Here is a 57,671-nt window from a genome sequence, read left to right as displayed (position 1 = left end):
ATTACAAAAGGCAAGTAAATCAGATATACAAGGCATTTATCGTGATGGCTTAAAAGCATTAGGATTATGGAGCTTCCGTAGTTATCCATTAGAAGAACGTTGATAGGAAAGTCTCTCAGGTAATTAATTAGAAAGAAAGCCTCCTCAATAATAAAATAGGAGGCTTTTATTTATCTATACTCATTTAATTTTCATTGAATTGATAACAATTATCATTACTATTGCTTCTCACAATAGTTAATAATGAGAAATAAAGTGAGAATTCCTCTGATGATATGCGCATTGATGGCCTCTTTTCCCAGCTTTGCAAGTTGCTTAGCAGTAACTGAAAATAAAGAAATGACAGGTCATTTTGATAACAATAATACGTTGTGTTTTACCGCTTATTTAGAAAGCCAACGTTATGTTGAATTAAACGTAAAAGGGATACAAAACCTACGGTTAGAGACACAAGATGGCACTCATATTCGTAGTTTATTAAAGGATATTCCTGCTGATGGGCAACAGAAAGTACGCTTTTTATTACCCGAAACGACACATTATCAATTGGTTGCACAAGGCGAAGCCAAAAAACAGTGGCAATTCACGCTAATAACACAGCCTTATCAACCGTTAGATAAAGATGCAGGTATTGCACCAACTAGCCCTCGTTTACAAACACTCGCCAAACAACTTGATCAAAAAAATATTCAGGCATTTTGGCAACAAATACATCAGGAAGGAACTCCTCTGATTGAGCCTTATGATCATGATAAAAAGCGAGTCACTTTTCTATGGCAAGGTGCCAAAAAGAATGTTTATTTATTGGGATCACCCGATGGTAACCATGATCCGTTAACCCATTTAGCCAATAGCGATATTTGGTATCGCAGTTATATCGTGCCTAACGACACATTAATGCAATATAAATTAGCGCCTGATGTGCCTGTTATTGAAAATTCAGAGCCTTTTGAACAACGTCGTGCGATCTTAACCACGGCACAAGCCGATCCGTTTAATTCCCAAAATTCACCAAGTCAGTCTGAGGATATCTATAATCACTTTTCGTTATTGTCGTTAGACAGTAAACGTGAATGCCAATTGCCCGATATTCTTGATAGAACAATGAAAGGCAAGACCGAGATTGTTCGTTTTCACAGTGAAATCTTAAATAATGGTCGTGAAATTGCACTTTATCTGCCAGCCCAAAAAATGGAAATACCGCGGATCTTGGTGTTATTTGATGGTCAAACTTATCGTCGCCAATATGGTATTGATCGGTTTTTTGATAAACAGATCGAGGAAGGTAAATTGGCACCGATGATGATCCTATTTGTTGATAGTATTGATAGTGATCGCCGTAGTGTTGAATTACCGCCAAACCCTGATTTTTATCGTTTCTTGGCTGATGAATTATTTGTTTGGCTAGAAAAAGAGAAAGGTATTCACGTATCTGGGGAAGAAACGATAATATCAGGCTCAAGTTATGGTGGATTAGCATCTTCATGGGCCGCATTTAATCGCCCTGATCGTTTTGGTAAAGTGCTGAGTATGTCTGGCTCTTATTGGTGGGCACCTGAAAATGAAGAGCCAGAATGGCTTATTCGACAATTTGAGCAAGCAGATAAAAAGCCATTGCAGTTTTTCTTAGAAGCAGGGCTATTTGAAAGTCGTGGTGATAAAGGGGGGATTTTAAATAATAATCGCCATCTTAAGCAGGTTTTAGAGCAAAAAGGCTATCCTGTTAAATCACTCGAAATGGCCAGTGGGCATGATTATATTTCTTGGTGTGAAACCCTGTATTTGGGCGCAAAAGCATTAACCCAAGAGAATGACTAGTTTAAGATCTCGCCTTAACAATATGCTTTAATACAACAGAAGCTTATATACGCATTCGCGGTATAAGCTTTTTGTTTGTCATCAACTTGTCATAAAGCTGTCATCGAAATCGCTTTTACTCTTCATTTCTCTGTCATTTAACTGCCGTAAGCTTTTCCTGACTTAAAACATTAATCCTGTTTTTTTTATTTTAGAGTGCAAGGAAAAAGCTATGTCTCATCGTTACCAACGTTCTATTTTATCCGTTATTGTAACAACGCTATTAGCTGGTGCGAGTTTCTCTTCTTTTGCAGCTCCCGTTGCTGCGGATACAATTTTGGCACAAGATCGCGCAGCAAAAGGTAATATCACGGAATTTGGCGGTGCTCGCCGTATGACTCAAGATCAAACTGAGGCATTAAAAGCCGCTTTAAATAACAACCAGGCAAAAAATGTGATCCTCTTTATTGGTGATGGTATGGGGGATTCTGAAATCACTGTTGCACGTAACTACGCTGAAGGTGCTGGTGGTTTCTTTAAAGGCATTGATGCGTTACCGATAACGGGTCAATACACACACTATTCATTAGATAGAAAAACACAAAAACCTAACTATGTAACCGATTCGGCAGCCTCAGCAACGGCATGGGCTTCGGGTGTGAAAACCTATAATGGTGCATTAGGAATTGATGTGTTTGGTAAGGATCACCAAACTATTTTGGAATTAGCAAAAGCCAATGGAAAGGCAACAGGGAACGTAACAACGTCGGAAATTCAAGATGCGACACCTGCGGCATTGTTCTCGCATGTGACAGGACGTAAATGCTATGGCCCCGTTGAGACTTTAGAAAAATGCTCAACAAACGCATTAGAAAATGGTGGTAGAGGCTCTATCTCTGAGCAGCTTTTAGTGACTCGAGCAGACGTTACATTAGGGGGCGGAGCGAAAAGTTTTGCTCAAACTGCAGCTGCCGGTGAGTACAAAGGCAAAACGTTAGAACAGCAAGCGATTGAGCGTGGTTATCAAATAGTGAAGGATGCAAAATCACTGGATGCGATTACGCTGGCAAACCAAGATAAACCAGTATTAGGTTTGTTCCATGAGGGCAATATGGCCGTGGCATGGGAAGGCCCTAAAGCGACATATCATGGTAATTTGAACAATCCACCATTAGAGTGCAAACCTAACTCTAAACTCGATCCAAATGCGCCAACACTGGCACAAATGACCAAAAAAGCGATCGACTTACTGAAGACCAATGAAAATGGTTTCTTCTTACAGGTCGAAAGTGCCTCTATTGATAAGCAAGATCATAACGCTAATCCTTGTGGACAAATCGGTGAAACGGTTGCGCTAGATGAAGCCGTACAAATCGGTTTAGATTTCGCTAAGCAAAACGGTGATACGCTGATTATCGTGACTGCAGACCATGCTCACTCAAGCCAAATTATTGAAGCGGATGTGAAATCAAGCGGGTTAACACAAGCACTTATCACTAAAGATGGTGCGGTTATGGTGGTGAATTACGGTAACTCTGAAGAGGAATCTCAAGAGCATACTGGTGCGCAATTGCGTGTGGCTGCTTATGGCCCGCATGCAGCTAATGTGGTTGGATTAACTGACCAAACAGACTTGTTCTTCACGATGCGTGATGCAATGGGTCTGAAATAAATTTAAGCTGAATTTATAGTCTGTCTGAACTTGTAGTCGAATTGCCTTACTAAATTGTTGTATTTTCGCGCGACTTAGAGAGATACCCTCTGGTCGCGTTTTTTTATTAATAATTTAGTCTATTTAAAATAAAATGATAATAAATCAATAGGTTATTTACAGGCTGATTTTGAAAGTTACACATTCTCTGTTATAATTAACAGAACTTACAAACTAATCTATGTAATATTCTCAACTTCTCCATTGATTATTGCACTTAAGTTGCAATATCTTTTTGTCAAATAACACTCTACGTTATTTAAGGCATTACCCGTAAAAATTTTTCTCAGATAGATTATCTGCTCGTGGTCTTTCTCTTTTTTATGAGATTGAAGGAGAACAGAGTCAAACAAACAACGATAAAAATAAGGTTATTATTTCTATGCTGACACTGCTTCATTTACTCTCATCAGTCGCACTTCTTGTCTGGGGAACACATATTGTTCGTACAGGCATTATGCGCGTCTTTGGTTCTGATTTACGCCGAATTTTAGGTAAAAGTATTAATAAGAAATCCAATGCTTTCCTTGCGGGTGTTGGGGTAACGGCATTAGTCCAAAGCAGTAATGCGACGGCACTTTTGGTTATCTCTTTTGTGACGCAAGGGCTGATTTCGATTACACCGGCACTGGTTATTATGTTAGGTGCAGATGTGGGTACTGCACTGATGGCGCGAGTGCTAACCTTTGATCTCTCTTGGTTATCTCCACTACTTATTCTTGTCGGGGTGATCACTTTTCTAAGCCGTAAAAAAGAGCGGGTCGGGCAATTAGGGCGTGTAGGAATTGGTCTTGGTTTAATTATTTTAGCCTTACAGCTGATAGTCACTTCCGCAGAACCAATTACCCATGCCAGTGCGGTACAAGCTATCTTCACATCATTAAGTGGAGACACTGTTTTAGCTCTCTTAGTGGGCGCTTTGTTTGCTATGGTGAGTTATTCAAGTCTGGCTGCTGTGTTATTAACAGCGACATTAAGTGCAACTGGGCTAATGCCTTTATACATCAGTTTATGCATTGTGATTGGTTCTAATATTGGTAGTGGTTTGTTGGCGTTAATGAGTAGCCGAGGGCAGAATGTTGTTTCACGCCAAGTAGTACTAGGAAGTCTATTTTTTAAATTGATTGGTGCGCTATTGGTTTTACCTTGGATAACCATCATTGCAAATAAAATTCAGCAATATGGATTTTCACCGGCTGAAGTCGTTATCTATTTTCATGTTATTTATAATCTTGCACGCTGTGTAATGATGATCCCTTTTGTCGGCATAATGGCAAAATTATGTCAGCGACTGATCCCAGAATTGCCTGCTACAGGATCTGAAGTGGCACCTCGTTATTTGGATCAATCAGCTATTGATACACCTTCTTTAGCTATCGCTAATGCGGTTAGAGAATCCCTACGATTAGGTGATGTTGTCGAACAAATGTTGCAACGTTTTACTGCATTAATGGAAGGTGATCGTCAGCAAAAAAGGGAAATTAGCCAGTTAGAAGAAGAGGTCGAATTACTCCATAGCAGCATAAAATTGTATATGGCACAAATTCAACAGCATGATCTAGGAACTGAAGACTCTCGACGTTGGGCTGAAATTATTGATACAGCGATGAATTTACAGCAATCATCCGCTATCATAGCGCGTATGTCATCTGAAGTGGTGAGTAAAGGTCTAAATCATCACTTATTTTTATCGGAGGAAGGGCGTCGTGAATTACAGACACTCCTTGAGCGTCTGCAAAGTAATCTGAATCTGGCGATGTCGGTATTTGTTTCCGGCAACATGGAACATGCTCGTAAATTACGTCGAGCAAAACATCGTTTCCGTTTACTCAACCAGCGTTACTCGTTTGCTCATGTAGAACGTCTTCATTTGCATAATATGCAAAGTATTGAAACTAGTTCTCTGCATACCAGTTTGCTCGGTGATATGAAACGGTTGAATTCCTTATTCTGTGCCGTGGCTTACCACGCATTAGAACGAAGTGAAGCATCATCAGAACAGGTTAATCTTTAATAATGAAAAACAATATTCGTCAATTAACAAGGAATGAAATTCCACAAGTATGGGAAATTGATAGAACTGAGCTTATTGAAAAGCTGTATGTATTAAAAGAAGGAAAGTTACTTTTATCAGAGCAACGTTTTGATATGAAAGGTTGGCCAGAAGGTGAAGCAGAGCATTACACTCCTGTTTTACTCGAAAGTTTTGACCGAGGAGCACCTTTCTGGGGTGTTTTTAAACAAGGTCAATTGATTGCAGCTGCGAGTGTTGATCCGCAAAAACGTGGTCAAAATGGTACCTTACTGCAACTCTCTTTTTTACATGTTAGCCACCAGCAACGTGGGCAAGGTTTAGCACGAATATTATTTGATTATTGTGTGGAATATGCGAAGAAAAGAGGGGCGGATGGATTATATATATCATCAACACCTTCTGAAAATAGTGTGAATTTTTATCAGCATTTAGGGTGTCGTTTAGTTGATACTCCTGATCCTGAGCTTTATGAAAGAGAGCCTGAAGATATTCATTTAGTCTTTCATTTTATCAATCTAAATAACGCTTAGTTTCGTTTATTGACCACTATAACAACATAATAAAATTGAACGTCTTATCGTGAAAATGGTAAGACGTTTTTTATTTATTATTCTAAAAGATACACATAACCCTTTAAAAAATAAGGATATCAAATAAGTTTTTTTCTTTATATAAGTTGATTTGGTATAAGTGTTATATATAATAATGAAAATCATTATCATTAATGGTGTGTTATTATGGCTAAACCAACACGTATACCTCCAGTGACATCTTGGACATCTCGTATAAATTTATGGGAAATGTTGGCGGTTTCTTCTTTGCTAACAGTGATCACGCATTATATTGCAGGAACATCAGCCTTTACGCTGATTTTAGTGGTTTCAATGCTGTTATCCACCTTGATGCTGTTCCATAAAAAATTACAGATGTGGGTGATGATACCCGCAGGTGTTGTATTAACCTACAGTTTGATGACACTTTTAGTCGCATATTATGGATAGAGAATATTCGCTGAGTGATTGGAGGGGAGTTATCACAAGAAAAAAAGGTTATTGAGTGGTGCGAAGAGGGGGACTTGAACCCCCACGTCCGTAAGAACACTAACACCTGAAGCTAGCGCGTCTACCAATTCCGCCATCCTCGCAGTCTTACTCAATAATTTTACTCTGGATATTGTCTGTTTGGTGCGAAAAGGGGGACTTGAACCCCCACGTCCGTAAGGACACTAACACCTGAAGCTAGCGCGTCTACCAATTCCGCCACTCTCGCATTCAGACAGGAAGCGAATTTTATGCCTTTTATTTTTGGCGTCAATTATTTTTTATCAATAAATTATCTTGGTGATGAAAAATAAAACACCTTGAGTTATCACTTAAAATCAGCCCCAAAAATAAAGCCCTGTTTGAGATAACAGGGCTTGTGATTAGTCTTTCTTGGTTGCTTGGTAAACTTTAAATTTACCTGTTGATGCAAGTACTTCGTGAGAGCCAAATACGTGATCCAAAATATCTGGATAAGGGATAAATGAATTCGCTACAATGCGCAATTTACCGCCTCTTTTCAGATAATTTGGAGCAAGGCGAATAATATCTTCAGCAGCGGTATAGCTTGTGCCTAAACCATCATGGAAAGGCGGGTTTGAGATTATCCAATCATAAGTTTCTTCGACCGCTGAATAGACATTACTTGCAATTACTCGACCTTCTAATTCATTCACGTTTAAGGTGGCGATACTAGAAGAAATTGCCGCCGCATTCACATCACATAGTGTCAGTTTCAACATTGGGTTTTTCTTACCAAGTACAGTGGCGAGTACACCACAGCCACATGCCATATCCAGTAAATCGCCAACCATTGCATCATCAAAAGTTGAAAGTAATAAACGGCTACCCTCATCTAATGCGTTTTGGCTAAAGACACCCGGCAATGCCATTACAGTGAGATCATCATGGCGATAAGTTTGCCACCAGTTATTACGGTCAAACAGTGTTTGATATGTTTGAGTACCAAAAAATAAGCTACAACGGCGTGCTGAATCTATTTTTTTAAGTTTAGCGATACCGTTCATTAATTCAGTGGCACTTTTAACACCGCTACGGTTTTCACCGACGATAAAGATTTCAGTACCCACTTGTAAGTTAGAGCAAAGGCTACGCAGTTGGAAAGTGGCTTCGTTTTTATTTTTAGGCCAAAAGTAGATCAAGGTATTGCAATATTTCACAAAGGACTGATCTGCAACTAAACCAAAGAGTGCGTTATCACCCATTGATTTTAGTAATGGTAGCCACTGGTGATATTGGTTGGTATATGCTCTGACACTTTTTGCCTGGATCTGTGCTGCGAAAGTATCTTGGAGATCACCTGCAATAAGTACATGCCTGTCTGCGAAATGATCTAGGTGACGAAGAATAACTTCGCTAGCAGGGGACAGTGAGGACATTATGATTATTACTCCTTAAAAAACATGAGACGCATGATATCAGATATAAAGAAACCGACGCTATTTATTGGCGTAGTTTATGCCCTCTGATACTATGTACCGTTGTTCTACACTTGATAGGTAAGCATAATGAGCCGTAAAGACAGAATGTTATCCCAACTTGGAATTCGTCAGTGGGTACTTCATAAGCCTGCTGTGTTAAAAGGCGAGCATTCTGTTCAATTTCCGGATACAACACGTTTACTTATCATTACTGATGATACCGTTGATCTAAATAACGGGCTTTTCTCTGATATTTTTAGCGCCATGGGGATAGATAAAAACGAAATCTATTGTATTACAACAGATGATGTGAGCATGCTCACAGAATCATTTGATCTTCCCTGCTGGTTATTAGGCACTGATCTCATACTTCCCTCTGAATATACTTCTCTGAGAAGCCCTTCATTACATCAGTTATATTTTGATGCTGATGCAAAACGCGATCTTTGGAAACAAATCTATCAATATGAAGACCATTTCACTCTTAAACCCTGCTGATTTACCTTTAGCATGGCAAATTGAAAAATTAAGTCATTCATTCCCTTGGAGTGAAGAAACATTTTATAGTAACCAAGGAAGTCATTATTTTAATCTGAAAATTTGCATTGATAATATTATTGTAGGTTTCGCAATTACGCAATTAATATTAGATGAGGCAACACTTTTTAATATCGCAATCCATCCTGATTATCAGGGGAAAGGTTACGGTAAAGAACTTTTATTAGAACTGATTGAAACGCTTGAGAAAAAAAATATTACTACCCTGTGGTTAGAGGTGCGGGAATCTAATGAAAAAGCGTTCAATCTCTATGAATCTATAGGATTTAATTTCGTTTCAAAACGCAAAAACTATTACCCAACAAAGACAGGCAATGAAGATGCGATTATCATGGCTTATCCTATTTCTTTCTAATTAAATCTTTATTTAAGTTAAATTTAAAACGCCTTCTATTAGGCGTTTTTTTATTTTATTTGAAGTGTGAAAATTTTATTTTTTATTAATTGTATTTAAAATTTATCTTTATTTTCACTTAATATAAATTTATCAAGTTAATTTCACTTTTGTCATTGTTTAATTTTAAAACGTTAGGTGATTATAACAGTGTTAAAAAGGTGAATGGCATTTAAAATAAGTAAATTGAGTATTTATTTTTGTTTTAAATAAAGTGATTAGTCTCTAAATATAGACAAAATTAAATCTAAATGAAGGTGTATTTATTTAGGAACTTATATTCAATCCCGATTTTAACCGAAAATAAATAGGCTAATTCAGGGCTTTATTAGTAACTCATAAAGTCAGTTTGTAGAAATTTTAGTAAAATAAGTATTTTGAGAGTATCAATGAAAACAGCGTTACCCTATAAAGCAATAGGCACGATTAATTTTTTCAAACACTAGGCATCACTCCCTCAAGCAGATAAAATAGTAACCATTGATTGTTTATACAGACAAGATAGGCGAAAATAAGCGCCAATTAAGATTAACTTACGGGTTGAATGTCTTTATAGTCACTTTAATTATTACTTATAGCGATATATCAGTGCCTTACATTCTCTCGTCTATCAACTAGAAGATCACCATTGATGTCTAATCCTATTTTTCAGCAAGAAGTTGCTCGTCGTAGAACTTTTGCCATAATTTCCCACCCTGATGCCGCCCAGCCTTTCAACGCTTAAAACCACCTTTCATTGCACACCACAATCACATCTCTACGTACTGAATTTAAAGGCTTTTTGTCTTTTTCTCGTTTCTTTGCTTTTCAATGATGTTCAAGCGTAACCTCGGAAAATGTGTACAAACTTGAGTACAAATCGCCATATTTACCGTTTTTAGCCAAATTCCATGACACAAACCTAGCTGTAGGCCTTGTTCCTACTGGGTTTTAGCCAAAACTTGCCTATATTTTTTATGCCAAAAATCGAGAAATGATGGTAAGACGTTCGCGATTATCTCTAATTGTTTGCCGGTTGAGTTGGTTACCGGTTGCTTTCTTGCTGTCCTAAAAGTTCATTTGTATGGGCCTGATCTTCTGAACAAATCATGCATCTTTCTGACCATCAACAAGTGATGAATCAGGCGATGATAGCTTTACATTGATTTTCAGGAGAATGCAGATGACAGCAGTAGCGCACCAAGTAACCCCTTTTCTAACGTCTTACGAAGTTATGGCTCGTTACCACATTAGCTATACGACGCTCTGGCGAAGAATAAAAGATGGCAGCTTGCCGCAACCTCGTATCAACCGAAATACACGAAACAAGCTGTGGCACATTGAAGACTTGGAGGAGTATGAGAAGAATTAGGAATAGATAGCGTAGCTTAGTTTTTCTGTTGGAGCTTGGACTAACGCTTTGAAACGCCGGCTTGTGCCAACAATATAGTTAATATGTACACCAACTTAGGCTAAGATAGCAGCATGGATTTTTTATTGATTGGATGGATAGGTAAGTGACGACTCCTCAAGAACGGACAACAGGTATTACAAATGCGTCGATAAAAAAACGTTTCGGCTCAATTCCCGCTTGGAAGATGTTGAGTGAATATATCTGGAACGGTTTGGATGCTGGTGCATCAGATATTGATGTCATTATTAACACCTGTGATCTCGGCGGGGTGGAGTCAATAGAGATCCATGATAATGGTGAAGGAATTGACTTTCATAACCTAGACCGAAATTTTGATAATTGGGATGACTCATCCAAAAAACAGGTTACCCAAAAAGGCAGTCAAGGCAGAGGGCGGTATTCATTTCATAAATATGCTGCAACAGCAACCTGGCTTACGAGAAGACAATCTGAGAATGCACGTATTACCATAGACTCGTCTCGTATTAAAACGTACAAAGTTGAGTTGATCGACGATAAAGAACAGCATAGTAGTATTCTTTCAAATGGAAGTGGGACATCAGTATTTCTTACGGGCATTACGAGTGAAAAATCTCAAAAAATCCCTAATATTGAAAATATCATGGAGGAGCTTTCAAATGAATTTGGTTGGAAGCTAATAGTTTTTTCTAACCTTAAAATATCAGTTAATAGAGTCCGAGTGACGCCTCCCCAACATAGGTTGTTTCAAGAGCTTATAGATGTTGATGGAAATATATTTAGTTCAAGTATCATTCAGTGGATAAAAAAACCATCTGGTGAAAAGTCATACAATTATTTTAGAGATTCAAAAGAACATCAGAAGTATAGAAATCTGACTGGTTTTAACTACAAAAACAATTTTTTCATAAGTGGATATATACAATCTGAGTGGTTCGATAATTTTCAAGATACCTCATCTCCAAATGCTGATCTCTTCATTAGTGAAAAGAGTGATGGGAATAAAGTTTTAGCTATGCTGCTAAAAGAACTGCGCAACAAAACAGCCGAGATTTATCAGGGGTTCCTTAGAGAAAGAGCTGTTCAGCTTGTCGATTCTTTCGAAGAAAAAGGATATTTTCCTGTTTACAATTGGGAGTCTGACGAAGATCGTTCCTTTAGAATTGCACATACGAAGAAATTAGTAACTAGTATCTGCGTTGCTGATCCAGCAGCTTTTAATGGGCTAAAGGCTAAGCAAACAAAAATTATAATCGGTTTGCTTGATAGGCTATCTACATCAAGTGAAAATGATAGTTTGATAGATATATTGGAAGGCGTTTTAGACTTAAATAAGGAGCAAATGGATGAATTTGCATCTCAAATAAGTAAATCTAAACTTGATTATATAATTAGCACGATTGGACACATTCATAAGCGAGATCTAGTCGTACAGAAAATGAAGTACCTTTTTAAAGAGCACGCTAAAGAAGTTCTAGAAACACCAGACTTACAAGGTATTATTGAGGCTAATACATGGTTGTTTGGCCCTCAGTACACAACTATAGGTGCCGAAGAGGATGACTTTTCTAATACAGCTAGAAATCTTCGGAATTCAGATATTGAAATATTGGATGGGGACGATATCAGTACCAGTGATCTTATTGAAGGCGCTACCATAGAGGGGGCAAAAGGCCAAGTAGATTTGTTTCTTGCACGCAAAATGGTCACAATTGATCATTCTACACAAGAAGAATTTATTAAATGTACGATCATTGAAATAAAAAGACCAAGTGTAGCATTGAATAAGAAACATTTAGCTCAAGCTGAACGTTATGCTGAGGTACTTGATAAGCATCCTGCCTTTAATGATGAGAGAATGAGATTTGATGTTGTTCTTGTTGGAACTAAAATCTCCCAGAATGATACTCAAATTACAAGGCGGTTGAAAGACCTTGCTGGTAAGGGCGGCGCGGGCCTTGTTTCCGGGGCGGATGAAAGAATTCGAGTATACGTTAAAAGTTGGTCTACAATTTTTAATGATTTCGAGGTGACTCATAGTGCTTTATTACAAAAGCTAAAAATAAAGAGAAGCGAGCTAGAGTATAAATCTAAGCAAACCCTTGTGGATGAATTGCAAATACCTCTCTCTGAGGCGTCGTGAGACTTATAATAATTATTCGATAAGTTGTTTTTTTGTAACTGGAAAAACAACTAATCTAAACCGAGCCAAATGCACTACTTGACTCGGTCATTTGTACTAGCTCAGTCTCTTCCTTAATTCAGCTACCCCTTATTGTCCGAAACGCCAGTTGAATGGAAAGCCTGTCGGCTCGATGATGGTTTCTAGTTGTTGATACCAAACGTCGTAAGCATGACGCATTTCGTCCAGGTACTGATATTGGTTGTAGATAGCATCCAGCCCTTTTTTGCTGTGGCCAATCATCAACTCGGCAACTTCTTGCGTCGTGATGGCAGACATTCGCGTTCGCATCGTTCTGCGAAGATCATGCATAGACCAGTGTTCCATCTCAATACCAAGCGATCTGCGAGCCCAGATTTTCACATTGTTAGGAATAGTGGTATCAAAGCCATTTGTGGCAAGCTCTTCTTGTCCGTTCGCGGGAAACAAGTAAGTTGATTTGCTCATCTGCATCGCCAGTTCAATCAGCTCAATAGCTGGCTTAATCAATGGCCGCATGATCGGCGCTCCAATTTTCTCACCTTGTTTGCGGATCTCTATGGGCACTGTCCACATTGCAGATTGCAAGTCAAAGTGATGCTTTTCAGCTTGAATGAGTTCGCCCTTGCGCCCTCCCAATAAGAGAAGCAGTTTTATGTAGATGCGATTCTTCTCAGTGATTTTTGACTCATGCAAATAGCGCCAAAGTATCCTGATCTCGTTGTCATTTAGCACCCGAGTTCGTTTTCCTTTTTTACCGCCAACCTTTTTTGCTGTGATCCCAGCGGCAGCGTTAATTTCCAAAATTTGTTCATCAATCAGCCAGTCATAGAACTTATGCAGTACAGACACTAGGCGCTCTGTGTTTGACGGAGACGATTCCGAAACCTCACGAAGACAGTTTCGCAAGGACAATTCAGTGATGTCAGTTAATGGATACTTGCCAAGTCGGGGCAGCAAATATATTTCACTGCTGCGTTTTTGGTAGTGCCACGTTTTCTCCTTTAGCCCTTGCTTACCGGCAGAGTCTATCCAGTCTCGAAAAATCGATTCGAAGCTTTGATTAGCAGAATACTTAGCCCGTTCCTGCTGTAGGTAAAGCTTGGGGTTTCGGCCTTGATCAAGTACTGCCCTTAACCTATCCAGCTCATTCCTGGCTTCAGCCAGCTTCATAAGGGGGTAAGTACCTATGTCTACCCGCTGTTGCTTGCCATCGAACCGATAACGAAACTGAAAAACAATTTTGCCCTTGGGCGATACCCGAGCACTTAGCCCATCTCGGTCGGCTTTTACTACGGTTTCTTTTGCTTCTTTATTTAACCTGGCATCGAGCCAGCTAACTGATAACGCCATGTTATAAGCCCAGCCCTAGTTTTGATTTTAATGATTGTTTACGTGTTTCTGCTTTGGGTTCTGGCGCTGTACTCATAGAAGTAACTTCACCATCTGGTGCAAGGCCATCCACCGGTACAGATGTCGTGGATAGATTGGGTTGGCTCATTTGAATTAACCCAAAGGTTGCCAGCATCCGCAGACGCTCAGCGCGTTCCCGTGGTGGCGTCTTTTCCAATTCTTTGAGTAGTTCTGGGTGGCTCCCTGGGGGAATGTTGACGACAACTCTCATGATCATGCCCCATAAAACCAGAAGCCTCGGACGTTCGCCAAAACAGACTGCTCAGGCACGATGATCTTGCTTCGTGAAAAAATCTCCTTGGCCGCTTCCTTATAAGCCAAGGCTCCACCTCCGGCGATCAATACCAAGTCCGCATTAATGCTTTCGTCACGCATGGATTGACGCATGGCTGTAAGAGCAACAGGCGCTACCTTTTTCATGGCAGCATTCAGATAAGGTGAAATATCGACTTTTTCTCCAAATAGCAGGACCTGTAAGTCGCCGGTTCTCATGGCTTTTTCAAGTCGATCCATTCCGACTTTGGCACCATGATCTTCCGAAATCAGCTTATCGATGGTTTCCAGTAGCACGGACATTGCCTGAAGACTGGTTCCTGATGAGCTGTAGCGAATTTCTCCGGCCTCAAGGGCAACCCAATCAACAGAAAAGAAGCCGGGATCAATGACGACGACACGACCTTCTTCAATCAAGCCCAGATCACCACCCGTTTGAACCAGATCCATATAGGCACCGGCAGGCTGTGGTAGTACTTTGACGTCATGAACGGTGATGCTGCGCTTAGGCGTCACTTGATGGACACCTTTTAAACGCTGCACAAGGTCAGACTTACGTTGTGGTTCATGAAACTGGGAAACCGGTAATCCAGTGACAACCAAATCGATGGATTCTGTTTCAGCCATTAACAAGGCGGCATGAAAAAGTGCCTTATAGGTTTTTGTGGTGGGATATTCCGGGTGAAGCTCTCGTTCCCAGCCTTGAAGGCGTCCAGCAGGAACACCAGCGGCCCAGCGCTCATTATCGACAGAGACATACAAACAAGTTTCATCATCGCCTCCACCGATACGCTCCGGCATACGATCCGCTGGACCGGCACCCGCAGGTAGAATAATGGTTTTCGGTTCACTACCTGATTGGCCAATTGCCAGCTTCAGGTTTGAGTAACCGATATCTACGCCTAGTACAAACATACTTATCTCCTGTGCACTCAAAGTGCTCTAACGGTTTTCAATCAACCGCGCTGTTCACGCTTGGGCATTTCCAAGTGCTCTGGCGGTTTACTCAAATGTCATTATCAGGATTCGGTGCACTGGCGGTGGGCAGAAAGGTGACAAATCCTTTCATCTATCTGCCTATTGCATTTTTGCAAAAGTATGAGAATAGGCTCTGTTTGGCGGCTGGTGACCTAGCCAAAAAAATTGAGACGCCAAACGTCGTTTGCATTCTGGCCTGAACTTGCCAAACGGTTTGTATCTTCATGGCGATACGTCTTTTTAGGTGTTTTTAAGTGAAATCAGCCTGTATCCCTTGTCGGGTATGGGATTGAGCGAGTCGATTTATATCGAGACGCCAAACAGTGATTGTGACGGCAGTTTTACGTTTGGCGTTTCGATCCAAAAGCCAAACGGATAGTGGTTTTGGCTTTAGGGGTTAATTGGATGGGGAAATTGGTTTGGTAGAAATCGTCAATGAACAATGGAAAGCAGATGTATCAGATTTACTTCAGCAAGAAACGGACAGGCTAAAAGCGCTGGCACGAGCTGAAGTTGATGACTTTTGGGTTACCCATTACAAGGTTCGAGAGAATGAGCCCTTTAAAGACTGGGGTCTGCTTGGTGTCCGTATCAGAGACTTTAAGTATGGCTTTGGCATAGAGTGGTATATCAACAGTTTTCACGGTCAACGAGGCAAACGCGTGGTCTTTAGCAAGGGGCTGCGTATCTCAAAGACGAAGCTGAGATACGCATTTTTAGACTGCCAAGGTTTGGCCAAAGAATGGGAGCTAGCGCTGGCCATGGAGAAAGAGGAATTCTTCAGTGATATTCGACGCCAGGTTGATAAGCTCAACATGCTGCGTCGCAGAGTGAATGCGTATTGAGTCAACTGCGCTACTTCACTCGCGGTAACTGGTCCCAGCGTGTTGTATAAGCGGGAGACAAATGCTCTCGCTTCATCGACCAATCTTTCTTGAGTCCTTGTCCAGCAAAGAAAACCTTTCCGGCACCGCTTTGGTTAATGGTGTCCAATACAGACATTAGCTGCTGGCTATTAGAGCGGGTCGATACGTCATCGAATAGTCCTGGTTGAAACATGCCAGGATCGTAAAAGTCAGACAGCATGACGCCCGCTTTGGCATAACGAAAACCATCCTTCCATATCCGCTTGAGTAAGTGATTGGCCAGCTCGATAAAATCCCGCGTGTCGCAACTGGGGATTAGCAATTCACCCGATGCAGAGTTGCTGTACTGCGGCTCGTTGTCCTTAAAGGGGCTGGTACGTATGAACACGGTCAGCACTTTGGCTTGCTGCTGTTCTTTGCGAAGTTTCTCAGTGGCGCGGGTTGCGTATTCGCATACGGCTTCACTTAAAAATTCAAAGTGCGTCACTTTTACGCCAAATGAACGGCTACAGACGATTTGCTTCTTAGTTGGCGGGATCTCTTCAAGTTCAATGCACGACTCACCATTGAGCTCTCTGACGGTTCTTTCTAAAACCTCTGAAAACTGGTCTCTGATGGCTCTAGGAGAGGCATTGGCGAGATCTAAGGCTGTGGTGATACCCAACGCATTTAAACGCTTAGAAAGCCGTCTACCAACGCCCCAAACATCATCAACCGGGACTAATGCGAGCAATCGACGTTGCCGATCTGGATTGGTCAGGTCTACAACCCCCTGAGTAGCTGGATATTTTTTGGCGGCATGGTTAGCCAGTTTGGCGAGTGTTTTAGTCGGTGCAATGCCTACACAGACGGTGATCCCAATCCAGTGGCCTATGCGCTCTCGCACTTGTTGTCCGAACTCGACAAGAGATATGGCAGACTCAATACCGGTTAAATCCAAAAACGCTTCGTCAATAGAGTAAACCTCTACTCGTGGTGCCATCTCCTCCAAAGTGCGCATCACTCGACTGCTTAAATCTGCATACAGCGCGTACAGTTGGCTAAGAATTCCCGCTAAAAATAGACGAGTAAGTGAGCAACCATTCTGCCGCATGGGTTGCTGGCGTCTAACACCAGAAAAATCACCCAGCCCAACCCGCTGTCTATTTTTTAAGGTGGGCATTCATCTACATGTCTAATTTTTTACCAATTTGATCGCTAAGATGTACTAATTTGATTACCGAGGGAGACTGACGGACTAATTACTTAGGGGCTTAATCGTACAATCTCCACTCGACACCACACAACTCACTTCTGGACATTTCTGAGTTGCATTTTATCTAATTTAGAAAAACATGAATTAGATAAAGTATGGAAATTTCAAATCAATATGAGGCGGACATGAAGAAATTGAAAAAAGTAGCTTAACTGGGTTGGTCAATTTTGGTTGACCACGTCATGTTCCGGTGAGTACGCAAGTCATTGGCGCTAACGAATATGAAGGTCACTTTGCTTTTGACTTACTCTATAACAACTCTTCAGATATACAGCCTAATACCTTATCGACCGATACGCATGGTACCAATAATGTTAACTTCGCTATATTAGATTTCTTTGGTTACACATTCGCCCCTCGATACGCGAAAATGAAAAAGGTGTTTTTTGAGCTATTTGAAGTGACTGAAGAGAACGGAGGCCGTATTCAATTAAAGAAAGATATTAATCATAAGCTAATTGCTGAAGAATGGGACAATATTCAGCATATTGTTTGTTCATTGAGTCGTAAAACCACCACTCAAAGCACAATCATTAGAAAGTTGAGTAACGGCAAGAGCCGAAGATTGTCAGCATTGCATGAGTACGACCGTTTAATTAAATCTATTTATGTTTTGGAGTATGTTGATAATTCAACGTTGCGTCATTACGTCCAGCAAGCCTTGAACAGAGGTGAAGCATACCATCAGTTAAAACGTGCTATTACTTCAGTTAATGGCAATAAATTTCGTGGGGGGAATGATTACCAAGTATCACAATGGGGTTCTAGGGATTTTCCCCTCTAAAAAGACTTAATCCTCAGGTAGACCACACCAATAAATGGCTGCGGAGGTGGGTTACTACTTATAAGTGTGGCAAATTAGGTAAATATCGTACATTTAATACGGAACAGCCCTGATATGGCCATCAAAAACGAAATTACTATTCTCACGAGAGCAGAACAGGCAGATCTTTATTCCCCACCCATTTTTTCAATCGAAGAACAACGTCTGTACTTTTCTCTGAACGATGCGGAATTGGCAGTTTTTCGGTCAATTCGTCTCAGAGCTCATAGATGTTACTTTGTCGCGATTTTGGGATACTTCAAATCAAAGCCCGTCATCCTAGATATCGCTTACTCGCAGGTTTCTAAGGATTTAATGTTCATCAGTAAAGAGCTGCTTGGCGGCAAGGGGCTCAGACCATTCACTCCCTCACAAAAACAAAAAGATCGACTCTACGCAAAAGTATTAGACCTTGCTGGTTATCACAAATGGGACGAAAGTCAGCACTTCAATTCTCTTTTCGACCACCTTGTTCAGGTGGGCAATGCCTGGCTGGAGCCGCGTTACCTCTTTGATACTGCTATTGAATTCCTAACCAGTCACAGCATTGCTATCCCTAGGTACACCGTACTCCAGAGACTGATAAGCAGAGCGATGCAGCAGGTCAGAAAAGACCTGGCGCACCAACTTAATCAACTCACCAGTCCTGAACTTCACGTCTTTCTGGACAGCATAACAGCCATTGATGACGGACTAAGCCTGAACCAGCTCAGAGGCGGTGCAAAAAGTCTGACCGTACCTGAACTTAAAAAAGAGCTTGCCCTTTATCATCAGTTAGCGCCATGGCGCACGCAAATCAATGGCGTTATCGATGGGCTTAATCTGTCTCTTAAAAATCGACAACACTTCGGTGAGCTCATCAACTATTACGGTAGTAAACTCAAACGATTCAAACGCGCACAGCAGCATCTATGGTTGCTATGTCACCTGACAGAGCGGATACAACTGGCACTGGAACGGTTAACTGATGGGTTCATTTACCATATCCGCAAGCAACAAGAAGCTGCCAACACCTTTGCACAACAAGCAGTGTTCCTGTCCTGGCAGTCAGCCGCGGACAATGTCACGAAAGCGGCAGAGTTACTGCATCTGTTTGTGGATGAGAACATTGATGATAATCAACCCTTCTCAGTAGTCAGACAACAGGCATTGAAGGTCATGAATGACAGGGATATCCAGACCCTCTGCCTTTACCTGAAAAAACAGAAACGGACCGTGGAAGAGTACCAGTGGCAACATTACGATGAACAATGCAATCTCCTGGAGCAACTGTTAAGGCAGGTGTTCTTGTGCCTTGAATGTGAGGCCGGTAAAGGCTCAGAAGCCGTCGTCGCCCAACTTCAACAGATGCAGACGGAAATCGCATTCGGTGGACCACTGAAGACGATGGATACGTCGCTCATCCCGAAAAAGCACCTCCCATGGTTGGTTAAACAGGATAACGTTAACCCGCAACGTTACGAATGGCTGCTCTACCGGCAGTTAACCTCACGACTGAATGGACGCATTTATTTGCCAAATGTTACCAAATACCGCGCACTGGAAGACGACCTGATCCCCCAGACATCGCAGGATACCTTGCTGGCCTCATCAACACTGGACAGACTAAAACAGCCCGCAGAGTTATTGTTACAGGAGAAACAACACCGGCTGGAAAGTGCACTCAAAGACGTTGCTCTCCATATTGATGAGGGAGACAATCGAAATGTGATCATGAAAAATCGTACCGGTACCCGCTGGCGTCTGCCGACCAAAAGCGCTACATCTCTGGTCAACAATCCCTTTTTTAAGCGAATGCAACCGGTCGGTATCGCGGATGTACTGCGGTATGTAGAGCGCGAAACCGGGTTCATGAAATGTCTGACTCATGTACTTCCGATACAAAAACAAGGGTTCACTCATCAGGATGATTTACTGGCCATTCTGATTGCCAACGCCACTCACCGTGGTGTGTATGGCATGGCGCAGATCTCCGATCGAAGCTATGAACACCTGAGTACGGTGCAGGCCAACTATATCCGGCCTGAAACGCTGCATGACGCCAGCGACGTGATCAATAATGCGGTTGCAGCGCTACCCATCTTCCGCCACTACCATATTCAGGAGGACCAGCTGCATGCCAGTGCGGATGGTCAGAAATTCGAAACCCATCTGGAAACCTTTAAAACCCGGTACTCCTCTAAGTATTTCGGCACCAACAAAGGGATCACGGCCATGACACTGGTGGCCAACCACAGCGCCCTCAATGCTCGGATCATCGGTTCCAACGAGCACGAATCACACTATATTTATGACCTGTTACAATCCAACAGCAGTGAAATCAAACCTGACGTACTCTCGACAGATACACACGGTGTCAATCATGTTAACTTCGCCTTACTGGATCTATGCGGTTACAGTTTTGCACCGCGATACGCGCAGTTCAGTAGTGTCATCAATGATCTGTTTGATGTGACTGAAAGTGAACAAGGCAGCACCATACTGGCGCTAAAGAAGCCTATCAGAACGAATGTTATTACAACGGGATGGCAAGATATCAGGCGTATTGTTCTGTCACTTCAGACAAAGCGGACGACACAAGCAATGCTGGTAAGAAAGTTGTCTGGTTACCCTTCTGGACACCCAATATTACAGGCTCTGACGGAGTATAATCGACTGGTTAAAGCGCAATATTTACTTGACTACATCGACGATGCCAGTTTGCGGCAGTATGTGCAACGTGCCCTGAACCGGGGAGAAGCATGGCACTTCCTTAGACGAGCCATTGCGTCGGTGAATGGTGATCAGTTCCGTGGCAAAAACGAGTCTGAAATCGCTATCTGGAATGAATGCGCAAGATTGCTTGCCAACGCGATCATCTACTTCAACTCCGCGATACTGAGTCATCTTCTGGGACACTTTGAAGCGAGAGGAGATGAAGAGAAAGCGGGTATCACTCGTGCTGTTTCGCCCGTTGCGTGGCAAAATATCAACTTAAGCGGAACGTATAACTTCACTAATACTGGGAAATTGCCCAATATTGGCGAAATAACAAGGCCGATAGTGGATGATTAGGCTCCAAGCTGAAAGTAAACCACCTCCGCAGCCATTTATTGGTGTGGTCTACAGAGGATTATGTCTTTTTAGAGGGGAAAATCCCTAGAACCCCACCTTGAGACAGAACGCGCCTTGGTCAGAATCCCAGTCGCTGGGCGGGTTTGCGCCTACGCTCTTGACCCCCACGAGGTCTGGAAAGGGTACGACAACGCCAAAGAATACGCGGCCTTCGTGACCAAGACGCTGGTCAACAAGGACGGCGATATTAAGCGCCGGATCATGTCGATGTTTAGCCCAGAGGAACGCCCAGACGACAGGGAGTGACGGGCACTGGCTGGCAATGTCTAGCAACGGCAGGCATTTCGGCTGAGGGTAAAAGAACTTTCCGCTAAGCGATAGACTGTATGTAAACACAGTATTGCAAGGACGCGGAACATGCCTCATGTGGCGGCCAGGACGGCCAGCCGGGATCGGGATACTGGTCGTTACCAGAGCCACCGACCCGAGCAAACCCTTCTCTATCAGATCGTTGACGAGTATTACCCGGCATTCGCTGCGCTTATGGCAGAGCAGGGAAAGGAATTGCCGGGCTATGTGCAACGGGAATTTGAAGAATTTCTCCAATGCGGGCGGCTGGAGCATGGCTTTCTACGGGTTCGCTGCGAGTCTTGCCACGCCGAGCACCTGGTCGCTTTCAGCTGTAAGCGTCGCGGTTTCTGCCCGAGCTGTGGGGCGCGGCGGATGGCCGAAAGTGCCGCCTTGCTGGTTGATGAAGTACTGCCTGAACAACCCATGCGTCAGTGGGTGTTGAGCTTCCCGTTTCAGCTGCGTTTCCTGTTTGCCAGCCGGCCCGAGATCATGGGGTGGGTGCTGGGCATCGTTTACCGCGTCATTGCCACGCACCTGGTCAAGAAAGCGGGCCATACCCACCAAGTGGCCAAGACGGGCGCGGTCACCCTGATCCAGCGTTTTGGATCGGCGCTCAATCTGAATGTTCACTTCCACATGCTGTTTCTCGACGGTGTGTATGTCGAGCAATCCCACGGCTCAGCGCGTTTCCGCTGGGTCAAGGCGCCGACCAGCCCAGAGCTCACCCAGCTGACGCACACCATCGCCCACCGGGTGGGTCGCTATCTGGAACGGCAAGGCCTGCTGGAACGGGATGTCGAAAACAGCTATCTGGCCTCGGATGCGGTGGATGACGACCCGATGACACCCCTGCTGGGGCACTCGATCACTTACCGTATCGCTGTCGGTTCACAGGCGGGGCGAAAGGTGTTCACTTTGCAAACTCTGCCGACCAGTGGTGATCCGTTCGGTGACGGGATTGGCAAGGTAGCCGGGTCCAGCCTGCACGCCGGCGTGGCGGCCAGGGCCGATGAACGCAAGAAGCTCGAACGGCTGTGCCGGTACATCAGCCGCCCGGCGGTATCCGAGAAGCGGCTGTCGTTAACACGAGGCGGCAACGTGCGCTACCAGCTCAAGACGCCGTACCGGGACGGCACCACGCACGTCATTTTCGAACCATTGGATTTCATTGCAAGGCTGGCCGCCCTGGTACCGAAGCCCAGAGTCAACCTAACCCGCTTCCACGGGGTGTTCGCACCCAACAGTCGGCACCGGGCGTTGGTCACGCCGGCAAAACGGGGCAGGGGCAACAAGGTCAGGGTGGCTGATGAACCGGCAACACCAGCACAACGGCGAGCGTCGATGACATGGGCGCAACGGCTCAAGCGTGTTTTCAATATCGACATCGAGACCTGCAGCGGCTGCGGCGGCGCCATGAAAGTCATCGCCTGCATTGAAGACCCTATAGTGATCAAGCAGATCCTTGATCACCTGAAGCACAAAGCCGAAACCAGCGGGACCAGGGCGTTACCCGAAAGCCGGGCGCCACCGGCTGAGCTGCTCCTGGGTCTGTTTGACTGACGAGCCTGAAGGCCAACGATACCAATCAAAATGCTGCGTTCACAGCGCCGCGGCAGGGATCCGCCGTGCTGGTTGTCGGAAAAGGAGCCGCTAGTGGGAAAGAGGAGGGTAAATTTTCAGCGTTGCTGGCTCCCCGTCAGCCGGATTGGGTTGCATCGCAGGGGTGTCGAAAGAGTCAACTGCGGTCCAAAGCTGTTGGACTTGGGTGAAAAGGGCGTTTATTCTTCCTATACGTGCCGCGTTCCAGGCGGCGACTATGAGGGCTATGTCGATGCCCATGTGCGCCGGCTGGAGGCGCTACGCCGGGCCGGTATCGTCGAGCGGATCGACGCCGACCAATGGCGCATCCCCGATGATCTGGTCAGCCGTGCCGCCGCCCATGACGCCGGCCGAGACAGTCAGGCCAGCGTTCGCGTCCTTTCCCCGGTCGATCTGAACAAACAGATCGGATCGGACGGCGCGACCTGGCTGGACCGGCGGCTGATCCACGGCGAGACGGCCGACCTTGCGCCAACCGGCTTCGGGCAACAAGTCCGCGAAGCCATGGACCAGCGCCGCGAGCACCATATCGAACAGGGCGACGCCACCCGCAGCCGGGACAGCCGCGTCTTCTACCGGCGCAACCTTCTCGCCATCCTGCGGGAGCGCGAGGTAGCCGGCGTCGGATCGGATATGGCTTTGAGTAAGGGCCTGCCGTTCCGCGCCGCCACGGACGGCGAGAGCGTCAGCGGCAAGTTTACCGGAACCGTGCATCTATCGAGCGGCAAGTTCGCCGTGGTCGAGAAATCCCATGAGTTCACCCTTGTCCCGTGGCGGCCGATCATCGACCGCCAACTCGGCCGCGAGGTTATGGGCATCGTGCAGGGCGGGTCGGTGTCGTGGCAGTTAGGGCGGCAGAGGGGGCTGGAACGCTGAGTGCGCCCATGCCGCATTGCGAAGCAAAAGATAATCTGATAAAATGTAGCAATTCATATTCGTAAGCGTGGAGTAATCAGATGGGAAATTCCAAGTCAGCAGACAAGTAAGCCGCAACAACCAGTATTGTTGTTGCGGCGCTCTGTAAGGCTAGTCTCATCTGATTGCTGACGAGCAGACGTCGCCCGGTATTCCTTAATCTTAATCGAGGGTTGATTCGTCATGACCACCACACGCCCCGCGTGGGCCTATACGCTGCCGGCAGCACTGCTGCTGATGGCTCCTTTCGACATCCTCGCTTCACTGGCGATGGATATTTATCTCCCTGTCGTTCCAGCGATGCCCGGCATCCTGAACACGACGCCCGCTATGATCCAACTCACGTTGAGCCTCTATATGGTGATGCTCGGCGTGGGCCAGGTGATTTTTGGTCCGCTCTCAGACAGAATCGGGCGACGGCCAATTCTACTTGCGGGCGCAACGGCTTTCGTCATTGCGTCTCTGGGAGCAGCTTGGTCTTCAACTGCACCGGCCTTTGTCGCTTTCCGTCTACTTCAAGCAGTGGGCGCGTCGGCCATGCTGGTGGCGACGTTCGCGACGGTTCGCGACGTTTATGCCAACCGTCCTGAGGGTGTCGTCATCTACGGCCTTTTCAGTTCGATGCTGGCGTTCGTGCCTGCGCTCGGCCCTATCGCCGGAGTATTGATCGGCGAGTTCTTGGGATGGCAGGCGATATTCATTACTTTGGCTATACTGGCGATGCTCGCACTCCTAAATGCGGGTTTCAGGTGGCACGAAACCCGCCCTCTGGATCAAGTCAAGACGCGCCGATCTGTCTTGCCGATCTTCGCGAGTCCGGCTTTTTGGGTTTACACTGTCGGCTTTAGCGCCGGTATGGGCACCTACTTCGTCTTCTTCTCGACGGCTCCCCGTGTGCTCATAGGCCAAGCGGAATATTCCGAGATCGGATTCAGCTTTGCCTTCGCCACTGTCGCGCTTGTAATGATCGTGACAACCCGTTTCGCGAAGTCCTTTGTCGCCAGATGGGGCATCGCAGGATGCGTGGCGCGTGGGATGGCGTTGCTTGTTTGCGGAGCGGTCCTGTTGGGGATCGGCGAACTTTACGGCTCGCCGTCATTCCTCACCTTCATCCTACCGATGTGGGTTGTCGCGGTCGGTATTGTCTTCACGGTGTCCGTTACCGCGAACGGCGCTTTGGCAGAGTTCGACGACATCGCGGGATCAGCGGTCGCGTTCTACTTCTGCGTTCAAAGCCTGATAGTCAGCATTGTCGGGACATTGGCGGTGGCACTTTTAAACGGTGACACAGCGTGGCCCGTGATCTGTTACGCCACGGCGATGGCGGTACTGGTTTCGTTGGGGCTGGTGCTCCTTCGGCTCCGTGGGGCTGCCACCGAGAAGTCGCCAGTCGTCTAACCGACGACTGGTAGCAGGCCCGCTCCGATGCGGCGCACTAACCATCGAAACCTCGTGAATGTCGGTATCCTGTCTGGCAGGATACCGCTCATTTCCCTTGTTCAGTTCATCGCCGTCGCCGAGCATCTGAATTTTCGGCATGCGGCCAAGGCACTTGGTATCAGCCAGTCGAGCGTCAGCGCGCGTGTGAAAGCGCTGGAGGATAACCTTGGTGTCCTGCTATTTGAGCGCCATGCGCGGGGCGTTCGGCTAACAGACGCAGGCAGGCACTTCATGGAGCGTGTCACGGCGGGTGTCGATCAACTCGATCACGCAGTGAAGACCGCGGAGTGACGGGCACTGGCTGGCAATGTCTAGCAACGGCAGGCATTTCGGCTGAGGGTAAAAGAACTTTCCGCTAAGCGATAGACTGTATGTAAACACAGTATTGCAAGGACGCGGAACATGCCTCATGTGGCGGCCAGGACGGCCAGCCGGGATCGGGATACTGGTCGTTACCAGAGCCACCGACCCGAGCAAACCCTTCTCTATCAGATCGTTGACGAGTATTACCCGGCATTCGCTGCGCTTATGGCAGAGCAGGGAAAGGAATTGCCGGGCTATGTGCAACGGGAATTTGAAGAATTTCTCCAATGCGGGCGGCTGGAGCATGGCTTTCTACGGGTTCGCTGCGAGTCTTGCCACGCCGAGCACCTGGTCGCTTTCAGCTGTAAGCGTCGCGGTTTCTGCCCGAGCTGTGGGGCGCGGCGGATGGCCGAAAGTGCCGCCTTGCTGGTTGATGAAGTACTGCCTGAACAACCCATGCGTCAGTGGGTGTTGAGCTTCCCGTTTCAGCTGCGTTTCCTGTTTGGGGTCGTTTGCGGGAAGGGGCGGAATCCTACGCTAAGGCTTTGGCCAGCGATATTCTCCGGTGAGATTGATGTGTTCCCAGGGGATAGGAGAAGTCGCTTGATATCTAGTATGACGTCTGTCGCACCTGCTTGATCGCGGCCGCGATAGCTAGATCGCGTTGCTCCTCTTCTCCATCCGCGTTCCAAGCTGCGGAAAGGCACCCATAAGCGTACGCCTGGTCGAGCAGGCGACGCGGATCGACGTCCAGCGCACGAGAGAATGCGTCCGCCATCTGTGCAATGCGTCTAGGATCGAGACAAAGGTCGTCTCTGTCAGCCGGATCGTAGAACATATTGGCGGCGCCAAAGCCCACTTCACCGACCAGACCGACGGGATCTATCACCAGCCAGCCGCGACTGGAGAACATGATGTTTTCATGATGCAGATCGCCATGTAGCCCACGCAGTTCCGAGGCATTGCTCATCATTTGATCGGCTATAATCGCCGCGTGGACGTAGTCAGTTTGACAACCTGCGTTTTGATCATCGCGCGCCCGCTGAAACAAAGCTGCAAAGCGATCCCGGATCGGGAGAAGGGCAGAAGGCAGGGGTTCCTCAGATGCGGCATACAGCTTCGCCATTAGTTCCGCTGCAATTTCGGTCGCCTGGTAGTCGCCGTGCTCGGCAACGATGTGAGAGAGCATTCGCTCCCCGGCATATTCGAGCAACATCAGATTGTTCTCACGACCGAGCAACCGGACTGCTCCCCTCCCATTGCGCCATACCAGATAGTCGGCCCCGCGCAGTTCATCAGCAATGTCTTCTATAGGTTTCAATCCCTTGACGATTGCAGGAGTCCCGTCTGGCAATGAAACTTTCCAAACGAGGCTGGAAAAGGTGTCCGCAATGAGAACAGGTTGCGAAACGTGCCAATGAGCAGGAAAAACAGGCGGCATGAACATCAACCCCAAGTCAGAGGGTCCAATCGCAGATAGAAGGCAAGGCGTTCGCGGTCGGGGGCTTCGATCCCCAATACATTGAATAGGACAGCGAAGGCGCGCTCTGCTTCATCTGGCGCTGCCCAGTTCTCTTCGGCGTTAGCAATCATGAGTGCCAAATCGGCATAGCGATCTGCTGTTCCGAGCCGCCCAAGGTCGATCAGACCCGTGCATTGAAGAGTTTTAGGGTCCACCATGAAGTTCGGCATGCAGGGATCACCATGGCAAACAACCATATCGGTGCGCTCTTGGTCGAGCCGCACCGGTAGCTCTCGTTCGACACGAGCCAAAAGATCGAGCTGCGGCGTACTCTTGTCCTCGTCCGGTAAGAAGTCGGGATTGACGGCATTGCGGGACACCACATCAACGGCGCGTCCGAACATTCGCGACAGCCTGCGCTCAAACGGACATTGATCAACCGATAGGCTGTGAACAGCGCCAAGTTGCTGCCCCATTGACGGCCACGCTTTGAGCAAATCCGCTCCAGACAGATCAGCCGCCGGTACTCCCGGAATTGCCGTTATCACCAAGCATGCACCCTCCTGTTCCTCCTGCCAGTTGATGACCTCGGGGCAAGCCACACCTCGACCTTTGAGCCAAATGAGGCGGTCACGCTCTCCAGCGAGCTCACCGCGGCGGGAAGCAGGTGCGATTTTCGCGAAGGCATGCCCGTCACCACGTCGAAAAACAAAATCACCAGATTCTCCGCCTCTGACAGGCAACCAGTCAGAATGCGATTCACCAAAAAAAATATTAGTTCGATTCAATGGAGGTTCCTTCAGTTTTCTGATGAAGCGCGAATATAGAGAAATATCCCGAATGTGCAGTTAACGAATTCTTGCGGTTTCTTTCAGCGCCGCCAATACCGCCAGCCCGTCGCGCAAGGGGCGCGGCTCGTGTGTGCGGATGAAGTCAGCTCCACCTGCGGCGGCGGCAAGCTCTGCAGCGAGTGTCGCGGCCCCGACATCCCCCGGACCACGGCCTGTGAGCGCGCGCAGAAAGGATTTGCGCGAAACAGACAGAAGCACCGGCAAATCGAAGCGCAGCCGCAATTCATCGAACCGCGCCAGCACCGAGAGCGAGGTTTCGGGAGCAGCCCCCAGAAAAAACCCCATGCCGGGATCAAGGACAAGGCGGTTGCGTTTGATACCGGCACCCGTCAGCGCCGCGATGCGCGCGTCAAAGAACGCCGCAATGTGATCCATGATGTCGCCAGCGGGTGCCTCGCGCCGATCTGCCTGCCCGTCTTGCACCGAATGCATAACGACGAGTTTGGCAGATGATTTCGCCAATTGCGGATAGAACGCAGCGTCTGGAAAACCGCGAATATCATTGAGATAGGCCACACCACGCGACAAGGCATAGGCTTGCGTCGCGGGTTGATAACTGTCGAGCGAGACGGGAATGCCATCTGCCTTGAGCGCGTCCAGCACCGGCGCGATACGCGCGATTTCTGTGTCGGACGAAACAGGCGCGGCGTCGGGATTGCTGGATGCCGGACCGAGGTCGATCACATCTGCCCCCTCGGCCATCAGCTTACGCGCCTGCGCAATGGCTGCGTCTGGCGCCAGATACCGGCCTCCATCGGAGAAACTGTCCGAGGTTATGTTGACGATGCCGAAAATGATGAGCGATTTATTCATGGGGGCTTCTATAATAATAATAATCGAGCATGAGTCTCATACGGATGCTCGGGTCGAAAGGGAATCCCCAGGCGAGTAACCTGTTTGCGGTGATCCATTAGCTGCAGGAGCAGAATAGCATACATCTGGAAGCAAAGCCAGGAAAGCGGCCTATGGAGCTGTGCGGCAGCGCTCAGTAGGCAATTTTTCAAAATATTGTTAAGCCTTTTCTGAGCATGGTATTTTTCATGGTATTACCAATTAGCAGGAAAATAAGCCATTGAATATAAAAGATAAAAATGTCTTGTTTACAATAGAGTGGGATACAGACACGCTTGATATGTTTGGAGATGGGGTTCTAGGGATTTTCCCCTCTAAAAAGACTTAATCCTCTGTAGACCACACCAATAAATGGCTGCGGAGGTGGGTTACTACTTATAAGTGTGGCAAATTAGGTAAATATCGTACATTTAATACGGAACAGCCCTGATATGGCCATCAAAAACGAAATTACTATTCTCACGAGAGCAGAACAGGCAGATCTTTATTCCCCACCCATTTTTTCAATCGAAGAACAACGTCTGTACTTTTCTCTGAACGATGCGGAATTGGCAGTTTTTCGGTCAATTCGTCTCAGAGCTCATAGATGTTACTTTGTCGCGATTTTGGGATACTTCAAATCAAAGCCCGTCATCCTAGATATCGCTTACTCGCAGGTTTCTAAGGATTTAATGTTCATCAGTAAAGAGCTGCTTGGCGGCAAGGGGCTCAGACCATTCACTCCCTCACAAAAACAAAAAGATCGACTCTACGCAAAAGTATTAGACCTTGCTGGTTATCACAAATGGGACGAAAGTCAGCACTTCAATTCTCTTTTCGACCACCTTGTTCAGGTGGGCAATGCCTGGCTGGAGCCGCGTTACCTCTTTGATACTGCTATTGAATTCCTAACCAGTCACAGCATTGCTATCCCTAGGTACACCGTACTCCAGAGACTGATAAGCAGAGCGATGCAGCAGGTCAGAAAAGACCTGGCGCACCAACTTAATCAACTCACCAGTCCTGAACTTCACGTCTTTCTGGACAGCATAACAGCCATTGATGACGGACTAAGCCTGAACCAGCTCAGAGGCGGTGCAAAAAGTCTGACCGTACCTGAACTTAAAAAAGAGCTTGCCCTTTATCATCAGTTAGCGCCATGGCGCACGCAAATCAATGGCGTTATCGATGGGCTTAATCTGTCTCTTAAAAATCGACAACACTTCGGTGAGCTCATCAACTATTACGGTAGTAAACTCAAACGATTCAAACGCGCACAGCAGCATCTATGGTTGCTATGTCACCTGACAGAGCGGATACAACTGGCACTGGAACGGTTAACTGATGGGTTCATTTACCATATCCGCAAGCAACAAGAAGCTGCCAACACCTTTGCACAACAAGCAGTGTTCCTGTCCTGGCAGTCAGCCGCGGACAATGTCACGAAAGCGGCAGAGTTACTGCATCTGTTTGTGGATGAGAACATTGATGATAATCAACCCTTCTCAGTAGTCAGACAACAGGCATTGAAGGTCATGAATGACAGGGATATCCAGACCCTCTGCCTTTACCTGAAAAAACAGAAACGGACCGTGGAAGAGTACCAGTGGCAACATTACGATGAACAATGCAATCTCCTGGAGCAACTGTTAAGGCAGGTGTTCTTGTGCCTTGAATGTGAGGCCGGTAAAGGCTCAGAAGCCGTCGTCGCCCAACTTCAACAGATGCAGACGGAAATCGCATTCGGTGGACCACTGAAGAGAGGCTGTACTTGGAGAACCACCGACTTTTCCAGTTTCATCCTTGGTATAAAGGTTTTCCAATAAATAGTCTCGATATCTCACGATTGGACTTTCCTCTACCTTCTCGGTGCAGTCATATATTGTTAACGGAGGTTTTTCATCAACCAGAAGGCCAGTCCTTGGGTGTGTATGTTCGGGGATTTCCGTGCTCAACCACCGATAGAAGCTCAATAACGCAACTGCATGGGATTGAATCGTCTTATCGGAGGATATATCTGGATCTGCCAACAAAGAGTGAAGATATAGATTCACTGGCACCACATTGATACCATCGGGGTCTATTAAAATTGGAAGTTTATGAGCAAATGGTTTTGAGTTGTCCCTAACGTCATGGATGATCTCGCCACTGTCAGGGTGTGGCCTACTTATAAATGAGGGATATTTCTCCGTACTAATCCACATAAGACAATAGTCAAAGCCGAAGTCATCTGGAAACGACCTATTTTGTTCAATCACATTAACACCTAAATCATCCGTTATTCACACTGCTAAGCCTTCCCCCAGGGGGTTACGCGTTCATACATCTACTTTTTCAAGATATTTCTTAACCAATAGTAAAAATTGTAACCACCCCTCATCTCGACGTCTAATTTATACAACCTGAAACATTACAACATGTGATGTCTAAAGTATTTCCCAACTGTAAGCGCATAGTTAGAGGAGAATGCCAAAATGCCATGGCGCTGCATTTCGGCTTTGATCTGAAAGACGGGTACGCCCATTTTAATACCGAGTAACTTAGCTTCACGCGAGCGTGCAACCACGCAGCCGTCATTGTTGGACAGCACCACAACCGGCGTATCTTTTAAATCAGGACGAAACAGCTTCTCACAACTGGCGTAAAAGTTGTTGCAGTCCACCAAGGCAAATACAGGCATGGGACAGTCACGACTTACGGCGCATGTTTCGCACCACATTGGTGACCACACCAAATATCTCTAACTCTGCCCCTTCAGGAATATGAATGGGCTCATACGCCTGGTTTCTTGGGATCAGCTTGACGCACGGCCTTAGTTGAAGCTCCTTTACCGTGAGTTCTCCATGGATGCCAGCGATGACAATGTCACCGTGTTCTGCTTGAACAGAACGATCAACCACCAAAATATCATCTGGGTGAATCCCAGCATCAATCATTGAATCACCTTCAACACGCACAAAGAACGTTGCAGCCGGTCGCTTGATGCACAGCTCGTTGAGGTCGAGCGTTTGCTCAACATAATCCTGCGCTGGTGAGGGAAAACCAGCAGAAACACGTTCCATGAACAATGGAATACGAAGGCGCTTGGCTTTGATGAAGGCAAGTGCGCCGCTACGGCCTATCAGCGAGACACTCATGACGAACCTCGAAAAAATAGAATTAATACTGTTTGTTTATACAGTATCTGATGCTATGCTGATTTCTACAAGTAAAATTGTAGGTAAAACTGTAGTTGTTCGAGTAAGACGTTGTGTCGTGGGTGATTTCTTTTTTGTGTTGAAAAGCTTGATGTGGGGATTGCTCGCCCTCGTCAAAGCCTGCAAGGCTTGGACAATACTGCTTCTGCCTACTGCTCTTGTTTCTGTTACTGATCCTGTTACTGCTACTGGTTAACGCATGGGTCAAGTAACCGTCAAACAAGGCTTGTTGAACCCTTTGCAAAGGGTTTAAAAACAGTTAGTAAAATTCTGCTTCGTATTGAATTTACTGGCTTAAAGCGAAGTCAGGAGCATCATTAAAATGCTCAGTCGAACTCAGTTCAAGCCTTTTTCAACCGTTTGAAAAGGGGTTGGCTAAGCCATACCTAAAGGGTATCGGTAAGGGTTACCTAAAGGGTTTAGCTAAGGCTTTCTGAAAGGCTTAGCCAAAGCCTTCATACATGGGTCACCCAGTAGAAAGATCAAAAAAACGCTGAGGTATCCAAGGTGCATTTAGAGAAACCTGTGGCACAGTGAAATAACCCAAAGCGAACAATAGAATTGAAGAGGAACCATCAATGACAAGAGCCCCTGCGCCATTTCCGCTAGAGCGCCTCGCGGATATTCCAGAAAGACCAGAAGATTTTAGATTGCTGGAGCGTATTCCATTAACGCGTGAGCCGCAGTCCTGGCCACTTGAACTTTCTCCTATGGTTGGTGATGAACAGCCAATGGTGCTGCTCGATACAGAGACAACCGGACTGTCTGCCGAGGACGAGTCCATTATTGAGCTTGGTATGGTTAAGGTGCTTTACAGCCCCTCTGCTCAGCGGATTGTGTCGATTGTTGATGTGATCAGCTTGTATGAAGATCCCGGTAAGCCTATCCCCGAGCTGATTACCGAGTTAACCGGTATCACCGATGATATGGTGCAAGGCCAGCACATTGATGATTCACTGGTAGCGAGTTGGTTATCCGATGATCCGCTGGTGGTTGCACACAATGCGCAGTTTGATCGTCCTTTCTTTGAAAAGCGGTTTGCTGCATTAGGCCATCTATCTTGGGCCTGTTCAGCCAGTGGCATAGATTGGAAGGCACTGGGTTTTGAAAGTCGAAAGCTTGAGTACCTGCTGCTTCGCTTAGGTTGGTTTTATGAAGGACACCGAGCTGCAACCGATTGTTTGGCGATGGCCTGGTTGTTCCATTTGTTGCCCGAGTCCGTTGCAAACTTGTTGTCTGAAGCGGACAGGCGAACTGTGTTAGTTCGTGCGTTTGGTGCGCCGTTTGACGTAAAGGACTATTTAAAAGAGCGTGGTTACCGCTGGCATGACGGTGTTAAAGGTGCCAACAAGCATTGGTGGCGCGAAATCAGCGAAGACGAGTTACCGCAGGAACAAACTTACCTGGATGATTTGTACCATCGTGGCTCAGAACATGCCCACTATGACTACAAAGATGCTCGCAATCGATTTAAAGCTTTGTAGCTCTCTATAAGTTAAGCCTTGCATATTTGAGAATCTCTGGAAAATGGAAAGTGAACTCATGGTTTAACCAACAAGAGGAATCTTTCCATGTACCAAGACACCTACATTGAATACTGGGGCGAAATCTTCGTCTCTGCCCGCATCATTGAATTTGGCATCACGTTCGAGCGCTTTCTTAAAGATCCATGGAAGCACTTGATGTCCTGTGGCCAAGAGTCTGCACCGGACGCGATTGCTGAAGGGATGCTGCCATTGCTACCAGCCCAGGCAGAAGTCGCCAGGCGCATTCGGGAGAGTGAGCAACGAGCCCTGATGTCTACAGAGTCGGACAAAGGGGTATCTCATTGCAGTTACATCGTGGTGCCACTGGTTCGGGTAGCGCATTGATTGATAGCAACTATCATCGATGGCACCAAACAAGGTCTTCACGCCCATACCTGAGCGGCAATTGCAATCCAGATCAAAAAGTTGCCGCTTAGTCTTCCCTACAAAATAATTTGTGATAGGATGATACCTAATAAAATTAATTAGGTTGAAGCCTATTCAGTGTTTTATGGCCATCTGTCCAGCTTCAACCGGTAGAGATTGCTAAGTCATTGCGGATTAAGAGCAGCATTGAGTGACACTATTCAATGTGATTACGCGATGACGGTCCTTACTTTATAAGCAGAGTATTAAGAATCTGGTTGAATTGGATAAACAAGACGCATGACAAATGATGGTCTGAAACAAACGGTAGTGGCGAAGTCAGATAGGCTTTCGCAGATAGCGCAGTTGCCACAAGCAACCAGGGATCGCATTGCCCACATCGATTTCACTTTATTGTTTAAGGGCGAAGCGGTACGGGCGGATTTAGTCGATCGCTTCAGCATAGCCGCTGCACAAGCAACGAAAGACTTCACGATGTACCGAGAGCTTGCGCCAGGCAATATTGAATATGACCAAAAGCTCAAGTTGCATAAGCGCGGTGAAGCTTTTGAGCCCTTGTTCGACTACGACGTTGTGAGAACGCTGGCGACGATTAGCCAAGGGTACGGCGATGGCTTCACTGGAAAGGTAAAACCACCTCTGGCTTGTGAAGCGCCTTATCACCTTAACAAGCCGAGTTTATCGATAGTAGCGAAAGTCACCGAGGCCATACACAAAGGCAAAGCCTTGAGTATCACCTATGTGTCGTTATCGAGTGGTGAAACCACGCGTGAAATTGTACCGCATACGCTGGTGGACAATGGCCTGCGTTGGCATGTTCGTGGTTTTGACCGCAAGCATGGTGAGTTCCGTGACTTTGTGCTGACCCGAATTAAAGCAGCGGTCGTGCTTGAGGATTCCAATTTGTCTGAAACGGAGCTCGAAACCCAAGATCGGCAATGGAATCGCTTTGTAGAGCTAGAGTTAGTGCCGCATCCTCGTATTAAGCACAGCGAAGCGATTGAACTGGATTATGGTATGACGGGTGGCGTTCTAAAGGTTGAGATTAGAGCCGCAACCGCTGGGTATTTGCTTCGTCTTTGGAATGTAGATTGTTCTAATAATTACTCATTAATTGGTCCTGAGTATCAACTTTGGTTAAGGAATGGGCAGGCGCTGTATGGAGTAAAAAATGATGCATTACTTCCCGGCTATAGAACTAGTCAGAATTAAAAAAATGGAAGTGCTAAATTGAATTATTCATCGCACCAAAAAGCTTGGTTAGCTCACACTCTAACGCTCTCTGGAAAAGCAGAAGAGTCAATGACTCAAACTATTGCTAATTCCAAAGTTGATATGAACCCACATCAGGTTGAGGCTGCACTGTTTGCCTTATCATCACCGCTGTCTAGTGGAGTTATCTTAGCCGACGAGGTTGGATTAGGTAAAACGATAGAAGCTAGTCTGGTTCTAGCTCAGAAATGGGCAGAACGTAAACGAAAGCTCTTATTGATTGTACCTGCTACTTTAAGAAAGCAGTGGAGCCAAGAATTAGAAGAAAAATTTTCCTTACCGTCTGCAATTCTTGAAGCAACAACTTTTAACGCCGCGATAAAAAGTGGTATCGCTAATCCTTTTGAAGTGGAAGTTAGCACAGGAAAGCCAGCAATATGTATCTGCTCCTATGAATTTGCAGCTAGGAAAGAAGTTGAGTTAGCACGGGTTTCTTGGGATCTTGTCGTCCTAGATGAAGCGCATAAACTTCGAAATATCTACAAAACTGATGGTGCAAAAACCGCGAAAAAATTAGAGCTTGCATTGCAAGGACGAAAAAAAGTAATGCTCTCTGCTACCCCTTTGCAAAACAGTATATTAGAGCTTTATGGGTTGGTTTCTATTCTAGATCCTCACTTTTTTGGTGATTTGAATTCATTTAAAGCCCGATATGGCCGACAAAATTTGGATGAAATTGAGCTAGCCCTATTACGTGCAAGATTGAGCAAAGTTTGCAATCGTACGCTACGTCGACAAGTGCAAGAAGAAGGCGGCATTAGTTTCACTCGTCGTTATTCAATGACTGAAGACTTTCGTCCCTCAGCAGAAGAAGAACAGCTTTATACAGAAGTATCTGAGTACTTGCAGAGAGAGGATCTTCTCTCTATCAAATCAGGTGCAAGGCATTTAGTCACACTTGTTATCCGCAAAATACTTGCGTCATCCTCCTATGCTGTACTTGGTACACTTGAAACCATGATCAATCGGTTAGAGCAAAAGCTACCTCTCATCGAGGCTTTGCAAGATCTTGACTGCTTGAATGATTATCAAGATGAAGATGCAATAGAAGACGAAGATATCGATCCAGTAGCATTAAGTGCTGAAATTGAGTTGCTACGTTCATTTAAAGAGCTCGCAGCAAAAATCAGCGGTAACGCCAAAGCTGAGGCTTTACTTCGTGTGTTGACAAGAGCATTTGATAAGACGAGTGAGTTAGGCGGAAGTAGGAAAGCGGTTGTTTTCACTGAATCCGTCAGAACTCAAACCTGGTTAGCTGAGCTGCTCACAAGCAATGGATATAGTGGGCAGATTGTCTTGCTCAATGGAAGCAACAATGATGCTGCCTCGAAAGCTATTTACAAAGAGTGGCTAGAAAAACACCACGGTTCAACAAGGATATCAGGCTCCAAAACTGCGGATATGAAGGCGGCTTTGGTCGATAAATTCAAAGATGAAGCTACTTTGATGATCTGTACCGAGGCTGGCGCAGAAGGTATTAACTTACAATTTTGTTCGCTACTCGTGAATTACGACTTGCCATGGAACCCACAACGTGTTGAACAGCGTATTGGGCGTATCCACCGCTATGGCCAAAAGCATGATGTTGTAGTGGTTAACTTTATCAACAAGGGTAATCGGGCCGACGAGCGTGTCTTTGAGTTACTGAGCCAAAAGTTTCAGTTGTTTGAAGGGGTTTTTGGTGCGTCAGATGAGATTCTAGGTTCAATCGAGTCAGGTGTGGATATTGAACGGAGAATCCATGACATTTATCAGAGCTGTAGAAGTGATGACCAAATTGAGCACGAATTTAACCAGTTACAAGAGCAGTTAAAAGAACAGCTCGAAGTAAAGGTGAATGAGACGCGGCGTTCTCTGTTGGAAAACTTTGACGCAGATGTTGTTGACCGTTTGAATACTCGCCGTAATAGAGTGACGGCTCAGTTATCCCATTATCAGAAGAAATTACTGTTACTGGCGAGAATGGTGTTTGCGTCAGATAGCTCTTTTACCGTGACAGAACATGGCTTTTCCGTGGGAGACTCGTTCTACTCTTTGGATTGGCATCATGCAGTGCAACATGATCACAATCTGTTTCGTGTATCAGAGGGCTTGGGCCTGGAGTTATTAGAGCGTTACAAGGTTGATAAACTTGAAAGCACCCATTTGGCTTTCGTATATACGCCTGAAGACACCCACTGGGCTGATGTAAGGAATTTAGTTTCCAAAAAGGGTATGTTGCGCGTAACAAAAGTGAGTATTGGTTCTAGTGAAGAAAAACGTGAGCGACTAATTCTCGCAGCGATTACCGATACTGGTGAGATTGTTCATCCTGAAACTGTAGAACGCATCCTGCAATTGCCAATTTCGCTTCAAGGTAAACCTCAACTACTTGATTCTTATGTTGGACTGGATGGTGATACCAGTCTCCAGCTTCAGGTGTTCATCAGTGAAGTTGAGCAAGACAATGAACGGTATTATGCGGAAGAAGTTGAGAAGTTAGAACGCTGGGCGGAAGATAAGAGAATTGCCTTAGATATCCGTATTAAGCAGTTAGACCTGGAAATAAAGCAGGCAAGAAAAGCATCTCGGCAACTTGGTACACTGCAAGAGAAAATGGCGGCAAAGCGAGCATTAAAGTCTCTTGAACGGGAAAGGGATCAAGTGATGCTCAATTACCATGAAGAGAAAAAGTTAATTGAGCAAGAGGAAGACCGCTTGCTAGAAGAAATTGAGGCAAGGTTGAAACTGGATACTCGTTTAGAGCTCATTTTTGAAGCAACATGGAGCGTGAATTGATCATGAAATTCACTCTTATGCCCGCAATAAACGGTTGGAACTTCTACAAAGTGGAAGTTTTAGATGAACCGGAATTAATTGAGCTAGCAAAGCATCGAGCATTCAGAAAAGCCCCTAAAGTGGCTCATGGAGATCCAAGTGGGTCTCCAAGAAGCCAACAAGAAAGATTCAGCCAAAACTTTCTGGGTGCTTTGGCTGATATTTCATGTAGCTACTTATTGAGAAAGTTCTTTGAAAAGCATAATTTGCCAATAACAGTAGAAAGTTATGACCAAGTTCGAACAGACGATTTCCAAGAGCATGATTTATACGACATTAAAATAAAAACTGGTGGTGCAGAGTCTATAGTGGAGGTTCGCTCTTCCTTATGTGTGCAAAAGAGCCTAGTTGGGGTTATTAACGATTGGCATATATTGGGACCATACCAGTCTCAGTCTAAAGGCAAAACAGAGTCTGAAAAGGAGTTCTATATACGTCCAATGTTTCACTTGAAGAATTACCGAGACTACCAAAAAGATCATCAAAATAATATGCCACCAATGAAAACTTACGATCGTTCCGATGGCTTAAGGCTTTTTGAAGATGGAGAGGTAGATCTATATATTTTAGGTGGAGCTACTACTGAAATAATGTCTAGCAGTAAAGCTTGGGATGAAAAGGGTGAGACTTTGAAGCAGGGTAAGACGAATTTTAGAGTTGTGTTAATAAAAGATGGACTTCAAACCCAAGACTTTTTGAATGCTATTGCTCGTGAGATGCTGGATAAATAATTTGCAATGGATGGTTATTAAACGATCCACTATTAAGGTTTGTGAGATGAATAACATTAAAAATAACAAGTTGGAACTCAGCTGGATTGGTAAGGACAAGTTGCCAAGACTCGAGCCTCGCATTTTCTTGGAAAGTAAAGAATACTCTTATTTCAATGTTTCAGTAGACATTGGCCAGGACAGCGAACAGGAGTTTAGCAATTTACTGATTAAATCTGATAACTTATTGGCTCTCAAAGCATTAGAGCAAGATTACACAAGTAAAGTTAAATGTATAGTAATTGACCCCCCCTATAATACAGGGAGTGCTTTTTCACATTATGATGATGGATTAGAGCACTCAATGTGGCTTACATTGATGAGAGATAGATTGGTGTTACTCCATCAGCTTTTGTCTGAAGATGGTTCGTTGTGGATCACAATTGATGACAATGAGTCTCACTATTTAAAAGTTATGTGTGATGAGATATTTGGAAGAGCAAACTTTGTTACTGATATTACTTGGCAGCGAAAATATAGTGTAAGTAACAATTTTAAAGGCATAGCCTCAATCTGTGACAGAATTCTTGTTTATAGAAAATCCGATAAATTTGTTAACAACTTGCTTCCTCGTACGGAGGATTCTGTTGCTAGATATAAAAATCCAGATAATGATCCGAGGGGACCTTGGAAGTCAGTAGATTACCTGAACCAAGCAACCCCTGAAAAGCGCCCTAATTTGTGTTATGACATTACAAATCCTAATACCGGTGAAGTGATTAAGAATACGAAAAAAGCTTGGAAGTATGATCGAGAAACTCACCGAAAACACATAGAAGAAAAGCGCATCTGGTGGGGCATTAATGGTACGAATACTACACCTGCTGTAAAGTTGTTTCTATCTGAAGTTCGTGATGGTATGACGCCTCATAATTGGTGGCCACATGAGGACGTAGGCCATACAGACGAAGCAAAAAAGGAAATCATTCAGTTGTTTGGGCGTAAAGACGTGTTCGATACGCCAAAGCCCGAGCGTTTAATTCAGCGTATATTAACCATCGCTACCAACCCTGGAGATCTGGTTCTAGATTCATTTGCGGGTTCAGGCACTACAGGTGCAGTTGCTCAAAAAATGGGGCGTCGTTGGATCATGGTTGAGTTGGGTGAGCATTGCGACACGCACATCGTTCCTCGCCTCAAGAAAGTCATTGATGGTGAAGACCAAGGTGGCATATCTAAAGCAGTTAACTGGCAAGGTGGTGGTGGTTTCCGTTATTTACGTCTTGCTCCATCTCTTCTGCAAAAAGATGAATGGGGTAACTGGGTTATCAATAAAGAATACAATGCAGAAATGCTATCAGCTGCCATGTGTAAACACATGGGCTTTACTTACGCTCCTAGTGAAACTCAATTCTGGAATCACGGTTACAGCACCGAGACTGATTTCATCTATGTTACCACAGGTTCGTTAGCGTATGACCAGCTCAAGCGTATTAGCGAAGACGTTGGTGAAGATCGAACGCTCCTGATTTGCTGCAAAGCATTTATGAGTGAAGGAGCGGAGTTCCCGAACTTAACGATTAAGAAAATCCCACAATCAATCTTGAATAAATGCGAGTGGGACAACGACGATTACAGTTTTACTTTAAATGTACTCGCAGAGCCTGAAGAATACGAACTGGATGACGAAGATGACCAATAAAAAAAAACTAGAACTTACTTGGATTGGTAAACAAAAACGGCCTCGTTTGGAGCCACGGATTTTTCTTGAAGATAGTGAATTGTCTTTTCAAGGTGAGAAAAAAGAAGGGATTTTTAATGATAACCTTCTTATTCATGGTGATAATCTTTTGGCCTTAAAAGCATTAGAACAAGATTATTTTGGAAAAATTAAATGCATTTTTATTGATCCTCCTTATAACACGGGGAGTGCTTTTTCTCACTATGATGATGGTTTAGAGCACTCGATGTGGTTATCCCTTATCCGTGATAGGTTGTTAATTTTACAGTCTTTGTTATCTATAGAAGGGAGTATTTGGATTACAATTGATGATGCTGAGGGGCATTATTTAAAAGTACTTTGTGATGAGATTTTTGGTCGTTCTAACTTTATAGGTCAAGTTACTTGGCAGAAAACTACAAGCATTCATAATAATGCGATATTGTTTTCGTCAAATACTGATATGGTTTTGGCTTACGCCAAAAATATTGATTTTTTCTCAATGGGAAGAATTCCAAGATCTGAACGCAACACGCAAGATTACAAAAACCAAGATGATGATCCTAGAGGCCCATGGGCATCAAGTCCATTACATGTAAGTTTAACTTCTGGACAGAGGGGGAAACAATATGCAATTACTGGGAAAAGTACAGGCTTGTATCCTATAGTTGGACCTAATGGACAAGAGGTTTATCCCCCCAAGGGCCGTTGTTGGGCATATTCCCCTGAAACAATAAAAGACTTTGAAAGTCAAAATCTTATTTGGTGGGGGAAAGATGGAAATAATCAACCGCGCTTAAAAAGATTTATTAAAGATAATAAAGAAGGTGTAGTTCCATCCACATTATGGCTTTCTGAAGATGTTGGCCACAATCAAGAAGCAAAGGCTGAAAATAATACTCTTTTACCAGATTTAGATAAGCTTTTTTCAACTCCAAAACCTGAACGATTATTAGAGAGAGTTATTCGTTTAAGTACTAAACCAGGAGATATTGTCCTCGATTCTTTTGCTGGCTCCGGTACAACTGGCGCAGTAGCACACAAAATGGGCCGTCGTTGGATCATGGTTGAGTTGGGTGACCACTGTGAAACTCATATCGTTCCTCGCCTTAAAAAGGTGATTGATGGTGAAGACCAAGGCGGCATATCTAAAGCAGTTAACTGGCAAGGTGGCGGCGGTTTCCGTTATCTCCGTCTTGCTCCATCTCTTCTGCAAAAAGATGAATGGGGTAATTGGATCATCAACAAAGAGTATAACGCTGAGATGCTATCAGCTGCCATGTGTAAACACATGGGCTTTACTTACGCTCCTAGTGAAACTCAATTCTGGAATCACGGTTATAGCACCGAGACTGATTTCATCTATGTAACCACAGGCTCGTTGGCATATGACCAGCTCAAGCGTATTAGCGAGGATGTTGGTGAAGATCGCACCCTTCTAATTTGCTGTAAAGCCTTTATGAGCGAAGGCGCTGACTTCCCGAACTTAACGATTAAGAAAATCCCTCAATCAATCTTGAATAAGTGTGAATGGGATAATGATGATTACAGCTTTACTTTGAATGTGTTAGCTGAAGATGATGTTGAACTTTACGACGATGAAGAGGAAGCGTAATAAATGAGTGACGATGTAAAAGTAGCCAACCAAATTAGTGCTCGACTCTCTCTTCGTAATCCACAAGAAAAATCATTGCAAATTTTGTGTGATGTTCTTGAACAAATGGAATTGAGCAAAGATCCAGATTTGAATCGCTGGATTGAGGTATTGAAACCGCAATACCCATCAATGAAAATGTTTGAACGTGACTTCCCTTCACTCTGTTTTGCTCTTGCAACAGGCGTGGGCAAAACACGTCTGATGGGAGCAATGATCGCTTGGTTGTATTTGACTGGCCGTAGTAGACATTTTTTTGTGCTTGCGCCTAACTTGACGATTTATGAGAAGCTGAAAAAAGATTTCCTTATGGGGAATCCAAAGTATGTTTTTCAAGGGATTCCGGAGTTAGTTCAAACACCACCTGTCATCATCACTGGTGATGACTATGAAGATGGCCGCGGTGTGCGATTAGACTATGCTGTTGCTGCGACAATGACAGGTGATTTATTTGCAGGCGAAGAAGCGCCACATATTAATATTTTCAACGTTTCGAAAATAAACGCGAAAGACAATAAAGTGGGCGCTAACAAATCTAATGATCCAAAAATGCGGCGATTGCAAGAGTACATCGGTGATTCGTATTTCAACTATCTTGCTGATTTGCCTGATCTTGTCGTTATTATGGATGAGGCACACAGATACTATGCTTCTGCTGGTGCAAAAGCATTAAATGATCTGAAGCCTGTATTAGGTATTGAGCTTACTGCAACGCCCAAAACTGTTGGCTCAAAACCGAAAGAGTTTACAAATATTATTTATCATTATCCATTAGCAAGTGCTTTGAATGATGGTTATGTCAAAACACCAGCTGTTGCAACACGCAAGGAATTTAAACCTAGTGATTACTCTCTAGAACGCTTGGAGGAAATTAAATTAGAAGATGGCATTCACCATCACGAGTATGTGAAAACAGAGTTGGCTAGTTATGCAAACAATGCAGGAGTTAAGCTAGTTAAGCCATTCATGCTTGTAGTGGCACAGGATACGTTACATGCAGAAGTATTGAAGAAAAAAATTGAAGATGATTCTTTCTTTGAAGGTGCTTATAAAGGGAAAGTCATCACCGTTCACTCCAATCAAACTGGTGAGGAGTCAGAGGAGACGACTCAGAGATTACTTGCAGTTGAGCATGATAAAGATACTGAAATAGTGATTCATGTTAACAAGCTAAAAGAAGGATGGGATGTCACCAATCTCTATACTATTGTGCCTCTTCGCGCTTCTGCATCTGAAATTTTAACCGAGCAAACCATAGGTCGAGGGCTTCGTTTACCTTACGGTAAGAGAACTAATGTAGAGGCTGTTGATCGGTTGACGATTATTGCGCACGACCGATTCCAAGAGATTATCGATCAGGCGAACGACAAAGAGTCCATCATCAAAAAGACTCTTTATATAGGTTCCAGCGATGAAGATGATATTCCAGAAAAAAAACCAAAGCAGATTTTCGTACCTTCAATGGTGGATTACGCTTTAGGCAATAAGCCTATTTACATTGAGAACAGTTCAATAGGGGATGGGCGAGCGAGCTATGAAGTAGGAAGTTCGAAACAAATTGATAACTCTGATTCAAGCGATAATGCAACAAGCAAAGTATATAGCCCAACGCAGAAGAAGATTGCTGAACTTACTGTTGCCATAGTTCAGCAAGAAGCAAAAAATCTCGACAGCAGTAAGCAACTGACAGCGGAGCACGTTAAAAAACACATTACTCAGCGTGTTCATCAAGTCGCGAAAGAATTATTTGTTATGAATGCTGAGGGATCAAACAGGGTGACTGAAGGGTATAACCACTCTGTTGCACAAGAAAAAGAGCAAGTCGAATTATTTGATGCCGCTACTGTAGATGAAATTGTTTCAACCGTTACACATAAAATTGCAGAATATACCATAGACATTCCCAAAATCGTGGTGCTTCCTACTCGTGATGTTAACTATGGTTTTAATGACTTTGATCTTTCAGGTTTGGAACGTATTTCTCTTAAACCACAGTCTAATGAAATCATCATAAGCAATCTGGAGACCAGTCAAATAAGTTCAATTAACTGGGAGAAAAGTGCTGTTTCAGAAGCACGGCTTGAAAACTATTTGGTATTTTACCTCATGGATCACGACGAGATTGATTACGATGAGCATGCAGGAATGCTTTATAAGCTATCTGGTCAAATGGTTGCGCACCTAAAAAGCTATTTGAGCGATGTTGATGCTGAGGGAGTGCTTAAGTCGGCAGGCCGTATTTTAGCGGATTTTATTTGGTCGCAAATAAAACAGCACATGTGGACAACGCCAACTGACTATGTTGGTAGTGTGACTCAAGGTTTTGATGTGTTAAAACCTACTACTTTCAACTTTGCTAATGATGAGGAACCTAGGGACTTCCGTGCACCAATACCACCAGGGCAAAAGAACAAAGTAAGGCAGATGCTTTTCACTGGTTTTGACCGCTGTTGTTACCCATATCAGAAATTTGATTCAGTAGATGGAGAGCTTCGTTTAGCTCAGGTGCTAGAGCAAGATCGAACAGTTGTTAGATGGATGAAACCAAGCCCAGGACAGTTTCGCATAGAATACCGAAGTGGCCAAAACTATGAGCCAGATTTTGTTGTTGAAACAGAAACACTTTTCCTGTTAATGGAGCCAAAGAAAGCGAGAGAGTTGGAAGATGTTGATGTAATTGCTAAAGCAAAAGCTGCAACAAGGTGGTGTAGTTATGCGAATGAAAACGCAGCTAAAGTTGGCGGAAAACCTTGGCATTACGTTTTGTTACCTCATGATGCTATTACATTATCAAGAACTGTTGATGGCCTTTTGAGTGAATTTGAGTACAAAGAGTGACTAAATTGGCGTGATAGTGGCGATAGTTAGAAATTTTTATAACCTATCTGAATAGCCGCTCAGTAAGAAAGCCCAAATAATGTTTTTATTTGGGCTTTCTTATGTTCAAGCTGTTCGATAAGCATGTTGAGAAAAAGGTAGATTTAATTTCTACAGACATTCCACGCTATCCGCCATTTCTGAAGGGGTTGCCAGCTGCGTCACCCGAGGATTTGCAGTCCACACAAGACGAGCTAATTGCCAAACTGCGCCAGATACTTGGCTTTAATCAGCGTGAGTTTCAAAGGCTGATTCAGCCCTGCATTGATCATCTGGCGGCTTATGTCCACTTGCTGCCAGCATCTGAGCATCATCATCACAGTGGTGCGGGTGGTTTATTACGTCATTCGTTGGAAGTTGCTTTCTGGGCGGCACAAGCAGCTGAAGGGATCATCTTTGTTGCCAGTGGCACACCTGTTGAAAAAAAAGAGCTGGAACCAAGGTGGCGTGTTGCTGCGGCTCTTGGCGGTTTGTTCCATGATATTGGTAAACCTGTTTCAGACTTGTCCATCACAGACGAAGATGGACGCTATCAGTGGAACCCATTTTTAGAAACCTTATCCCAGTGGGCCACTAATAACCGCATTGAACGCTATTTCATTCGCTGGCGCGACGGACGGTGCAAACGGCACGAGCAATTTTCAATTCTGGTGTTAAACCGGGTGATGACGCCTGAGTTGCTCGCATGGTTAACCCAGCCGGGCCCTGAAATTTTGCAAGCCATGCTGGAAGCAATTGGCAATACCGATCCAGAGCATGTCCTGTCTAAACTGGTCATTGACGCTGACCAAACCAGTGTACAGCGAGACCTCAAAGCTCAACGAATTTCCGTTGACGACAATGCCCTTGGTCTCCCAGTCGAACGCTATCTACTTAATGCCATGAGGCGATTACTTGCCAGTTCCCAGTGGCTGGTCAATCAGCGAGACGCCAGAGTCTGGGTACGAAAATCAAATCAATCAACCCATCTTTACCTGGTTTGGAAAAGCGCTGCTAAGGACATCATTGAACTGTTGGCCAAAGACAAGATACCTGGCATTCCAAGAGATCCCGATACCCTTGCGGACATCCTCATTGAGCGAGGATTGGCCAAAAAATCCGCCTCAAATGAACGATATGAAAGCCTTGCCCCTGAAGTGCTGATCAAAGACGGCAAGCCAATCTGGCTACCCATGCTGCATATATCTGAGGCCGATTTATTGTTCAGCTCGAATGTACCAAGTAGCGTGAAACTGTTCAGCAAATCAGAGTGGGAACCAACACAGCAAACACAAGCAGAGCCACTGAGTCGCTCCAGTGAGCATTCAGACTTGCCTGAAGCGTCATCATCAATCGAACAAAGCAATTCGGCTGAGTCGCCATCGTCAAAATCGTCCGACCAAGATGATGAACTTCGTCTTGCCAGTGATGTTAATCACCTTCAGGCAACTGAAAATGCTCCAGGTGATGGATGTGAAAAGCCTAACAACTCATATGATGGCGCTATCTCAAATAACGTAAACCAGCACGATGCAGAAGCATTGAATCTGCCTGAATCTTTGGCATGGCTCCCAGAGGCCAGTAGTGCGTTGGTTATGGTTGATGAACAGATACTGATCCGCTATCCCGATGCCGTAAGACATTGGTGTGCTCCCCGAAAACTGCTTGCTGAACTCAGTCGATTAGATTGGCTTGAACTAGATCCGGCAAACCCGACGCGTAAAGCCAGAACTGTGACTACAAATGATGGAGTTCAGGAGCAAGGGTTGCTGTTGAAAGTATCGATTTCTAAAGGGCTAACTGCACTGATAGACCTTCCCAAACAAGACGCAGAACCGGCGGCAGCAATTCAGAATGAAGAGGCTTTACAGCGTCCGAGTCGAACTAAGACAACTAATACCCAAGCAAAAGAGCCCGCCACAAGAGCGGAGCGTAAGCAAAAGCCGATTGGGCCCAATGCGAACTCAAGTACAGACCCCAAACACGCGCAGCGGCAACAGATGGTTAATTTTGTGAAAGATTTGCCCATCTTACTGACCGATGGCGATTACCCGTACGTGGATCATAGTGCCGATGGTATTCGCGTCACGATTCAAACCTTACGCCAAGTCGCCAATGCACATGGCATTCCAGCCGGGCAATTGCTTCGGGGGATCTCGGCCAGTGACCAATGCCAGTTTGATGAGGGGGAAACGGTTCTGTTTACCGCTCACGCTAAGCATTAATCCATTTGAAATTAAGCGGATTGCAAACGGTTATTTTGCGGAGCATGAATGAAAGAAAACGCATACGAGATGCCCTGGCGCACGAACTATGAAGCCATGGCAGCAGCAGGTTGGCTAGTTGGGGCAACTGGGGCAATTGCAGCAGAAATACTCACTGAGTTACCACCTGAGCCATTTTGGTGGATGACAGGGATTTCCTCGGGCATGGCGTTGTATCGCCTGCCTGAGGCTTACCGTCTTTATAAGTTGCAGAAGGGGCTAAAAGGCAAACCTTTGGCTTTTATGGAGCTTTCGCATTTACAAAAGGTGATGGCAAAACATCCTGATGAACTGTGGTTAGGGTATGGCTTTGAGTGGGACCAACGCCATGCCCAACGCGCTTATGAAATATTAAAGCGGGATAAGCAAACCTTGCTTAACCAAGGTCACGGCAAACAAATGGGTTCGACCTGGATTCATGGTGTCGAGCCCAAAGAAGAAGATGTGTACCAGCCAGTTGGTCACACAGAAGGCCATACCTTAATTGTCGGTACGACCGGTGCCGGAAAAACCCGATGCTTTGATACGATGATTACCCAGGCCATTTTGCGTAATGAAGCCGTGATTATTATTGACCCTAAGGGAGACAAGGAACTTAAGGATAATGCGCAGCGAGCCTGTATTGCCGCCGGTAGTCCTGAGCGCTTTGTGTATTTTCATCCGGGTTTTCCAGAGCATTCAGTACGGCTTAATCCCCTGAGAAACTTTAACCGGGGCACTGAAATTGCCAGCCGAATTGCGGCATTAATTCCATCTGAAACCGGTGCTGATCCATTTAAAGCCTTTGGCCAAATGGCACTGAATAACATCGTGCAAGGTCTGTTGCTTACTTCTCAGCGTCCTGATCTGAAAACACTGAGACGATTCTTGGAAGGTGGCCCAGAAGGCTTGGTAGTAAAAGCCGTCACGGCATGGGGTGAGCAGGTGTATCCGAACTTTAGTGTGGAGATCAAGCGCTTTACCGAAAAGGCCAATACCTTGGCTAAACAAGCCATGGCGATGCTGCTTTTCTACTACGAACGCATTCAGCCCGTTGCCGCCAATACTGATTTGGAGGGCCTTTTGAGTATGTTTGAGCATGACAGAACCCACTATTCAAAGATGGTGGCCTCATTGATGCCGGTGCTCAATATGCTCACATCAAGTGAACTAGGTCCATTGCTATCACCGATTGCAAACGACGTGGATGACAGCCGGTTAATTACGGATTCTGGCCGTATTATCAACAATGCCCAAGTGGCTTATATCGGCTTGGATTCATTGACCGACGCCATGGTTGGCAGCGCCATTGGCTCGTTGCTTTTGTCCGATCTCACTGCTGTGGCCGGTGACCGCTATAACTATGGTGTTGATAATCGACCCGTAAATATCTTCATCGATGAGGCGGCTGAAGTCGTCAACGATCCCTTCATTCAACTGCTCAACAAAGGCCGTGGCGCAAAAATGCGTTGTGTGATTGCTACTCAGACCTTTGCTGACTTTGCAGCCCGTACAGGCAGCGAAGCTAAGGCACGCCAGGTGTTAGGTAACATTAACAACTTGATAGCTCTTCGGGTGATGGATACCGAAACGCAGCAGTACATTACTGACAATCTGCCTAAGACTCGGTTGCAGTACATCATGCAAACTCAAGGTATGTCGTCCAACTCGGACAGCCCCGCGTTATTTACCGGCAATCATGGCGAACGCTTGATGGAGGAAGAAGGCGATATGTTTCCACCGCAGTTATTAGGCCAGCTCCCCAACCTAGAGTACATCGCCAAGCTTTCAGGTGGCCGCGTCATTAAAGGTCGCATTCCTATTTTAACCAGCTCTACACAGGCAGCATAAGGAGTCTGTATGCATCATTCTGTCTGTCTGAAAATGACAACACTTACCAGTAAGGAAATGCTCGCTCAGTGGCAGCAACATAACCCCCAGTTCAAGGAAACCTTAAGACTGCTTGAAACCGACTGGCCTCATGCTTTGGCTTCAGTGCACTGTTTGGCGGACTATTTAACAGATGCGCTCACGTTAGATGGCCATTCCATCTTTGATTTGTGTCTGTGTAATGGTTTGGGCAGTTATGAAGAAGTCAGTTGTGATGATGACAGTGTACGCCTTTGGCATTTCATTGAGGCACTGACCTGGACTGCCGCCAGTGCTTTTACGGGGATTCGCCTGCGTGATCCTGACCATTTTGAGTGGGCCGCCGTGGATGGTGTGTATTTCTACACCTGGATTCGTAATCGTCCAAATCGGATGACGTATTTGGCTGAAGGACGCATCGAGGTGCGTTATGTCAGTGGTCATACGACGACAAAGCGGCTTCAACAAGTGATTAAAGCCCGGATTATGACGCCAACCGTTGCAGCCATGCTGGCACGAGTAGAAGAGGATGTTTGGCATGAGCAAGCATAAGTCGGTTTGGCTACTGTGTCTGGCACTGATGCTGGAGATTATTGCCATTGGCGTATTAGTGCCCGGTGATTGGACTGGCCGAGTCATTAGTAAAGAGAAGCAGATGATCCAAAATCAATTGGGCGCACAAACAAGCTATTGGATTGGTCAAACTAGCCATCGCTGGTATCAGTCATGGGTTGTGGATACGCAGATGGAGCAATCTGTGCGTGATTTTCTAATCCCCACTGAAGAGCAACGACAGCGTTCTAAAGGGATGGAGAACATGGGAGGCTTTTGGTTTGTGTGGGTAGAAGACCGTATTCAGGCATTTTTTGATGTGTTGTACCAAGTGTTCACTCGATTTGCTTTGCTGATGGTCTGGTTGCCCTTTGCGTTTATTCTCATGTTACCGGCTTTGTGGGACGGCTTGATGACCTGGAAGATTAAGAAAACAACCTTTGATTTTTCGAGCCCTATCATTCACCGCTATAGCATGATAATTCTGGGTTCAGGCGTCATCTTGCTGTTTATGGGATTGTTCGCCCCGCTGGCCATTCCTCCAGTGGTGTTACCGTCGCTGATCATTGGTTTGGCATTGATGGCAGGGTTGGCATTAAGCCACTTGCAGAAGAAGATATGAGGCCAGTTAGGCCTCATGAATTACGTTAACTCATTTTTTGTGGCTTGAGTGTTAATTCAAAGCCACATGCGTGAGCATATTTTAGAAGAGTTGACCAACTTGGATTGGCATTACCTTTTTCTAAACGACTGACGTTACTCTTTTGGGTATGCATTCTTTCAGCAACTTGTTCTTGAGTAAGTCCTGCCTTTGTTCTCATGGTAAGCAATTGGTCAATAAAGCTGAACTCACTCTCAAGCTTATCGTACTCATTCTTAACTTCAGCATTGGCTAAAGCACGTTGTTTCAGTTTTTGCAGACTCATGATTTTTGAACCTCTTTTTGTCTATCTCTGGCAAGATTGAGCTCATTTTTGGGCGTCTTTTGAGATTTTTTTACAAAAGCGTGTAACACATAAATGTGCTTCCCTTTTAAGTAGCAAAATAAGCCTCTACCAATACCTTCATGAGCTTTGGCGCGGATTTCAAATAACCCATCGCCCATAGACTCAGTATGAGGAGGCCCCAAGTTTGCACCATGCTTTTCCATCAGCTCTAAAAGCTTAATCATGCGAGCTTGTATTTTGGGTGGCATATCGAGGATCTGCTCCTCAACGCCATCGTAAAAGTCGATCTTCCAGCTCATGGGTATCCTTAACTTAGGTTATCATAAATGATAACTCTGGTTGCGCGGTTTGTCTAGAACTTAACCGTCTTGTCTGAGTAGAACCCTCAAAACCTTCAAGAATTCGGCATCTAGCTGACCACTTAACCTGCCAATCCCAAGGCATCCTTCACTTCTCAATTCAAACAACAAGGAGTGACTATGGAACCTGTGAGTATTCCGTCCTATATCGATGACCCGCCGCACTTCCTGCTTTGGAGTGCCGATGAGATGGCTCCCATCCTGTTGGGGCTAGTGATCGGCATTTTTACCGGTAATGCCTTGGTTTTATGCCTGTTGGGGTTGGTGACAACCAAGCTCTATCGGCGTTTTCGTGATGGTCGCCCAGATGGTTTTATTCTTCACGCCATCTACTGGGCCGGGCTGTTGCCAACCAAAGCCAAGACAATCCCTAACCCATTTATCAGGAGCTATCTGCCGTGAAGTTCGACGTGTTTTTAAAATCATGGCAAGGCACGCAATTAGAGAACCGATGGCAACGGTTCCTGATTGCGGTGCTGGTGCTATCTAATTTGCTGCTTGCGATAGCGGCATTTTCTCGCAATACCGTGGTAGCTATTCAACCACCAACCTTGTCTGAAACGGCTGAAGTGTCACGAAACCAAGCCACTCAACCTTACCTTGAATCCTGGGGACTCTACCTGGCTGAGCTTATGGGCAACGTGACGCCGGGTAATGTGTCTTTCATCCGGGTTGCCATTGAGCCGCTACTTTCACCTGCGGTGTACCAGCAAGTGGTCGATGCACTGGAGATTCAGGCAAGACAGATCCGTGAAGACCGAGTCACGCTCAAATTCCAACCCAGACAAGTGGAGTATGAGTATGAAACCGGCCATGTCTTTGTGACCGGTTATTCCTTGGTTTCTGGGCCATCTGGAGATGAACAGCGCCAAACTCGCACCTATGAGTTTGACATCGATATTGAGCAATACCGTCCAAAGCTCAGTTGGATGGATACGTATGAGGGGCAAGCTAGAACGAAGCGAGTTCGTGAAAAGTTGACCCAAGAGCAAAACCGGAGGGTGAATGATGCGAACCAAAATTAGTCGATGGATAACACCAAGCTTAATCGCAATGAGCTTGAGTGGCGTCCTGTTATCTCAAGCGTCGTATGCAGACGTGGAATTGCCGATTGTGCCAGCCAGTGTGATGAAGCAGTCTGCTACTGCAAATCCACCGGTTCAAAGCAATTCGGTTGCAGCGGATACGCCAACAACGCTACTGATGACACCGGGGGTTAATGAACTGATCCCTGTAGCACTTGGTCATCTGAATCGAATTGTGACGCCGTTTGAATCGCCTCAGGTGAGAACAACCAGTGATGCTCAGACGCAAATCAAGGGGAATGTTGTATATGTGGCCACGGACAAAGAATCACCGGTTTCACTTTACATCACTCCGACTGGTCAGGAAGCGCCTGCGTTATCTGTCACCTTAGTACCTCGTCGTATTCCACCGCGTGAAATCACCTTAGCTATTGATGGTCAGCAGTGGCCCATTAAGGGCGTCGTGAACCGAAAAGCCGCCACTTGGGAAACGGCTCAGCCATACGTCGATAGCTTACGTGATTTACTCAGACGCCTTGCACTAAATGAGTTACCACAAGGCTATGACATCCGTTTAGCTGGCCAAACTGACACAAGCCCGAAATGTTTTCAGCCGGGCTTAAAGTTTGGTTTTAAGCAGGGGCAAATTGTGACGGGACATTACTTCACCGTCTATGTAGGACTGGTTGAAAGCTTTGCCGATGAGCCGATAGAAGCCAGTGAAATAGCCTGTCATGCACCAGATATAGTGGCAAGCGCCTACTGGCCTCGCAATATCTTGTTGCTGGGTGAAAAGACTGAGTTGTATGTGGTTGTTCGCAATCATCGTGAAGAAGCGTTGGAAAGTCAGCGACCTTCACTTCTTGTGGGAGGTGAATAACGATGAAAGCACAATGGGAACAAATGAGCCCGAACATGAAGCGGGGCCTATCGGTTGCCGGTATTGCTGGTGGTCTCATCCTGATGGTGATGGTGTTTTCACCTAATCCTGACGATGGCTCAAGCAGTCGGAACCGACAGGAAACGATCCGGCACATTCTAACGGATACCAATACTCGTGATGTTGGGGTCGATAGTTTGGCTGCAAACGTAAAACTACTCAGTGAGCGCAATGAACAGTTACGTCGTGAAGTTGAGCGCTTGCGTCGTGACGTCGATTCAGGACGGCTAAGCCCAGGTTCGCCTTCTATACCAAGTGAGGTCAATGCGGAGCTGGCCCGCCTTAGAGCGGAACTTGATGATGTTCGCGCTGGAGGTGATGCAGCAGTTGAAGGCACAAATAGCCGCTTTGAAGTGCCTTTATCTGCCATGGAATTGCCTAAAGAAGAAAAGCCACTGCCGTCTAACCCAGACGACTATTTTGCCAATGCGCCGCTGCCTGATCCGCTCTATCAGCAGCCAGTCAATGGTCAAGGTACACGAGCACGAGATGTTCCATTGCCGCCAATCACGATTCGTATGATTGAGCCTGAAGTGGTTGCTGAACCAGAGGTTGTTGTGCAAGAAGCGCCGCCTTTGTATCTACCGGCGGGCAGCATTATCTCGGGTACTTTGATCACGGGTTTGGATGCACCTACTCACGAGTCCGCAAGACGCGAACCTTTTCCTGCATTGCTGAGGATTCAAAAGGAAGCCATTTTACCCAACCGATTTAGAGCGGATATCAAAGAGTGTTTCTTGATCGCCGCAGGTTACGGTGATTTGAGCTCTGAGCGTGCTTATTTGCGAGGCGAGACCATTTCATGTGTGAGAGAAGATGGTGGCGTCATTGAAACACGACTGGATTCTTATGCCGTGGGTGAAGACGGCAAAGCCGGTATTCGTGGCCGATTGGTGTCGAAACAAGGCCAGCTGGTGGCCAAATCGATGATGGCCGGATTCCTTCAGGGCTTGGCTGGCGCATTTGATGTAAATCCTGTTCCGACGATTCAGACGGGTAATGCCGGTGATACTCAGCTGTACCAGCAAGTCATGAGCCAAGAAGCATTACAAGGCGCTGCGATTAAAGGCACAGGTAAAGCATTGGATCGAGTGGCCAAGTTCTATTTGGACATGGCTGAAAATATGTTCCCAGTCATAGAGATAGACGCTGCAAGGAAAATTGAAGTAATCGTCACTCGTGGTGCCTCGTTGTCGTTGGCCACTTCGCAAGGGGGAGGTGCAAGAAGATGAAAAAATCCTGCATGTTGCTAACCGATCGAAGTTCGTTTCAGACAATAAGATGTGTATCCAGAGGAGAGTTAACTATGACGACATCAATGCAGAACAACCCAAAGCACCAGTCAAAACAGTGGTCTAAAGCTGGATTACTTTTATTGGCAGTCGGCTCAACCTTATTGTCTGGCTGTAGTTCATTGGGTCTTGGGAGTAGTGAATATGGATGCCCAGGTATGCCTGACGGTGTGCGCTGTTTATCCGCTCGAGAAGTCTATGAGCTTACCAGTAATGGCGCTGCACCCAAGACGATTGATGCTGTGGCGACTCGAATTGGTTCTCCCTCTGGGTATTCACAATCTGATTTAGAAACAGGACTGTTGAGCCATCCAGCATTACCTGAGACGCAGCAATCTGCACCTATTCGCATTCCTTCAAGGGTGATGCGAATTTGGATTGCGCCTTGGGAGGATGACCGTGGAGATCTGAATTTATCCAGCTACGTGTTTACCGAAATTGAACCGCGCCGGTGGGATATTGGGGTGTCCGCAACTCGAACGGTTTCGCCAGTGCTACGTCCACTTCAGACTCAAAGCGATTCAGCCTCAGCGGGAGCTGATGGTAAGCGCGATAACTTGAGTATCTACGGAGAAACTAACGAATGACAAATGCAGTTCGCAGCATTCAGACTCAGCGCCTAATGACCATTGGTGCGCTTGGTTTGATGGCGTTAATGATTTCGGAGCCCTCATTTGCGGGCACCGGTGGTGATGCTTTCACCGATGTGTGGGATACCCTAAAAGATTGGACCCAAGGTACTTTGGGACGGATCGTAGCGGGAGCCATGGTTCTGGTGGGTATTGTGGGCGGTATCGCTCGCCAAAGCTTGATGGCCTTTGCCTTGGGCATTGGTGGCGGTATGGGTCTCTACAATACGCCAACAGTCGTTGAAAGTGTTATGTCTGCAACTTTACCTGTCGTTGCCAGCACTCAAGAAGTCATTGGCACAACAGTTCCAGCAATCAGCGCCGTCTTACTGGGCCCCTGAATGTGAACCACAGTAGGCAGTTCACTTAAGGCAATCAAACTTAGGTCTACACAACATCGGGTTATTGGTGATGTTGTGTAGACCTTTTCATTTCAGCGACGCCACATTAACGAACTTGGTTTACAGTATTTGGTATATTAATACCTAAAGTGTTAAAATTCCTATCGTAATAAACTATATGGTTTATACTGTTCGTGATATTCATACTTTTGGTGTTAAAATGTCATCTAAAATAAACTGGCTTGTTGCTCATACTTCTCCTGGTGCGCTAGTACTTCAGCAATGGCTGACTGAAAACGGTGTGAGCTATTCCTTGGCTCAAAAGTACGCGCAGAACGGTTGGCTAAAGAAGCTATGTTCTGGCGTGTATTATCGTCCAGATGCGCAGGGCGATATAAAGCCAACTTGGGTTGATGCCATTCAAGCATTAGATGTGCAATTGGGCGTTTCAGTTCATTTGGCTGGATTGAGCAGCTTAACTCACCAAGGACTGAGTCACTATTTACAGCTGAACAAAGAGCAAGTTTGGATTTGCGTTAAAAATAAGTCGTCCTTACCAAAATGGTTTCGTGAATTCCCTTATCAGAATTGGTTTTACTGTGGAAATCATAAGCTTGAAGTGAATCCCGAGAAAGATTTGAAAAGGATCACGGTTAAAGAGAAAGAACTCACTGTCAGCTGTGCAGAACTTGCTGCCTATGAAGTGGTAGACGCTATTGGGAAGCTGATTTCATTTGAGCATGTCGCAGAATTATTTCAGGGTTTAGTCAATCTTAGCCCTAGAAAAGTACAAGATATTCTTGAGCGAAGCAGCTCTGTTCAGGCAAACCGAATATTTCTATTTCTGGGTCGATACTACGATCACCAGTGGGTCAATCGCATAGATGAAACAAGAATTAAATTGGGTGCAGGAAAGCGGCAGGTTGTCGAAAAAGGACGTTTTGATGAGCGATATCAAATCACAGTGCCAGAGATATTAAGCGTCAAAAAAGGTGAACAACATAATGGATAAAGATAGCCCATATTACAAACAGGTTTCCTTGCTCATAAGAATGCTTCCTGTGGTAGCAACAGAGACGGTTTTTGCACTTAAAGGTGGCACCGCCATTAATTTATTTGTGAGAGATTTTCCTCGGCTATCTGTAGATATTGATCTTGCTTATCTTCCACTTGAACCAAGAGATGAGGCATTGATTAATGTCAGGGCTGCATTGCAGCGCATTACAGACAGAATCAATATTCAACCAGATATCAGAGCGGCATTTCAGGATAATAAAGCTGATGAACTGAGAATCGTTGTATCAAGTCCGGTTGCGACGATCAAAATTGAAGTGTCGCCCGTCGCCAGAGGTACATTGCATAGGGCAGAAATAATGCCAGTTCAAGAGTCTGTTGAAGACGAGTTTGGTTATGCTGAGATTCAGGTAGTCAGTCTTCCCGATCTGTATGGTGGAAAATTGTGTGCTGCAATGGATCGCCAACATCCTCGCGACTTATTTGATGTGCGTATGTTACTTGGCAGTGAAGGGATTTCGAGAGAGATTTTGGTGGGTTTTTTAACCTATACATTAAGTCACCCTCGGCCTATTAATGAAGTCATGTCGCCAAACTGGCAGCCTCTAAATGAGAAATTTCAGGCAGAATTTGACGGAATGACTTTTGAAAAAGTTGAATGCGAAGACTTAGCCTCTGTTAGGCCCATGATGTTAATTGAACTGCAAAAACATTTCACAGAAAGGGATCATGCTTTCCTTATGTCATTCAAAAGAGGGCAACCTGACTGGGCATTGTTTGACTATCCTAATGCAGCAGACTTGCCAGCGATTCGTTGGAAGTTGCAGAATATTAACAAATTGGCAAAGAATCAAGCAAAACATCAAGAGCAATTAGATAAATTAAAGCAAGTGCTTGATGATTGGCTTGTTAACGCAAACGCCGAGTAATTCGTTTATAACAATCCTCAACGAGCTATAAGCCCCCTAGTTAGATTGCGATTTCTTCAATCTATCTAACCGAGTCCACATAGGTGTAAAAAAACGGGCTCAGCTAAACCGTTTGGCTAGCAACGGCGCTTCTGTCATCGCTTGTAGGCGATAAAAGTGTTATGTCTGCAACCTTAACCTATCGTTGCCAGCACTCAAGAAGTCATTAGCACAACAGTTCCAGCAATCAGCGCCGTTTTACTGTGCACCTGATAACAATAAAAAATGCCCAAGCGGCCAGATATCTGACGGCTTGGGCGTCATCCTACCCCGTACCCGTTTATCATGACGGCGTTTCAGTTAAAAGTAGTCAAAGTAAAGTTGTTTGGGTTCTTTTCATTGTCTTGGCTTCATGAGAGTTATGTGATGTACAAAATGGTACTTATAGGTTATAAATTTACCCAAAGGGTGTGAAAAATACCTTTCTGT

General features: G+C 45.4%; 49 protein-coding genes, 2 tRNA genes and 4 pseudogenes (1 of these 55 running past the window's edge). 41 read left to right on the top strand and 14 right to left on the bottom strand.

Annotation, left to right across the window (positions count from 1 at the left end; genetic code table 11):
• The 6 genes from GTH25_RS15385 to GTH25_RS15360 all read left to right on the top strand — a co-directional run.
• Positions 1–103 carry the final stretch of an ElyC/SanA/YdcF family protein gene (locus GTH25_RS15385; RefSeq protein WP_083629087.1) on the top strand. 1,037 nt of this gene lie to the left of the window's left edge, so the window shows 103 of its 1,140 coding nt (coding positions 1,038–1,140); its start codon lies off the left edge, out of view; it ends in the stop codon at positions 101–103.
• 182 nt (positions 104–285) lie between these two features.
• Entirely contained in the window at positions 286–1,818 is a 1,533-nt protein-coding gene (locus GTH25_RS15380; protein ID WP_238795292.1) for an alpha/beta hydrolase-fold protein, read from the top strand.
• A 211-nt stretch (positions 1,819–2,029) separates the two neighbouring features.
• Entirely contained in the window at positions 2,030–3,469 is a 1,440-nt protein-coding gene (phoA, locus tag GTH25_RS15375; protein WP_075672709.1) for an alkaline phosphatase, read from the top strand.
• 421 nt (positions 3,470–3,890) lie between these two features.
• On the top strand, positions 3,891–5,522 hold the full coding sequence (locus GTH25_RS15370; RefSeq protein WP_099660237.1) for a Na/Pi cotransporter family protein: 1,632 nt from the start codon (positions 3,891–3,893) through the stop codon (positions 5,520–5,522).
• A gap of 2 nt (positions 5,523–5,524) precedes the next feature.
• Positions 5,525–6,073 carry a GNAT family N-acetyltransferase gene (locus GTH25_RS15365; protein WP_075672707.1) on the top strand — a complete coding sequence of 183 codons (549 nt, stop codon included), beginning with the start codon at positions 5,525–5,527 and terminating at the stop codon, positions 6,071–6,073.
• A 207-nt stretch (positions 6,074–6,280) separates the two neighbouring features.
• Positions 6,281–6,544 (top strand): DUF1435 family protein, encoded by a 264-nt coding sequence (locus GTH25_RS15360; RefSeq protein ID WP_075672706.1) that lies wholly within the window; start codon positions 6,281–6,283, stop codon positions 6,542–6,544.
• A gap of 56 nt (positions 6,545–6,600) precedes the next feature.
• Here GTH25_RS15360 and GTH25_RS15355 read toward each other — a convergent pair.
• From GTH25_RS15355 to rsmC, 3 genes are all read right to left on the bottom strand, one after another.
• Positions 6,601–6,687, bottom strand: a tRNA-Leu gene (locus tag GTH25_RS15355).
• Between the two features lie 38 nt (positions 6,688–6,725).
• A tRNA-Leu gene (locus GTH25_RS15350) sits at positions 6,726–6,812 on the bottom strand.
• Between the two features lie 154 nt (positions 6,813–6,966).
• Positions 6,967–7,983 carry a 16S rRNA (guanine(1207)-N(2))-methyltransferase RsmC gene (gene rsmC, locus GTH25_RS15345; protein WP_075672705.1) on the bottom strand — a complete coding sequence of 339 codons (1,017 nt, stop codon included), beginning with the start codon at positions 7,981–7,983 and terminating at the stop codon, positions 6,967–6,969.
• Between the two features lie 129 nt (positions 7,984–8,112).
• On the opposite strand from rsmC, the gene GTH25_RS15340 reads away from it, so the two are divergent.
• The 4 genes from GTH25_RS15340 (at position 8,113) to GTH25_RS15325 (ending at position 12,492) form a co-directional block, all read left to right on the top strand.
• Positions 8,113–8,523: a DNA polymerase III subunit psi gene (locus GTH25_RS15340; RefSeq protein ID WP_075672704.1), complete on the top strand. Its 411-nt coding sequence runs from the start codon at positions 8,113–8,115 to the stop codon at positions 8,521–8,523.
• Positions 8,492–8,938, top strand: coding sequence for a ribosomal protein S18-alanine N-acetyltransferase (gene rimI, locus GTH25_RS15335; protein ID WP_075672703.1), 447 nt, complete (start codon positions 8,492–8,494; stop codon positions 8,936–8,938). The genes GTH25_RS15340 and rimI overlap by 32 nt, the downstream gene beginning before the upstream one ends.
• 1,201 nt (positions 8,939–10,139) lie before the next feature.
• Positions 10,140–10,328 (top strand): helix-turn-helix transcriptional regulator, encoded by a 189-nt coding sequence (locus GTH25_RS15330; RefSeq protein WP_000127615.1) that lies wholly within the window; start codon positions 10,140–10,142, stop codon positions 10,326–10,328.
• Positions 10,329–10,473: 145 nt separating this feature from the next.
• The gene (locus tag GTH25_RS15325) at positions 10,474–12,492 is read left to right on the top strand and encodes an ATP-binding protein (RefSeq protein WP_000211147.1); all 2,019 of its coding nucleotides are present in this window, start codon (positions 10,474–10,476) and stop codon (positions 12,490–12,492) included.
• Between the two features lie 129 nt (positions 12,493–12,621).
• Here GTH25_RS15325 and GTH25_RS15320 read toward each other — a convergent pair whose 3' ends face one another.
• The 3 genes from GTH25_RS15320 to GTH25_RS15310 are packed head-to-tail and all read right to left on the bottom strand — an operon-like array spanning position 12,622 to position 15,111.
• On the bottom strand, positions 12,622–13,863 hold the full coding sequence (locus tag GTH25_RS15320) for a tyrosine-type recombinase/integrase (protein WP_001218618.1): 1,242 nt from the start codon (positions 13,861–13,863) through the stop codon (positions 12,622–12,624).
• 1 nt (position 13,864) lies between these two features.
• Positions 13,865–14,134: a hypothetical protein gene (locus GTH25_RS15315; RefSeq protein ID WP_001995600.1), complete on the bottom strand. Its 270-nt coding sequence runs from the start codon at positions 14,132–14,134 to the stop codon at positions 13,865–13,867.
• A 2-nt stretch (positions 14,135–14,136) separates the two neighbouring features.
• Entirely contained in the window at positions 14,137–15,111 is a 975-nt protein-coding gene (locus tag GTH25_RS15310; protein ID WP_000497807.1) for a ParM/StbA family protein, read from the bottom strand.
• A 482-nt stretch (positions 15,112–15,593) separates the two neighbouring features.
• On the opposite strand from GTH25_RS15310, the gene mobI reads away from it, so the two are divergent.
• Positions 15,594–16,019: a conjugative transfer protein MobI(A/C) gene (gene mobI, locus GTH25_RS15305; RefSeq protein WP_000229427.1), complete on the top strand. Its 426-nt coding sequence runs from the start codon at positions 15,594–15,596 to the stop codon at positions 16,017–16,019.
• Positions 16,020–16,029: 10 nt separating this feature from the next.
• Here mobI and umuC read toward each other — a convergent pair whose 3' ends face one another.
• Positions 16,030–17,202, bottom strand: a complete 1,173-nt coding sequence (gene umuC / locus GTH25_RS15300) for a translesion error-prone DNA polymerase V subunit UmuC (RefSeq protein WP_001142610.1) — start codon at positions 17,200–17,202, stop codon at positions 16,030–16,032.
• 283 nt (positions 17,203–17,485) lie between these two features.
• Between umuC and GTH25_RS15295 the strand changes: the two genes are divergently transcribed.
• The 8 genes and pseudogenes from GTH25_RS15295 to GTH25_RS15265 all read left to right on the top strand — a co-directional run.
• A complete protein-coding gene (locus tag GTH25_RS15295; protein WP_000107352.1) occupies positions 17,486–18,079 on the top strand; it encodes a Tn3 family transposase in 594 nt (197 codons plus the stop codon).
• Positions 18,080–18,193: 114 nt separating this feature from the next.
• A complete protein-coding gene (locus GTH25_RS15290; RefSeq protein WP_000985631.1) occupies positions 18,194–21,172 on the top strand; it encodes a Tn3 family transposase in 2,979 nt (992 codons plus the stop codon).
• 93 nt (positions 21,173–21,265) lie between these two features.
• Positions 21,266–21,478 (top strand): annotated as a pseudogene (locus GTH25_RS19295) (repA); the annotation flags it as partial.
• A gap of 111 nt (positions 21,479–21,589) precedes the next feature.
• Complete coding sequence (locus GTH25_RS15285; RefSeq protein ID WP_001120888.1) at positions 21,590–23,083, top strand: IS91-like element ISCR2 family transposase; 1,494 nt, start codon at positions 21,590–21,592, stop codon at positions 23,081–23,083.
• A 30-nt stretch (positions 23,084–23,113) separates the two neighbouring features.
• The gene (locus GTH25_RS19255; RefSeq protein ID WP_001447541.1) at positions 23,114–23,998 is read left to right on the top strand and encodes a DUF3363 domain-containing protein; all 885 of its coding nucleotides are present in this window, start codon (positions 23,114–23,116) and stop codon (positions 23,996–23,998) included.
• 222 nt (positions 23,999–24,220) lie between these two features.
• A complete protein-coding gene (gene floR / locus GTH25_RS15275) occupies positions 24,221–25,435 on the top strand; it encodes a chloramphenicol/florfenicol efflux MFS transporter FloR (protein ID WP_000214122.1) in 1,215 nt (404 codons plus the stop codon).
• Positions 25,436–25,462: 27 nt separating this feature from the next.
• Entirely contained in the window at positions 25,463–25,768 is a 306-nt protein-coding gene (locus GTH25_RS15270; RefSeq protein WP_001255015.1) for a LysR family transcriptional regulator, read from the top strand.
• Positions 25,769–25,879: 111 nt separating this feature from the next.
• Positions 25,880–26,284 (top strand): annotated as a pseudogene (locus GTH25_RS15265) (IS91 family transposase); the annotation flags it as partial.
• A gap of 106 nt (positions 26,285–26,390) precedes the next feature.
• Here GTH25_RS15265 and GTH25_RS15260 read toward each other — a convergent pair.
• From GTH25_RS15260 to sul2, 3 genes are read right to left on the bottom strand one after another with little or no spacing between them, the layout of a single operon-like run.
• Positions 26,391–27,227, bottom strand: a complete 837-nt coding sequence (locus GTH25_RS15260; RefSeq protein ID WP_000480968.1) for an aminoglycoside O-phosphotransferase APH(6)-Id — start codon at positions 27,225–27,227, stop codon at positions 26,391–26,393.
• Positions 27,227–28,030 carry an aminoglycoside O-phosphotransferase APH(3'')-Ib gene (aph(3'')-Ib, locus tag GTH25_RS15255; protein ID WP_001082319.1) on the bottom strand — a complete coding sequence of 268 codons (804 nt, stop codon included), beginning with the start codon at positions 28,028–28,030 and terminating at the stop codon, positions 27,227–27,229. Before aph(3'')-Ib ends, GTH25_RS15260 begins: the two co-directional genes overlap by 1 nt.
• Positions 28,031–28,090: 60 nt before the next feature.
• Positions 28,091–28,906 (bottom strand): sulfonamide-resistant dihydropteroate synthase Sul2, encoded by an 816-nt coding sequence (sul2, locus tag GTH25_RS15250; protein WP_001043260.1) that lies wholly within the window; start codon positions 28,904–28,906, stop codon positions 28,091–28,093.
• Between the two features lie 470 nt (positions 28,907–29,376).
• On the opposite strand from sul2, the pseudogene GTH25_RS15240 reads away from it, so the two are divergent.
• Positions 29,377–30,684 (top strand): annotated as a pseudogene (locus tag GTH25_RS15240) (Tn3-like element ISShfr9 family transposase); the annotation flags it as partial.
• A 686-nt stretch (positions 30,685–31,370) separates the two neighbouring features.
• Here the strand turns inward: GTH25_RS15240 and GTH25_RS15230 are convergent.
• A pseudogene (locus GTH25_RS15230) lies at positions 31,371–31,604 on the bottom strand (Y-family DNA polymerase); the annotation flags it as partial.
• Between the two features lie 7 nt (positions 31,605–31,611).
• Complete coding sequence (gene umuD, locus GTH25_RS15225) at positions 31,612–32,061, bottom strand: translesion error-prone DNA polymerase V autoproteolytic subunit (protein WP_000116661.1); 450 nt, start codon at positions 32,059–32,061, stop codon at positions 31,612–31,614.
• Between umuD and GTH25_RS15220 the strand changes: the two genes are divergently transcribed.
• From GTH25_RS15220 to GTH25_RS15160, 13 genes are all read left to right on the top strand, one after another.
• The gene (locus GTH25_RS15220) at positions 32,060–32,317 is read left to right on the top strand and encodes a hypothetical protein (protein WP_000182836.1); all 258 of its coding nucleotides are present in this window, start codon (positions 32,060–32,062) and stop codon (positions 32,315–32,317) included. The genes umuD and GTH25_RS15220 overlap by 2 nt on opposite strands.
• A 382-nt stretch (positions 32,318–32,699) precedes the next feature.
• Positions 32,700–33,605 (top strand): 3'-5' exonuclease, encoded by a 906-nt coding sequence (locus GTH25_RS15215; protein WP_000196208.1) that lies wholly within the window; start codon positions 32,700–32,702, stop codon positions 33,603–33,605.
• Between the two features lie 87 nt (positions 33,606–33,692).
• On the top strand, positions 33,693–33,992 hold the full coding sequence (locus GTH25_RS15210; protein ID WP_000284112.1) for a hypothetical protein: 300 nt from the start codon (positions 33,693–33,695) through the stop codon (positions 33,990–33,992).
• A gap of 321 nt (positions 33,993–34,313) precedes the next feature.
• Positions 34,314–35,246 carry a WYL domain-containing protein gene (locus GTH25_RS15205; protein ID WP_164530720.1) on the top strand — a complete coding sequence of 311 codons (933 nt, stop codon included), beginning with the start codon at positions 34,314–34,316 and terminating at the stop codon, positions 35,244–35,246.
• Between the two features lie 90 nt (positions 35,247–35,336).
• Positions 35,337–38,084: an SNF2-related protein gene (locus tag GTH25_RS15200; protein ID WP_082389613.1), complete on the top strand. Its 2,748-nt coding sequence runs from the start codon at positions 35,337–35,339 to the stop codon at positions 38,082–38,084.
• A 2-nt stretch (positions 38,085–38,086) separates the two neighbouring features.
• Positions 38,087–38,854 (top strand): hypothetical protein, encoded by a 768-nt coding sequence (locus GTH25_RS15195; RefSeq protein WP_164530719.1) that lies wholly within the window; start codon positions 38,087–38,089, stop codon positions 38,852–38,854.
• Positions 38,855–38,900: 46 nt separating this feature from the next.
• A complete protein-coding gene (locus GTH25_RS15190) occupies positions 38,901–40,535 on the top strand; it encodes a site-specific DNA-methyltransferase (RefSeq protein WP_055647235.1) in 1,635 nt (544 codons plus the stop codon).
• Positions 40,525–42,168, top strand: coding sequence for a site-specific DNA-methyltransferase (locus GTH25_RS15185; RefSeq protein WP_164530718.1), 1,644 nt, complete (start codon positions 40,525–40,527; stop codon positions 42,166–42,168). Before GTH25_RS15190 ends, GTH25_RS15185 begins: the two co-directional genes overlap by 11 nt.
• Before the next feature lie 3 nt (positions 42,169–42,171).
• Positions 42,172–45,045 (top strand): DEAD/DEAH box helicase, encoded by a 2,874-nt coding sequence (locus tag GTH25_RS15180; protein WP_164530717.1) that lies wholly within the window; start codon positions 42,172–42,174, stop codon positions 45,043–45,045.
• Between the two features lie 101 nt (positions 45,046–45,146).
• Entirely contained in the window at positions 45,147–47,288 is a 2,142-nt protein-coding gene (gene mobH / locus GTH25_RS15175; RefSeq protein ID WP_164530716.1) for a MobH family relaxase, read from the top strand.
• 48 nt (positions 47,289–47,336) lie between these two features.
• Positions 47,337–49,157, top strand: a complete 1,821-nt coding sequence (traD, locus tag GTH25_RS15170; RefSeq protein WP_164530715.1) for a conjugative transfer system coupling protein TraD — start codon at positions 47,337–47,339, stop codon at positions 49,155–49,157.
• A gap of 9 nt (positions 49,158–49,166) precedes the next feature.
• Positions 49,167–49,727, top strand: coding sequence for a conjugative transfer protein (locus tag GTH25_RS15165; RefSeq protein ID WP_164530714.1), 561 nt, complete (start codon positions 49,167–49,169; stop codon positions 49,725–49,727).
• Complete coding sequence (locus GTH25_RS15160) at positions 49,714–50,349, top strand: IncC plasmid conjugative DNA transfer DtrJ family protein (RefSeq protein WP_164530713.1); 636 nt, start codon at positions 49,714–49,716, stop codon at positions 50,347–50,349. The genes GTH25_RS15165 and GTH25_RS15160 overlap by 14 nt, the downstream gene beginning before the upstream one ends.
• A gap of 25 nt (positions 50,350–50,374) precedes the next feature.
• Here the strand turns inward: GTH25_RS15160 and GTH25_RS15155 are convergent, their stop codons facing one another.
• The gene (locus GTH25_RS15155; protein WP_000058216.1) at positions 50,375–50,653 is read right to left on the bottom strand and encodes a helix-turn-helix domain-containing protein; all 279 of its coding nucleotides are present in this window, start codon (positions 50,651–50,653) and stop codon (positions 50,375–50,377) included.
• Entirely contained in the window at positions 50,650–50,973 is a 324-nt protein-coding gene (locus GTH25_RS15150) for a type II toxin-antitoxin system RelE/ParE family toxin (RefSeq protein WP_164530712.1), read from the bottom strand. The genes GTH25_RS15155 and GTH25_RS15150 overlap by 4 nt, the downstream gene beginning before the upstream one ends.
• A 180-nt stretch (positions 50,974–51,153) precedes the next feature.
• Here GTH25_RS15150 and traL point away from each other — a divergent pair, with 180 nt between their 5' ends.
• The 8 genes from traL to GTH25_RS15110 all read left to right on the top strand — a co-directional run bounded on the left by traL (position 51,154) and on the right by GTH25_RS15110 (position 57,203).
• Positions 51,154–51,435 carry a type IV conjugative transfer system protein TraL gene (traL, locus tag GTH25_RS15145; protein WP_000433891.1) on the top strand — a complete coding sequence of 94 codons (282 nt, stop codon included), beginning with the start codon at positions 51,154–51,156 and terminating at the stop codon, positions 51,433–51,435.
• The gene (locus GTH25_RS15140; protein WP_025441422.1) at positions 51,432–52,058 is read left to right on the top strand and encodes a TraE/TraK family type IV conjugative transfer system protein; all 627 of its coding nucleotides are present in this window, start codon (positions 51,432–51,434) and stop codon (positions 52,056–52,058) included. The genes traL and GTH25_RS15140 overlap by 4 nt, the downstream gene beginning before the upstream one ends.
• Positions 52,039–52,938: a TraK domain-containing protein gene (locus GTH25_RS15135; protein ID WP_350421334.1), complete on the top strand. Its 900-nt coding sequence runs from the start codon at positions 52,039–52,041 to the stop codon at positions 52,936–52,938. The genes GTH25_RS15140 and GTH25_RS15135 overlap by 20 nt, the downstream gene beginning before the upstream one ends.
• Positions 52,939–52,940: 2 nt before the next feature.
• On the top strand, positions 52,941–54,230 hold the full coding sequence (locus GTH25_RS15130) for a TraB/VirB10 family protein (RefSeq protein ID WP_164530711.1): 1,290 nt from the start codon (positions 52,941–52,943) through the stop codon (positions 54,228–54,230).
• Between the two features lie 74 nt (positions 54,231–54,304).
• Positions 54,305–54,877, top strand: a complete 573-nt coding sequence (traV, locus tag GTH25_RS15125; RefSeq protein ID WP_164530710.1) for a type IV conjugative transfer system lipoprotein TraV — start codon at positions 54,305–54,307, stop codon at positions 54,875–54,877.
• Positions 54,874–55,260, top strand: coding sequence for a TraA family conjugative transfer protein (traA, locus tag GTH25_RS15120; RefSeq protein WP_164530709.1), 387 nt, complete (start codon positions 54,874–54,876; stop codon positions 55,258–55,260). Before traV ends, traA begins: the two co-directional genes overlap by 4 nt.
• 178 nt (positions 55,261–55,438) lie before the next feature.
• Complete coding sequence (locus GTH25_RS15115) at positions 55,439–56,272, top strand: type IV toxin-antitoxin system AbiEi family antitoxin (protein ID WP_434084288.1); 834 nt, start codon at positions 55,439–55,441, stop codon at positions 56,270–56,272.
• Positions 56,265–57,203: a nucleotidyl transferase AbiEii/AbiGii toxin family protein gene (locus GTH25_RS15110; protein WP_054103802.1), complete on the top strand. Its 939-nt coding sequence runs from the start codon at positions 56,265–56,267 to the stop codon at positions 57,201–57,203. The genes GTH25_RS15115 and GTH25_RS15110 overlap by 8 nt, the downstream gene beginning before the upstream one ends.
• Positions 57,204–57,671 lie beyond the last annotated feature (468 nt).

This window comes from Proteus terrae subsp. cibarius (assembly GCF_011045835.1).
Classification (GTDB): Bacteria; Pseudomonadota; Gammaproteobacteria; order Enterobacterales; family Enterobacteriaceae; genus Proteus; species Proteus cibarius.
Note: the sequence above shows the minus strand (reverse complement) of the source record. Positions and strands in the feature narration are given on the sequence as shown.

Coding starts and splice junctions, on each gene's coding strand:
- GTH25_RS15380 (WP_238795292.1), top strand. CDS start 286: ATGGCCTCTTTTCCCAGCTTTGCAAGTTGCTTAGCAGTAACTGAAAAT.
- phoA (WP_075672709.1), top strand. CDS start 2,030: ATGTCTCATCGTTACCAACGTTCTATTTTATCCGTTATTGTAACAACG.
- GTH25_RS15370 (WP_099660237.1), top strand. CDS start 3,891: ATGCTGACACTGCTTCATTTACTCTCATCAGTCGCACTTCTTGTCTGG.
- GTH25_RS15365 (WP_075672707.1), top strand. CDS start 5,525: ATGAAAAACAATATTCGTCAATTAACAAGGAATGAAATTCCACAAGTA.
- GTH25_RS15360 (WP_075672706.1), top strand. CDS start 6,281: ATGGCTAAACCAACACGTATACCTCCAGTGACATCTTGGACATCTCGT.
- rsmC (WP_075672705.1), bottom strand. CDS start 7,983: ATGTCCTCACTGTCCCCTGCTAGCGAAGTTATTCTTCGTCACCTAGAT.
- GTH25_RS15340 (WP_075672704.1), top strand. CDS start 8,113: ATGAGCCGTAAAGACAGAATGTTATCCCAACTTGGAATTCGTCAGTGG.
- rimI (WP_075672703.1), top strand. CDS start 8,492: ATGAAGACCATTTCACTCTTAAACCCTGCTGATTTACCTTTAGCATGG.
- GTH25_RS15330 (WP_000127615.1), top strand. CDS start 10,140: ATGACAGCAGTAGCGCACCAAGTAACCCCTTTTCTAACGTCTTACGAA.
- GTH25_RS15320 (WP_001218618.1), bottom strand. CDS start 13,863: ATGGCGTTATCAGTTAGCTGGCTCGATGCCAGGTTAAATAAAGAAGCA.
- GTH25_RS15315 (WP_001995600.1), bottom strand. CDS start 14,134: ATGAGAGTTGTCGTCAACATTCCCCCAGGGAGCCACCCAGAACTACTC.
- GTH25_RS15310 (WP_000497807.1), bottom strand. CDS start 15,111: ATGTTTGTACTAGGCGTAGATATCGGTTACTCAAACCTGAAGCTGGCA.
- umuC (WP_001142610.1), bottom strand. CDS start 17,202: ATGCCCACCTTAAAAAATAGACAGCGGGTTGGGCTGGGTGATTTTTCT.
- GTH25_RS15290 (WP_000985631.1), top strand. CDS start 18,194: ATGGCCATCAAAAACGAAATTACTATTCTCACGAGAGCAGAACAGGCA.
- GTH25_RS15285 (WP_001120888.1), top strand. CDS start 21,590: ATGCCTCATGTGGCGGCCAGGACGGCCAGCCGGGATCGGGATACTGGT.
- GTH25_RS19255 (WP_001447541.1), top strand. CDS start 23,114: ATGCTGCGTTCACAGCGCCGCGGCAGGGATCCGCCGTGCTGGTTGTCG.
- floR (WP_000214122.1), top strand. CDS start 24,221: ATGACCACCACACGCCCCGCGTGGGCCTATACGCTGCCGGCAGCACTG.
- GTH25_RS15270 (WP_001255015.1), top strand. CDS start 25,463: ATGCGGCGCACTAACCATCGAAACCTCGTGAATGTCGGTATCCTGTCT.
- GTH25_RS15260 (WP_000480968.1), bottom strand. CDS start 27,227: ATGTTCATGCCGCCTGTTTTTCCTGCTCATTGGCACGTTTCGCAACCT.
- sul2 (WP_001043260.1), bottom strand. CDS start 28,906: ATGAATAAATCGCTCATCATTTTCGGCATCGTCAACATAACCTCGGAC.
- GTH25_RS15220 (WP_000182836.1), top strand. CDS start 32,060: ATGACGAACCTCGAAAAAATAGAATTAATACTGTTTGTTTATACAGTA.
- umuD (WP_000116661.1), bottom strand. CDS start 32,061: ATGAGTGTCTCGCTGATAGGCCGTAGCGGCGCACTTGCCTTCATCAAA.
- GTH25_RS15215 (WP_000196208.1), top strand. CDS start 32,700: ATGACAAGAGCCCCTGCGCCATTTCCGCTAGAGCGCCTCGCGGATATT.
- GTH25_RS15210 (WP_000284112.1), top strand. CDS start 33,693: ATGTACCAAGACACCTACATTGAATACTGGGGCGAAATCTTCGTCTCT.
- GTH25_RS15205 (WP_164530720.1), top strand. CDS start 34,314: ATGACAAATGATGGTCTGAAACAAACGGTAGTGGCGAAGTCAGATAGG.
- GTH25_RS15200 (WP_082389613.1), top strand. CDS start 35,337: ATGACTCAAACTATTGCTAATTCCAAAGTTGATATGAACCCACATCAG.
- GTH25_RS15195 (WP_164530719.1), top strand. CDS start 38,087: ATGAAATTCACTCTTATGCCCGCAATAAACGGTTGGAACTTCTACAAA.
- GTH25_RS15190 (WP_055647235.1), top strand. CDS start 38,901: ATGAATAACATTAAAAATAACAAGTTGGAACTCAGCTGGATTGGTAAG.
- GTH25_RS15185 (WP_164530718.1), top strand. CDS start 40,525: ATGACCAATAAAAAAAAACTAGAACTTACTTGGATTGGTAAACAAAAA.
- GTH25_RS15180 (WP_164530717.1), top strand. CDS start 42,172: ATGAGTGACGATGTAAAAGTAGCCAACCAAATTAGTGCTCGACTCTCT.
- mobH (WP_164530716.1), top strand. CDS start 45,147: ATGTTCAAGCTGTTCGATAAGCATGTTGAGAAAAAGGTAGATTTAATT.
- traD (WP_164530715.1), top strand. CDS start 47,337: ATGAAAGAAAACGCATACGAGATGCCCTGGCGCACGAACTATGAAGCC.
- GTH25_RS15165 (WP_164530714.1), top strand. CDS start 49,167: ATGCATCATTCTGTCTGTCTGAAAATGACAACACTTACCAGTAAGGAA.
- GTH25_RS15160 (WP_164530713.1), top strand. CDS start 49,714: ATGAGCAAGCATAAGTCGGTTTGGCTACTGTGTCTGGCACTGATGCTG.
- GTH25_RS15155 (WP_000058216.1), bottom strand. CDS start 50,653: ATGAGTCTGCAAAAACTGAAACAACGTGCTTTAGCCAATGCTGAAGTT.
- GTH25_RS15150 (WP_164530712.1), bottom strand. CDS start 50,973: ATGAGCTGGAAGATCGACTTTTACGATGGCGTTGAGGAGCAGATCCTC.
- traL (WP_000433891.1), top strand. CDS start 51,154: ATGGAACCTGTGAGTATTCCGTCCTATATCGATGACCCGCCGCACTTC.
- GTH25_RS15135 (WP_350421334.1), top strand. CDS start 52,039: ATGATGCGAACCAAAATTAGTCGATGGATAACACCAAGCTTAATCGCA.
- GTH25_RS15130 (WP_164530711.1), top strand. CDS start 52,941: ATGAAAGCACAATGGGAACAAATGAGCCCGAACATGAAGCGGGGCCTA.
- traV (WP_164530710.1), top strand. CDS start 54,305: ATGACGACATCAATGCAGAACAACCCAAAGCACCAGTCAAAACAGTGG.
- traA (WP_164530709.1), top strand. CDS start 54,874: ATGACAAATGCAGTTCGCAGCATTCAGACTCAGCGCCTAATGACCATT.
- GTH25_RS15115 (WP_434084288.1), top strand. CDS start 55,439: ATGGTTTATACTGTTCGTGATATTCATACTTTTGGTGTTAAAATGTCA.
- GTH25_RS15110 (WP_054103802.1), top strand. CDS start 56,265: ATGGATAAAGATAGCCCATATTACAAACAGGTTTCCTTGCTCATAAGA.